This window comes from Aestuariibaculum sp. M13, assembly GCF_024723255.1.
GTDB lineage: Bacteria > Bacteroidota > Bacteroidia > Flavobacteriales > Flavobacteriaceae > Aestuariibaculum > Aestuariibaculum lutulentum.
Genome location: NZ_JANIAC010000005.1, coordinates 1 through 57,671 on the forward strand (window position 1 = coordinate 1; position 57,671 = coordinate 57,671).

At 33.9% G+C, this 57,671-nt stretch carries 56 protein-coding genes, 1 tRNA gene and 1 rRNA gene (1 of these 58 running past the window's edge); 32 read left to right on the forward strand and 26 right to left on the reverse strand.

What is annotated here, in order from left to right; all coding sequences use genetic code 11:
- Nucleotides 1–15: 15 nt before the first annotated feature.
- Both rrf and NO995_RS15390 read left to right on the forward strand, forming a co-directional pair.
- A 5S ribosomal RNA gene (gene rrf, locus NO995_RS15385) occupies nt 16–124 on the forward strand.
- Nucleotides 125–203: 79 nt separating this feature from the next.
- Nucleotides 204–276: transfer RNA gene (locus NO995_RS15390), tRNA-Lys, on the forward strand.
- Between the two features lie 61 nt (nt 277–337).
- Here the strand turns inward: NO995_RS15390 and NO995_RS15395 are convergent.
- Entirely contained in the window at nt 338–2,002 is a 1,665-nt protein-coding gene (locus NO995_RS15395; RefSeq protein WP_258228279.1) for a hypothetical protein, read from the reverse strand.
- Nucleotides 2,003–2,380: 378 nt separating this feature from the next.
- Complete coding sequence (locus tag NO995_RS15400) at nt 2,381–6,244, reverse strand: hybrid sensor histidine kinase/response regulator transcription factor (protein ID WP_258228280.1); 3,864 nt, start codon at nt 6,242–6,244, stop codon at nt 2,381–2,383.
- Between the two features lie 214 nt (nt 6,245–6,458).
- On the opposite strand from NO995_RS15400, the gene NO995_RS15405 reads away from it, so the two are divergent.
- Nucleotides 6,459–6,962, forward strand: a complete 504-nt coding sequence (locus tag NO995_RS15405; protein ID WP_258228281.1) for a DinB family protein — start codon at nt 6,459–6,461, stop codon at nt 6,960–6,962.
- Nucleotides 6,963–6,967: 5 nt separating this feature from the next.
- Here NO995_RS15405 and NO995_RS15410 read toward each other — a convergent pair whose 3' ends face one another.
- From NO995_RS15410 to NO995_RS15445, 8 genes are all read right to left on the reverse strand, one after another.
- Nucleotides 6,968–7,201 carry a DUF6095 family protein gene (locus NO995_RS15410; RefSeq protein WP_240573446.1) on the reverse strand — a complete coding sequence of 78 codons (234 nt, stop codon included), beginning with the start codon at nt 7,199–7,201 and terminating at the stop codon, nt 6,968–6,970.
- On the reverse strand, nt 7,188–8,009 hold the full coding sequence (gene murQ, locus NO995_RS15415; protein ID WP_258228282.1) for an N-acetylmuramic acid 6-phosphate etherase: 822 nt from the start codon (nt 8,007–8,009) through the stop codon (nt 7,188–7,190). The genes NO995_RS15410 and murQ overlap by 14 nt, the downstream gene beginning before the upstream one ends.
- A gap of 130 nt (nt 8,010–8,139) precedes the next feature.
- Nucleotides 8,140–10,350 carry an NADP-dependent isocitrate dehydrogenase gene (locus tag NO995_RS15420; protein WP_258228283.1) on the reverse strand — a complete coding sequence of 737 codons (2,211 nt, stop codon included), beginning with the start codon at nt 10,348–10,350 and terminating at the stop codon, nt 8,140–8,142.
- Between the two features lie 848 nt (nt 10,351–11,198).
- A complete protein-coding gene (rplS, locus tag NO995_RS15425; RefSeq protein WP_240573440.1) occupies nt 11,199–11,549 on the reverse strand; it encodes a 50S ribosomal protein L19 in 351 nt (116 codons plus the stop codon).
- Between the two features lie 227 nt (nt 11,550–11,776).
- Entirely contained in the window at nt 11,777–12,454 is a 678-nt protein-coding gene (gene trmD, locus NO995_RS15430; RefSeq protein ID WP_258228284.1) for a tRNA (guanosine(37)-N1)-methyltransferase TrmD, read from the reverse strand.
- A gap of 73 nt (nt 12,455–12,527) precedes the next feature.
- Entirely contained in the window at nt 12,528–13,250 is a 723-nt protein-coding gene (locus NO995_RS15435; RefSeq protein WP_258228285.1) for an intradiol ring-cleavage dioxygenase, read from the reverse strand.
- Nucleotides 13,251–13,261: 11 nt separating this feature from the next.
- On the reverse strand, nt 13,262–14,512 hold the full coding sequence (locus NO995_RS15440; RefSeq protein WP_258228286.1) for a hypothetical protein: 1,251 nt from the start codon (nt 14,510–14,512) through the stop codon (nt 13,262–13,264).
- Nucleotides 14,505–15,818, reverse strand: a complete 1,314-nt coding sequence (locus tag NO995_RS15445; protein ID WP_258228287.1) for a DUF4270 domain-containing protein — start codon at nt 15,816–15,818, stop codon at nt 14,505–14,507. Before NO995_RS15445 ends, NO995_RS15440 begins: the two co-directional genes overlap by 8 nt.
- A 264-nt stretch (nt 15,819–16,082) precedes the next feature.
- Between NO995_RS15445 and NO995_RS15450 the strand changes: the two genes are divergently transcribed.
- From NO995_RS15450 to NO995_RS15465, 4 genes are all read left to right on the forward strand, one after another.
- A complete protein-coding gene (locus NO995_RS15450) occupies nt 16,083–17,069 on the forward strand; it encodes a kelch repeat-containing protein (protein WP_258228288.1) in 987 nt (328 codons plus the stop codon).
- Nucleotides 17,070–17,190: 121 nt separating this feature from the next.
- Nucleotides 17,191–17,535: a DUF4907 domain-containing protein gene (locus NO995_RS15455; RefSeq protein ID WP_258228289.1), complete on the forward strand. Its 345-nt coding sequence runs from the start codon at nt 17,191–17,193 to the stop codon at nt 17,533–17,535.
- Between the two features lie 4 nt (nt 17,536–17,539).
- Entirely contained in the window at nt 17,540–18,610 is a 1,071-nt protein-coding gene (locus NO995_RS15460; RefSeq protein ID WP_240573426.1) for a sensor histidine kinase, read from the forward strand.
- Nucleotides 18,611–18,628: 18 nt separating this feature from the next.
- Complete coding sequence (locus NO995_RS15465; protein WP_258228290.1) at nt 18,629–19,357, forward strand: LytTR family DNA-binding domain-containing protein; 729 nt, start codon at nt 18,629–18,631, stop codon at nt 19,355–19,357.
- 60 nt (nt 19,358–19,417) lie between these two features.
- On the opposite strand, the gene NO995_RS15470 is transcribed toward NO995_RS15465, so the two are convergent.
- A complete protein-coding gene (locus tag NO995_RS15470; RefSeq protein WP_240573422.1) occupies nt 19,418–20,020 on the reverse strand; it encodes a tRNA (guanine-N1)-methyltransferase in 603 nt (200 codons plus the stop codon).
- Between the two features lie 240 nt (nt 20,021–20,260).
- Here NO995_RS15470 and NO995_RS15475 point away from each other — a divergent pair, with 240 nt between their 5' ends.
- The gene (locus tag NO995_RS15475) at nt 20,261–20,653 is read left to right on the forward strand and encodes a lipocalin family protein (protein ID WP_258228291.1); all 393 of its coding nucleotides are present in this window, start codon (nt 20,261–20,263) and stop codon (nt 20,651–20,653) included.
- Nucleotides 20,654–20,707: 54 nt separating this feature from the next.
- On the opposite strand, the gene NO995_RS15480 is transcribed toward NO995_RS15475, so the two are convergent.
- Together NO995_RS15480 and NO995_RS15485 are read right to left on the reverse strand one after the other, a co-directional pair.
- Nucleotides 20,708–22,156: a glyceraldehyde-3-phosphate dehydrogenase gene (locus NO995_RS15480; protein WP_258228292.1), complete on the reverse strand. Its 1,449-nt coding sequence runs from the start codon at nt 22,154–22,156 to the stop codon at nt 20,708–20,710.
- Nucleotides 22,157–22,297: 141 nt separating this feature from the next.
- The gene (locus NO995_RS15485) at nt 22,298–23,701 is read right to left on the reverse strand and encodes a trypsin-like peptidase domain-containing protein (protein ID WP_258228293.1); all 1,404 of its coding nucleotides are present in this window, start codon (nt 23,699–23,701) and stop codon (nt 22,298–22,300) included.
- A gap of 236 nt (nt 23,702–23,937) precedes the next feature.
- Between NO995_RS15485 and dapF the strand changes: the two genes are divergently transcribed.
- From dapF to NO995_RS15510, 5 genes are all read left to right on the forward strand, one after another.
- Nucleotides 23,938–24,711: a diaminopimelate epimerase gene (gene dapF, locus NO995_RS15490; RefSeq protein ID WP_258228294.1), complete on the forward strand. Its 774-nt coding sequence runs from the start codon at nt 23,938–23,940 to the stop codon at nt 24,709–24,711.
- On the forward strand, nt 24,708–25,232 hold the full coding sequence (locus NO995_RS15495) for a GNAT family N-acetyltransferase (protein ID WP_258228295.1): 525 nt from the start codon (nt 24,708–24,710) through the stop codon (nt 25,230–25,232). The genes dapF and NO995_RS15495 overlap by 4 nt, the downstream gene beginning before the upstream one ends.
- Complete coding sequence (mltG, locus tag NO995_RS15500) at nt 25,233–26,276, forward strand: endolytic transglycosylase MltG (RefSeq protein ID WP_258228296.1); 1,044 nt, start codon at nt 25,233–25,235, stop codon at nt 26,274–26,276. It abuts the gene before it with no gap.
- Between the two features lie 14 nt (nt 26,277–26,290).
- Nucleotides 26,291–27,202, forward strand: a complete 912-nt coding sequence (locus NO995_RS15505; protein ID WP_258228297.1) for a YfiM family protein — start codon at nt 26,291–26,293, stop codon at nt 27,200–27,202.
- Between the two features lie 111 nt (nt 27,203–27,313).
- A complete protein-coding gene (locus NO995_RS15510; RefSeq protein ID WP_258228298.1) occupies nt 27,314–27,973 on the forward strand; it encodes a peptidoglycan-binding protein LysM in 660 nt (219 codons plus the stop codon).
- Between the two features lie 8 nt (nt 27,974–27,981).
- Here NO995_RS15510 and NO995_RS15515 read toward each other — a convergent pair whose 3' ends face one another.
- The 3 genes from NO995_RS15515 to dnaA are packed head-to-tail and all read right to left on the reverse strand — an operon-like array spanning nt 27,982 to nt 30,589.
- Nucleotides 27,982–28,638: an SAM-dependent methyltransferase gene (locus tag NO995_RS15515; protein ID WP_258228543.1), complete on the reverse strand. Its 657-nt coding sequence runs from the start codon at nt 28,636–28,638 to the stop codon at nt 27,982–27,984.
- A 58-nt stretch (nt 28,639–28,696) separates the two neighbouring features.
- Nucleotides 28,697–29,149, reverse strand: a complete 453-nt coding sequence (locus NO995_RS15520; protein ID WP_258228299.1) for a low molecular weight protein-tyrosine-phosphatase — start codon at nt 29,147–29,149, stop codon at nt 28,697–28,699.
- Between the two features lie 12 nt (nt 29,150–29,161).
- Complete coding sequence (dnaA, locus tag NO995_RS15525) at nt 29,162–30,589, reverse strand: chromosomal replication initiator protein DnaA (RefSeq protein ID WP_240573403.1); 1,428 nt, start codon at nt 30,587–30,589, stop codon at nt 29,162–29,164.
- 184 nt (nt 30,590–30,773) lie between these two features.
- Between dnaA and NO995_RS15530 the strand changes: the two genes are divergently transcribed.
- Nucleotides 30,774–31,172, forward strand: coding sequence for a thioesterase family protein (locus NO995_RS15530; RefSeq protein ID WP_258228300.1), 399 nt, complete (start codon nt 30,774–30,776; stop codon nt 31,170–31,172).
- Nucleotide 31,173: 1 nt separating this feature from the next.
- On the opposite strand, the gene NO995_RS15535 is transcribed toward NO995_RS15530, so the two are convergent.
- From NO995_RS15535 to NO995_RS15550, 4 genes are read right to left on the reverse strand one after another with little or no spacing between them, the layout of a single operon-like run.
- On the reverse strand, nt 31,174–31,782 hold the full coding sequence (locus NO995_RS15535; protein WP_258228301.1) for a YigZ family protein: 609 nt from the start codon (nt 31,780–31,782) through the stop codon (nt 31,174–31,176).
- A gap of 5 nt (nt 31,783–31,787) precedes the next feature.
- The gene (locus tag NO995_RS15540; protein WP_258228302.1) at nt 31,788–32,399 is read right to left on the reverse strand and encodes an HAD family phosphatase; all 612 of its coding nucleotides are present in this window, start codon (nt 32,397–32,399) and stop codon (nt 31,788–31,790) included.
- The gene (ribD, locus tag NO995_RS15545) at nt 32,392–33,396 is read right to left on the reverse strand and encodes a bifunctional diaminohydroxyphosphoribosylaminopyrimidine deaminase/5-amino-6-(5-phosphoribosylamino)uracil reductase RibD (protein WP_258228303.1); all 1,005 of its coding nucleotides are present in this window, start codon (nt 33,394–33,396) and stop codon (nt 32,392–32,394) included. Before ribD ends, NO995_RS15540 begins: the two co-directional genes overlap by 8 nt.
- Nucleotides 33,397–33,404: 8 nt before the next feature.
- Complete coding sequence (locus tag NO995_RS15550) at nt 33,405–33,857, reverse strand: hypothetical protein (RefSeq protein WP_258228304.1); 453 nt, start codon at nt 33,855–33,857, stop codon at nt 33,405–33,407.
- 157 nt (nt 33,858–34,014) lie between these two features.
- On the opposite strand from NO995_RS15550, the gene prmC reads away from it, so the two are divergent.
- From prmC to NO995_RS15570, 4 genes are all read left to right on the forward strand, one after another.
- The gene (gene prmC, locus NO995_RS15555; protein ID WP_258228305.1) at nt 34,015–34,878 is read left to right on the forward strand and encodes a peptide chain release factor N(5)-glutamine methyltransferase; all 864 of its coding nucleotides are present in this window, start codon (nt 34,015–34,017) and stop codon (nt 34,876–34,878) included.
- 10 nt (nt 34,879–34,888) lie between these two features.
- Entirely contained in the window at nt 34,889–36,889 is a 2,001-nt protein-coding gene (gene ligA / locus NO995_RS15560) for an NAD-dependent DNA ligase LigA (RefSeq protein WP_258228306.1), read from the forward strand.
- Nucleotides 36,890–36,970: 81 nt separating this feature from the next.
- Nucleotides 36,971–37,687, forward strand: a complete 717-nt coding sequence (locus NO995_RS15565; RefSeq protein WP_258228307.1) for a hypothetical protein — start codon at nt 36,971–36,973, stop codon at nt 37,685–37,687.
- 116 nt (nt 37,688–37,803) lie between these two features.
- Nucleotides 37,804–38,541 carry a hypothetical protein gene (locus tag NO995_RS15570; RefSeq protein ID WP_258228308.1) on the forward strand — a complete coding sequence of 246 codons (738 nt, stop codon included), beginning with the start codon at nt 37,804–37,806 and terminating at the stop codon, nt 38,539–38,541.
- Here NO995_RS15570 and NO995_RS15575 read toward each other — a convergent pair.
- Together NO995_RS15575 and NO995_RS15580 are read right to left on the reverse strand one after the other, a co-directional pair.
- Entirely contained in the window at nt 38,538–39,455 is a 918-nt protein-coding gene (locus NO995_RS15575; protein ID WP_258228309.1) for a bifunctional UDP-sugar hydrolase/5'-nucleotidase, read from the reverse strand. The two genes, NO995_RS15570 and NO995_RS15575, sit on opposite strands and share 4 nt — an antisense overlap.
- 9 nt (nt 39,456–39,464) lie before the next feature.
- Nucleotides 39,465–40,226 carry a 5'-nucleotidase C-terminal domain-containing protein gene (locus tag NO995_RS15580; protein ID WP_258228310.1) on the reverse strand — a complete coding sequence of 254 codons (762 nt, stop codon included), beginning with the start codon at nt 40,224–40,226 and terminating at the stop codon, nt 39,465–39,467.
- Between the two features lie 58 nt (nt 40,227–40,284).
- Here NO995_RS15580 and NO995_RS15585 point away from each other — a divergent pair, with 58 nt between their 5' ends.
- The 14 genes from NO995_RS15585 to NO995_RS15650 all read left to right on the forward strand — a co-directional run bounded on the left by NO995_RS15585 (nt 40,285) and on the right by NO995_RS15650 (nt 53,701).
- Nucleotides 40,285–40,803: a DUF6913 domain-containing protein gene (locus NO995_RS15585; RefSeq protein ID WP_258228311.1), complete on the forward strand. Its 519-nt coding sequence runs from the start codon at nt 40,285–40,287 to the stop codon at nt 40,801–40,803.
- A gap of 2 nt (nt 40,804–40,805) precedes the next feature.
- Nucleotides 40,806–41,684: a 4-hydroxy-tetrahydrodipicolinate synthase gene (gene dapA / locus NO995_RS15590; protein WP_258228312.1), complete on the forward strand. Its 879-nt coding sequence runs from the start codon at nt 40,806–40,808 to the stop codon at nt 41,682–41,684.
- 1 nt (nt 41,685) lies between these two features.
- A complete protein-coding gene (locus NO995_RS15595) occupies nt 41,686–42,609 on the forward strand; it encodes an ion channel (protein WP_258228313.1) in 924 nt (307 codons plus the stop codon).
- Nucleotides 42,610–42,800: 191 nt separating this feature from the next.
- The gene (locus NO995_RS15600; protein ID WP_258228314.1) at nt 42,801–43,610 is read left to right on the forward strand and encodes an outer membrane protein assembly factor BamD; all 810 of its coding nucleotides are present in this window, start codon (nt 42,801–42,803) and stop codon (nt 43,608–43,610) included.
- A 24-nt stretch (nt 43,611–43,634) separates the two neighbouring features.
- On the forward strand, nt 43,635–43,961 hold the full coding sequence (locus NO995_RS15605) for a DNA-directed RNA polymerase subunit omega (RefSeq protein ID WP_240573382.1): 327 nt from the start codon (nt 43,635–43,637) through the stop codon (nt 43,959–43,961).
- Nucleotides 43,962–43,972: 11 nt separating this feature from the next.
- On the forward strand, nt 43,973–45,184 hold the full coding sequence (gene coaBC / locus NO995_RS15610; RefSeq protein ID WP_258228315.1) for a bifunctional phosphopantothenoylcysteine decarboxylase/phosphopantothenate--cysteine ligase CoaBC: 1,212 nt from the start codon (nt 43,973–43,975) through the stop codon (nt 45,182–45,184).
- A complete protein-coding gene (locus NO995_RS15615; protein WP_258228316.1) occupies nt 45,177–46,064 on the forward strand; it encodes a DUF4835 family protein in 888 nt (295 codons plus the stop codon). The genes coaBC and NO995_RS15615 overlap by 8 nt, the downstream gene beginning before the upstream one ends.
- A 42-nt stretch (nt 46,065–46,106) precedes the next feature.
- The gene (gene recN / locus NO995_RS15620) at nt 46,107–47,759 is read left to right on the forward strand and encodes a DNA repair protein RecN (protein WP_258228317.1); all 1,653 of its coding nucleotides are present in this window, start codon (nt 46,107–46,109) and stop codon (nt 47,757–47,759) included.
- A gap of 54 nt (nt 47,760–47,813) precedes the next feature.
- Nucleotides 47,814–48,632 (forward strand): enoyl-ACP reductase, encoded by an 819-nt coding sequence (locus NO995_RS15625; RefSeq protein ID WP_188216426.1) that lies wholly within the window; start codon nt 47,814–47,816, stop codon nt 48,630–48,632.
- A gap of 168 nt (nt 48,633–48,800) precedes the next feature.
- Nucleotides 48,801–49,811, forward strand: a complete 1,011-nt coding sequence (locus tag NO995_RS15630) for a glycosyltransferase family 2 protein (RefSeq protein ID WP_258228318.1) — start codon at nt 48,801–48,803, stop codon at nt 49,809–49,811.
- Nucleotides 49,805–50,773, forward strand: coding sequence for a YbbR-like domain-containing protein (locus NO995_RS15635; RefSeq protein WP_240573377.1), 969 nt, complete (start codon nt 49,805–49,807; stop codon nt 50,771–50,773). The genes NO995_RS15630 and NO995_RS15635 overlap by 7 nt, the downstream gene beginning before the upstream one ends.
- The gene (gene coaE, locus NO995_RS15640; RefSeq protein ID WP_258228319.1) at nt 50,770–51,354 is read left to right on the forward strand and encodes a dephospho-CoA kinase; all 585 of its coding nucleotides are present in this window, start codon (nt 50,770–50,772) and stop codon (nt 51,352–51,354) included. Before NO995_RS15635 ends, coaE begins: the two co-directional genes overlap by 4 nt.
- A gap of 68 nt (nt 51,355–51,422) precedes the next feature.
- A complete protein-coding gene (locus NO995_RS15645) occupies nt 51,423–52,994 on the forward strand; it encodes a sensor histidine kinase KdpD (protein ID WP_240573375.1) in 1,572 nt (523 codons plus the stop codon).
- Between the two features lie 2 nt (nt 52,995–52,996).
- Complete coding sequence (locus NO995_RS15650) at nt 52,997–53,701, forward strand: response regulator transcription factor (RefSeq protein ID WP_240573374.1); 705 nt, start codon at nt 52,997–52,999, stop codon at nt 53,699–53,701.
- Between the two features lie 56 nt (nt 53,702–53,757).
- On the opposite strand, the gene NO995_RS15655 is transcribed toward NO995_RS15650, so the two are convergent.
- The 4 genes in view from NO995_RS15655 to NO995_RS15670 are tightly spaced (at most 7 nt apart) and all read right to left on the reverse strand, a layout consistent with a single transcriptional unit that may run on beyond the window.
- Entirely contained in the window at nt 53,758–54,414 is a 657-nt protein-coding gene (locus NO995_RS15655) for an alpha/beta hydrolase (RefSeq protein ID WP_258228320.1), read from the reverse strand.
- A 2-nt stretch (nt 54,415–54,416) separates the two neighbouring features.
- On the reverse strand, nt 54,417–54,746 hold the full coding sequence (locus NO995_RS15660; protein WP_240573372.1) for a hypothetical protein: 330 nt from the start codon (nt 54,744–54,746) through the stop codon (nt 54,417–54,419).
- Nucleotides 54,747–54,753: 7 nt separating this feature from the next.
- A complete protein-coding gene (locus tag NO995_RS15665) occupies nt 54,754–56,007 on the reverse strand; it encodes a dihydroorotase family protein (protein ID WP_258228321.1) in 1,254 nt (417 codons plus the stop codon).
- Nucleotides 56,004–57,671, reverse strand: partial view of a BatA domain-containing protein gene (locus NO995_RS15670; RefSeq protein WP_258228322.1) — the 3' portion only. It continues 258 nt past the right edge of the window; the window shows 1,668 of its 1,926 coding nt (coding positions 259–1,926); its start codon lies beyond the right edge, outside the window; its stop codon occupies nt 56,004–56,006. Before NO995_RS15670 ends, NO995_RS15665 begins: the two co-directional genes overlap by 4 nt.

A 57,671-nucleotide genomic window follows, 5' to 3' on the forward strand; every position in this document is an offset into this window, starting at 1 on the left:
CAACAACCTAAAATTTAAGGTGATTATAGCGACGGGGCTCACCTCTTACCATTCCGAACAGAGAAGTTAAGCCCGTTAGCGCCGATGGTACTGCCATTTGTGGGAGAGTAGGTCGTTGCCTTTTTTGATCCTCAGTCTTATAGAATAGACTGAGGATTTTTTATTATATGCCTTGTGTAATGACAGATATGCAAGCTATGAAAGACTAGGTAGCTCAGCTGGTAGAGCATAACACTTTTAATGTTAGGGTCCTGGGTTCGAACCCCAGCCTGGTCACAAAACTTCAAATAACAAAAGCCTTTATCATTATCGATAAAGGCTTTTTTGTTTTAGAGAATTAATTTTTACCAGTAAACATATCTACTACTTGATAATCACTTTTTTTGATTTCTGTTTTTTCTCGTTTTAGTGATTTACCTATAATTGTTGTATTGTTTTTTGATTTCTTTTTGTCTACAAGTTGTATTTCTGTAATGAAACCATCACTAAATTGTTTTAATATTCTGGGATCTATTTCGTAGAGGTCTGAAGACTGTGTTGTATTAAAGCTTAGAAAATTACTTAATTTAACTGGTGCTTCTGTGGTGTGATATACGGTTATAATATATCTGTCGTCCTCCATTTTACTTCCCATACAGTTAAATCCCATTACAGTTTTATTTGGTAAAGCTGTCATTTTATAAGTTGGTTTATTGCTTTCTTTTTTAGTATCTGGTATAGGAAATAATTGAAGTATTGTATTTTCTTGTACTTCAGTTAGCATAATCATTGTCTTTAAGTTTGAGTCAAAAATCATAGTAGATGTACCCATGTCTTTAGATTTATTATCTGTTATTTGGCTAGCTTGATAATTGAGTCCTTGTTTAATTAAAAAGACCATGTTTATTTCTTCTTTTTTATTAGATTCTATGATCATATTTGTTTCGTACTTCCAATCAAACTCATATGAATCGGGTAAATCTTTTACAGTAACTTTATGATTGTTGAGCGTTTGTTGATTGGATTTAACCATACCTTTTGAGTTATTTGTGTTGTAATTATCTTCATATATTTCATTTTTTTCAAATGATTCTCCTCTTACGATATTACCCATTACGCCTTCCATAAGACCTTGGCCGGCCATTTTAACTTCTCTAGCTTCTGGAAGATTTACTTCAACGGCACTGTAGTTGTAGTTTAGTAAGCTTTCTCCAGGAGATCGTGAAGCCATATTTACAGGATTTGTAGACTGATTTACTGTTGATATTTTATTATATATTTCTACAAGTCTGTCCTGGTCATCAAAAAGCACATAACTGCCGTCATAGCCAGGTTCATTTAAGAAGGTGAACTTGGTATAATTTTTTCCATTGAAACTCTGTTTAGACTCTTTAAAATCGCTGTATCTAAAATTTTCAGGTTTATAAATAAAAGCAAATTCTACAATGCCGTTGAATGGGTTTGCCGTCATACCTAAACCTTGTTGTTTTTGAAGCTGTGCCAAAAAAGGTTCAGGAGGGAGTTTATAAGCATCAATTATCATAGTTGGTACCATCATACCTTGACTTTGTAAGGCTATAATAGAACTTTTGGTATATTCCCCATTATTGCTGGTATATATAAAACCTTCACTGTCTATGAATCCGGGTTGCGATTGTTTCGGATTGTCTAATCTTACAGCAATTGTATTTGCGTCGAAATATTGAGTTTGATTAAGATTGCCATTCTCGTGCATTTTTATAATAACATCTTCTTTAAAGAATTTCTTTTTGTCTTTGGTATGTATCGCAAAAGCTTCGTTATTTGATGTTGTCTTTTGTGAATCGCTGTCTGTTTTATTAGATCCAGTGATGCCATCAATGGTATTTTCTGTTTTTTCAGTAACTACTTCATCGGTTTTTTTTAGGACAGTCCGTTCTACGGCCTGTTGAGCTTTTTCTTTTAATTTTTTTAAGAGTTGTGCTTCTGATGAATAGCTCATAAAAAGCATTATACTTAAGAAAAAGGTGAATCTTGATTTCATGATTGAGCGAATTAAAAAAAGAGAATAATTCCAAATTTTATATTTTCATTATTCTCTTTTTACCCTGATTAATAGCTTCTTTATATATTTTTAAGTGTCCTTATCGATTTTTACAGATTTTAAAACCTTGTTGTCAAGCATAATATTAAGTATATATTGTCCCTTATTTAGGTGATCAATACTTAAGTAGATAGTTTGATTATCTTCTTTTTTTATGTCATCAGTTTTGAACATTTGGTTCTTAGGGTAGGGAGATAAATAACTGATTGTATTTTTTGTTGCTTGTTGTAAAATTATAGAAGAAGTAGAAATGGCTATAGCACGTATGTAACAGAAGATATGATAAATGTAACAAGGTATATAAAATGTTAACTTTAACTATTTCGAGCAGTATTCTGAAGGTGTTTGGTTGTGCTTTTCTTTGAAACATTTAATAAAATAAGATGGTGTATTGAAGCCCACCTGATAGGCAATCTCAGAAACTGTTAAGTCTGATGTGGTTAATAGTTTTTCTGCAAGCTTAAGCCGTTCTGATCTAATGAACTCAGTCGTTGTTAATCCGGTTAAGGCTTTTAATTTTCGGTGTAACTGCATGCGACTCATGAGCATTTTTTTGCTAAAATCTTCCGAATTAAATTGACTATCAGTTATATGTTCATTTAAAACCTCCTGAATTTTATTAAAAAATTGTTGATCAACACCGGTTACGGCAATTTCATTCAGCTCAAAATTTTGACTGTAGCGTTGTTGCAGTTTTTGTCTGGATTCAACAAGATTACCGACCTTGATTTTTAGTTTTTCGCTATGAAAAGGTTTTTCAATATAATCATCGGCACCGGTTTTTAGACCTTCAATTTCAAAAGTGGTTCCACTTTTAGCCGTTAATAATACGATTGGAATATGATTGGTACGCTCGTCTTGTTTTAATGTCTTGCATAGAATTACACCATCGGTTTTTGGCATCATGACGTCACTAATAATGATATCTGGAATAATTTTTAAGGCTTTTTTTATGCCTAGTTCGCCATTTTCGGCTTCTTCAATAGTGTAATCGTCTCGAAAAATAGAGTTAAGAAATATTCGAATGTCTTCATCATCTTCTACAATTAACATTAAAGGTTTCTCATTATTTTTTAAATTTTCCGATTGATTTTGTTCTTCTAAATCATCAAAGGTATTAGGAACAGGCTTGTTTGCAATTTCGTTAGCATTAAAGAAGGAACGTGCAATAGGAAGCGTTACTGTAAACTGAATGTCGTCTTCGTTTAATGTATGTGCTACAATATTACCATGTGATAAAACCGTAAGTTCTTTAACCAAAGATAACCCTATACCAACACCATCGGATGTTTTATTATCCTGGTAATAACGCTGAAATAGTTTACTTATATTTTCACTGGATATAGTATTGCCATTATTAACTACTGTTATGATAATTTCTCCTTGCTGTTGACTGACATGGAAAGAAACTATTCCATTTTCAGGAGCATATTTTATAGCATTAGCAAGTAAGTTGGTTACAATTTTTTCAACCACATCCTTATCGAACCAGGCTTCGCGAATTGGAGGAATATTATAAGTGAAGTCTATATTTTTTTCTTCCGCTTTAAATTGAAAGCCTTTTACTAACTGCCTTAAGAATAATCCCAAATTATCCTCACTAACAGATAGCGTTAGGTTTCCCGTTTCTAATTTAGATAAATCGAGTAATTGATTCACAAGGTTTAAAAGACGCTTGGAGTTTCTTTGTACCAGTTTTAATTCATTTTTATCTGTATCAGAAAGTTTGGGGTTATTGAGTTGTTTTTCAACAGGCCCGGTAATTAATGTGAGTGGTGTTCTGAATTCGTGAGAAATGTTGGTGTAAAGTTTGGTTTTAAAACTATCAAGTTGTTTTAAGCGTTCGGTTTCGTCGTGCTCAAATTGCAATTGCATTTTAATATGCCATCGCCATTTTAGATAACTATAGACTAAATAACTTATGATAAGGAACAGTAAAATATATAATATGACAGCCATAGTACTGAAATACCAGGGCTGTTGAATTGTAAAAGTGTAAGTGGCGGGTGTATTGTTCCAAACGCCATCATAATTACAGGAAATTACCTTAAAAGTATATTTGTTTGGGGGAAGATTGGTGTAGTGGGCAGTATTGTTATTGCCAGATGTTATCCAGTTTTCGTCATGATTAACCAGTTGGTATTTATATTGGTTTCGTTTTGGTTGTGAAAAGTGAAGACTTGAAAAGCTAAAGGTTATTGTGTTTTCCTTGTAGTTTAAATTTAAGCTGGATTCTAATTCTCTTGGTTTTGAGAAAACTTCAAACTTTGAGATTATGGTTTTAGGTTTTATGGTGTTAAAAGTAAGTTGTTCGGGATGAAACCAGTTGATACCTTCCAAACCACCAAAATATAACGTGTTATTCTGGTCTCTGTAATATGCACCTGTATTGAATTCTTTGGCTTGTAAACCATCATAAACACTAAAGTTTTCGAAATTTATGTGATTAAATTTACTAATACCATTGTTGGTACTGAGCCATAGATTTTTATTATTATCAGGGAGTATGCCGTAAACGACATCATTGGGTAAACCATTTTGAGTTGTGTAGGTTTCAGTCGTGTTTTTTTCAATATCATAAACCTTAAGTCCATTTCCGTTTGTTCCAATCCATAAGGTGTTATTGTCGTAATAAAGCGATTTAATTTTGTCGTTTATAGTTTCAATTTTATCAATCGTTTCTGTAGAAGTATTTAACTTAAAAAGGCCGTTATCATCTGTTCCAATCCAAATATCGTTATGGTTTCCAGTAACCAAAGCTCTAATATTATTAGTAATTAAATCGGAATTATCAGTATTATATTCCTTTATAATCCCTTTGTTTTTATCGAAAAGGATAACACCATGGCGCTCTGTGCACAACCATGCCTGGAAGTCTGTTGTTTGAATAATTCGCCAAACAGTATGGTTTTTTAACTCAGGAAAATATTTAAAGGTACCATTGGTATCAAGAATATTTAATCCATAGCCTTGATGACCAATCCATAAGTCATTATTAATAAAGCAGGTGCTTATAATTCGATTACTGGCTATATTAGAATTTTCTGTGGTATAGGTTTGATAAGTTTCCTTTTTTAAATCGACAACGGTGAGCCCTTTTCCGGATGTTCCTATCCAAATATTGTTTTGACGATCTGTGGTGATACAGCGTACCATGTCGACATTTACCGATTTAGGAACCTGATTATTGGTTAAAATATTAAACTTTATAAGATGCGCATCGTAATAACTGGCTCCAGTACCATCAGAGCCGAACCAAATGGTTTCTGTGGAGTCTTCGTATAGAGAAAGCATATCATTATAATGAATGGCAAATGGGTTGTTTTTGTTGGCTTTAAAATTTTTAACGGTGTTGGTTTTAAAATCTATTAAATAAACACCGTTACCATATGTAGCAATCCATAACCTGGACTTACTGTCTATTAATAAATCTTCAATATTCAAATTTCCGGGAATATGGTTGTTTTCATATTTAAGGAAGGATTGAGAATCTTTTGGTTTGTAAAATAAACCATTACCAAAAGAACCTAACCAAAAAGTTTCATCCTGTCCTTTTTCAAGGGTACTGTAATTTGTTATTTCTAAATTTTCGACAGGAATGGTTTTATAATCGTTGTTTTTACCAATATGCAAAACAATTCCAGAGCCGGTGGCTACTAGCTTATTATCATCTTCTAAAAAGTGGTAAATGGTTCTGTTTTTATCTTCGTCATGAAGTAATTGAATAGTGTCCTTGGTATGAGCATCAATTTTAAAAACCCCTTTATTGTAGGTTCCTATATATAGATTATACTGTTTATCCTGAAATATGTTACTAACATCAAACTTAAGTTTTATGTGTTTGAAATCGTCAGTTTTAGGCTGATACAATTCTAGTTTTCCCGAATGCGTAATAATCCAAAGTCTATTCTGTTTATCAATATAAACTTTACCAAGTTTGCTGAAAGTAGATCGGGTAATGTCTTCAAACTGTTTATCGTAATGCTTAAAATCTCGTCCGTTATACCTGTTTAATCCATCCTGGGTGGCGAGCCATAAATAGCCAATACTATCCTGGGCTATGCTAATTACACTGTTTTGTGATAATCCGTCATTAATAGTTAAGGTTTTAAAAGAGAATTGTTTTTGAGGTGTAAAGGTGTCTGATTGAACTATGGAAATTTCTTGTGCATATAACGACATGCAACAGTAAATTGCAAAATGCATCCATAAGGTATTTGTAATTATTTTTTTGAAGTAAGCCACCAAACTTATGTAAGAGTTTTATGAAACAAGACTTACACCAATATAATGAATTTTAATAACTTATTTAATTATAGTAGTTTAGATATTAGTGGTTATAGATTAAATATTGTAAGTATTTTTTTAATTGATTAATTTGATTAAATTACAAACTATGAATGGCTTAATAGAATCTACTTTAAAAACTCTTGAAAAAACAGAAATTATTCTGGATAGTTTAACTAATGAACAATTAAGAGACACATCAATACCCCCTTATTTTTCATCTATAGGAACCCATATCAGGCACATATTGGATTTTTATGACTGTATTTTTAATTTGAATACAGATAATAAAATTGATTTAACCGCCCGAAGTAGAAATAAAAAAGTAGAGCAGGACTGTTTAGAAGCTAAAGCGTACCTGAAATTATTGATAAACAATTTAAATACGTTTAACAACCATATAAGTAAAACTGTTTTGGTAACAGATGATTTAGGGCAGGGAAAGATAGAAATCCCCTATACCATAGGGGCATTATTATCGCAGGCCAACAGTCACACCATTCACCATTATGCAATTATAAACTATATTTTAAGCGGATTAGAAATATCTATTACCGATTTAGATTTCGGGTATAACCCAACAACACCTAAACCAGTATCTTTTTCTAAATAAGTATGTTATTTTTTAAACATACTGGACATAATAATTTTAATGCCTTTAAATACCAAAAAGACAGCCATAGCACAAATAAGACTAGCAATAATTAACAAAGGAAGATAAAGGGAGTTTTCCTTGTCTGATAGAGCAAATGTTAATAAAACAGGCCCCATAAAAAGGCTCAATAAAGCAAATACTAATAATTTAATACCTCTGAATAATACTTTTTTATCTGTTCTGTTAGTTTCTTCCATTGTTGTAGTTTTTTATAGCTGTGCGTACGTTTTTATATGTGTTTAATAAAGTTTTGGCTTCGTCTTCAGAAATATTGAGTTCGGCCATAATCATTTTGGTACCCCGGTCAACCAGCTTATTGTTGCTTAATTGCATATCAACCATCTTATTACCTTTAATATGTCCTAATTGAATCATGGTAGAGGTTGTAATCATGTTTAGAACAAGCTTTTGAGCTGTACCTGCTTTCATTCTAGAACTTCCGGTAACGAACTCAGGGCCTACAATTACTTCAATAGGGAATTGAGCAGTTTGCGATAACGGGCTATTGGCATTACAGGTAATACAACCTGTTATAATATTATTTTTGTTACAGGCTTTAAGTGCTGAAATCACATAAGGTGTGGTTCCTGATGCCGCAATGCCCACCACAACATCTTTATCTGAAATAGTATAAGCTTGCAAATCTTCCCAGCCTTGAGTTTGAGAATCTTCAGCGAATTCAACGGCTTTTCTAATAGCTGTATCTCCTCCTGCGATAAGACCAATAACCAAATCGTGAGAAACTCCAAAAGTAGGTGGACATTCCGAGGCATCTAAAATACCTAGTCGCCCGCTGGTTCCGGCTCCAATGTAAAATAATCGGCCACCCTGCTTCAGTTTCTCGACAATTACCGTTACGAGGTTTTCAATTTCAGGAAGGGCATTTTCAACAGCATTAGGTACTGTTTTATCTTCCTTATTAATGTTGCTTAACAGTTCCTCTATACTCATTTTTTCTAAATGATTGTAATTGGAATCCTGTTCGGTTGTTTTAGTAAAACTCATGCACCAAAAATACACTTTTTTTTATTTTAACATTTTAAATTCACTTGTAGTTTCTGTCATTTTCTTAAGTTTAAAGAAATAAAAAAAGCTCCCATTTCTAGGAGCTTTTTTTATAAATGTAATAATTCAATTAAGCTAAAATGCTATTAAGTGTAGCACTTGGTCGCATTACTTGATTCACTAATTCTTCGCTTGGTTCGTAATAACCACCAATACTTACAGGTTTCCCTTGAATATCGGTTAGCTCCTTAATAATTTCTACTTCGTTTTCGGCTAATTGTTTAGCAATTGGCTCGAATTCAGCTTTTAAATCAGCATCTTTTGTTTGTTTTGCTAATTCTTGAGCCCAATACATAGCTAAGTAGAAGTGACTACCTCTGTTGTCTAATTCACCAGCACTTCTTGATGGTCCTTTTTTGTTTTCTAATAAAGAACTTGTTGCGTCATCTAAAGTTTCACTTAAAACTTTAGCTTTTGCGTTATTGTTAACTTCGCTAAAGTGCTCTAAAGAAACTGCAAGTGCTAAGAACTCTCCTAAAGAATCCCAACGTAAGTGGTTTTCTTCTAATAACTGTTGTACGTGTTTAGGAGCCGATCCACCAGCTCCTGTTTCAAATAAGCCACCACCATTCATTAAAGGAACAATAGATAACATTTTTGCACTGGTACCAACTTCTAAAATCGGGAATAAATCGGTTAAGTAATCACGTAATACGTTCCCTGAAACAGAAATGGTATCTAAACCGTCTTTAAGTCTTTGGCAAGTGAATTTTGTAGCTTCAACTGGTGATAAGATTCTTAAATCTAATCCGGTTGTATCGTAATCTTTTAAGTAGGTATTTACTTTTTTGATTAACTCAGCGTCGTGAGCTCTGTTTTGGTCTAACCAGAATACTGCAGGAGTTTCTGAGGCTTTAGCTCTAGTAACCGCTAATTTTACCCAGTCCTGAATAGGAGCATCTTTAGTTTGACACATTCTCCAGATATCACCCTCTTCAACCGTGTGCTCTAATAAAGTATTTCCGTTCGCATCAATAACAGATACTTTTCCGTTAGATGCGATTTCGAATGTTTTATCGTGTGATCCGTATTCTTCAGCTTTTTGAGCCATTAAACCAACGTTAGGAACAGTTCCCATAGTGGTTGGATCGAAAGCACCGTTTTCTTTACAGAAATCGATAGTTGCAGCATAAACACCTGCATAGCTACTATCTGGAATTACTGCTTTAGTATCTTGTAATTTACCTTCAGCATTCCACATTTGCCCAGATGTACGAATCATGGCAGGCATAGACGCATCGATAATAACATCACTTGGTACGTGTAAGTTAGTAATGCCTTTATCACTGTTTACCATAGCTAAAGCTGGTCCGTTAGCAAAAACAGCGTCGATATCAGCTTGAATTTCGTTACGTTTTGCTTCTGGTAACTCTTGTAATTTTTCAACTAAGTTTCCAAAACCACTATTTACGTCAACACCAATTTGCTCTAAAGTTTCTCCATGCTTAGCGAATACATCTTTAAAGAAGATTTTTACAGCGTAACCAAAAATAATAGGGTCACTAACTTTCATCATGGTTGCTTTCATATGTAATGAAAACAATACATTGTTAGCTTTAGCATCGGCTACTTGGTTTTCAAAAAAGCTGATTAAAGCTTTTTTATTCATTACAGTAGCATCAATAATTTCACCTTTTTGAATAGCGAAGCTATCTTTTAATACTGTTTCAGTACCATTATCGTCTGTATGAACAATTTTAATAGTTGTTGCTTCCGGTAAGGTTAATGATTTTTCGTTGTGAGCGAAATCACCAGATTCCATAGTTGCTACATGCGTTTTAGAATCTTTTGTCCAGGCACCCATAGAGTGTGGATTGTTTTTTGCGTAGTTTTTAACGGCCTTAGGAGCACGTCTGTCTGAGTTACCTTCACGTAATACTGGGTTTACAGCACTACCTTTAATTTTGTCGTAACGTGACTTTATATCTTTTTCAGCATCGTTTGCTGGCTCATCAGGGTAGTTAGGAATAGCAAACCCCTGAGCTTGTAATTCTTTTATAGCGGCTTTTAACTGCGGAATAGAAGCACTGATATTAGGTAATTTAATAATGTTTGCTTCTGGCTTCTTTGCTAATTCACCTAGTAGTGCTAAATCATCTGAAACTCTTTGATCTTCGTTTAAAAAGTCAGGGAAAACAGCTAAGATTCTAGCCGCTAAAGAAATATCTTTAGTTTCGATATTAATTCCTGAAGATTTAACGAAAGCTTTAACAATAGGTAAGAATGAACGCGTAGCTAAAGCTGGAGCTTCATCAGTTTTTGTATAAATTATATTAGACATTACTTGAGTGATTTTTTTAAATTTTACTTAGTTTAATGAATTAGAAAAAACTTAGGTATTTTTTTCGAGTTGCGAATATACAAAAATAGATGATTATTTATGATTAATCGTTTAAACTAAAAGGGTTCCAAGAGGAAGTTTTTAGAGAACCTTAAAAAAGAAGGAAAGCACTACGAATTTTTTAAAGAAAAGGGCAGGTAACTAAAAAAACAAAAGCCATATCACTGCAGAACTTAATCTACTCTGACATGGCTTTCTTAAAATAGCAGGACTTAATCAATTAGATTTCGCTAAATCAGTTCAAATTTTCATTAAACCTTTACAATTCAAGTGTTGCTATTTTAAATGAAACATTTCATGTAATTTTCAAAATGTATTGACCTATTACTAAATGTTCCGAAAAATTGTTTTTCTTGATGCATTTACTTTTTACTATTCGCTACTAACGATAAGCTTTTATAAAGCATTGTCTTGTAACAAACGCATGATTGGTTTAGAATCGTGGTTTTGTTTAGACTTTCAATTATTCAGTGTCTATTTATTTCTAAATAGTCTTTTATAATCTCATGGTTTCTTGGTACATGCTTACACATGATACGGTAAAAACCTCAAAAAACAATTAAAAATGTGAACGTTATCTTATTTAGTTTATAACGTACAACAGGTGTTTCGCAAAGCAACCTGTTGATTTATTATTAACTTATGCTAATATACATCAAAAAATAAAGAATTGCAATTTTTTTAACCATTTAATTATCAACTTATTATAAACACAAGTTGTGAACAATTGTTAATAAAAAAAGCCTTGATATAAATCAAGGCTTTTCGATGCTTTTAAAGGCGACAGATTAGTGTCTACGCTCTTTAATTCTAGCTTTTTTACCAGTAAGTCCTCTAAAGTAGAAAATTCTAGCTCTACGAACTTTACCACGTTTATTAACTTCAATTTTTTGTAATGCTGGTAAGTTAATAGGGAAGATACGCTCTACACCTACAGTTCCAGACATTTTTCTAATTGTAAAAGTTTCAGATGCACCTGAACCTCTTCTTTGAATAACAACACCTCTAAAGAACTGAGTACGTGTTTTGTTACCCTCTTTAATTTCGTAATACACAGTAATTGTGTCTCCAGCTCCAAACTCTGGAAAGTCTTTTTTTGCTACAAATTCGTCTTGTACAAATTTTACTAAAGATTCCATATCTTTATTTTTTAAATAGTTAATTCAGAACAACATACACGATTTTCGCCAGAGGTTAACCCGAAACAGGGTGCAAAGATAATTAAAAAGTTATAAGTTAAAAGTATAAATTTAAAAGTTTTATGCTTTTTTAGGGTGTTACCCTGCGCTTAGGCTACGGGTTAGGCTATACGCTATATCTTTTGCGTTGCAAAAGGATGTCACTGCTATCCTTAACACAAAATAAATTATTCATCCAGTAAATCGGGACGTCGTTCTTTGGTTCTTTGGTAAGCCTGGTCTTCACGCCATTTTTCAATTTCAGGAAGATTACCACTAAATAAAAGTTCGGGAACTTTCCAACCTTTGTATTCTCGAGGCTTGGTATAAATAGGAGGCGCTAACAGATTATCCTGAAAAGAATCGGTTAGGGCAGAGGTTTCATTTCCTAAAACACCAGGTATTAAACGAATAACAGCATCGCATAAAACAGCAGCACCTAACTCTCCGCCAGACAACACATAATCACCAATAGAGATTTCACGTGTTATAAAATGATCTCGTACTCGTTGGTCTACACCTTTGTAATGTCCGCAAAGAATAATAATGTTTTCTTTCAATGACAACTGATTGGCAATACCTTGTTTTAAGGTTTCACCATCGGGCGTCATATAAATAATTTCGTCGTAATCGCGTTCTGCTTTTAATGCCGAAATACATTTGTCGATAGGTTCAATCATCATTACCATACCTGCACCACCACCAAACTGGTAATCGTCTATACTTTTATAATTATCGGTCGCAAAATCACGTAAATTATGAAAGTGAACTTCAACCAAATTAGCTTCGATAGCACGTTTTAGAATTGAGGCTTCAAACGGACTTCTTAATAATTCAGGTAAAACAGTTATAATATCTATGCGCATGATGTTTTTTTAAGAAGTGCAAAGATAATTGAATTAAAGTATTTTCTGCATGTCTTTCACGACGAGATTATAATTATACCACAATTGTTTTAGTTAAGGTATAACCATTGGTTGTATCTCCTGTTACGGAATCTGCCATGTTATCCTCTAAACTATCGGAAAACACATTATCGTTTTCATTAAGCATATTGGCTGTTCCTTTATACGCACTCGTACTGTAAACCGTGTCGCAAATCGATTTAGGGAAGGCAATTTGGGTCACACGAATAGAACTTCCGTTAGTTTTTAAAACTTCAATGTGAATATGCGGCGCTCTACCATTGTACCAGCCCGGAAAAATACTAATAAAAGATACTTGTCCGTTGCTGTCGGTGGTTTGACGACCTCTTAAAAAGTGCACATTGGTATAGTTTGTCGATTGCATACCGGTTCCACCATATTCTGAGTAGTTGCCGTCGGCATCACAATGCCAAAGATCAACATAAACACCTGCTAAAGGAGCACAATCTTCACTTTGATCCTGAACGGTTATATTAATAAGCATGGCAACTCCATCGCGATCGCCTACAATATTTTCTCTTACCAAATCGGCAGGGGTTTTAATAGGGAAAGGTCCTGCAGTTTCACTTGGGGATAAGATGCAATCTCCAGAACCTGAAGAGTTGCTTCCGTCTGTAGCGTTATCATCGGTAGCATCAATACTATCCTCTTTTGTGCAAGAGTTCATTGCCGTAGGTAAGGCGACAATTGTGCCCAAGCCTAACAATCCGTTTTTAAGAAATTTTTTTCTGTCCATAATATTCAAGTTTAATAAAATTTACTTTTTTGAAACCATATACCTTCCAAACTTAAATTGATTGAAAGTAAATGGTAATGCTCTTTAATGAGTCCGTTGGTTATTTGTCCTTTACTGCCATAGGTGTATCCAATATTTAACATAGAGCTTGTTCCATTATTAAACGGTATTCCTAAGCCAAAATTGAAGGTTGAATTTTTTATACGATAATCATTAACTTCCAGATTTCCGTTAGAGAATTTATAACCTGCACGGTATTCCATGTTTTTAAAGAACTTTCCAGGTTTTTTGTCTGCGGCATACTCTAAACCAAAACCAAATACATCCTGATCGACATAATTCCCTAATTGATCACTTTGGTTGGTTTCGCTCCATAAACTCTTCTTATAGTCCACGTTAAGATTCAGATACTTTTTGAAAGTTGTTTTTAATCCCAAAGCATATTCTAAAGGCAATTTAAAAGCATCAATATCTTTTTCGTAGGTTTCACTTAAATCGGTGTTTCCATCGGCATCATATAAGTTAACCGTACTTTCTTTGCTTCCGTTTAGACTAACTGGTAAATTTACTGTAGCTCCAAATGCCAATGTTTTTAAAAAATCATATTGTAAGCCTGCTCCTAAACGAAACCCGGAATAGTTACTAACATCTTCAATAATTAGACTGTTAGCGGGTAAATAATCGGTTTCGGTTTGTTCTATTTTTCCAAATAAAGCCGATCCGGTAATACCTAATCTGAAATTATTTGTAATGGAATATCCATAATTCAATTTCAAGTCATTAATACCACCATTACCTGTTATATCGGTTAAAAAATAACCATTTTCGCTACCTTCAATATTCGATTTGATATTTGAAATGGTATAGCCTACACTGGTTAGCGGAATTAATGTAACTCCAAAACCTGAGTGTTTTGTAACCGGAAAAGCAAAAGCAATGTTTGAAAAATTAGCTATGATGTTTGAATTGCTGCTGCCACCTTCGGCAAGCGTATTGGTTTCAGCCTTAAGTCCGAAATCGAAGAAAAAGGAATTTAAAGGAACAGCTCCAAAAGAGGCCGGATTAGAACTGTTTATAAAGGTATTTGAAGGCATGGCAATGGCAAGCCCGTCTAAACCATTAACTTTACCAGTACTCACCTCATTACTTACTCCTAAACCGTATAACGAGTAGGGGGAACTTGATAGCGAGTTGGTTTGTGCTATTACCTTACTCGATAAGATTACAGTTGCTGTTATTATTAAAACTATATATTTATTCATCGTAGCTTGCATAGGTTATTTCGAGTTTCGATTTTAAATTATCGGTGCTGTTATTACCATAGAAAACATATCGGTTTACAGACTGAGTGAAATCTTTTGGATACACAGCTAAAAACAAGTTGTCACTGTTGTTATTGGTTAATTTTAGGTTTAAAAAGTACTTAACAGGAATGTTATAGGTCGTGATGTTGAATTCGGTATCTTCATCGATAATGGTTCCTAAAACGGTAGCTCCCTGGCTATCGGTTAAGGTGCTTATTAAATTTGCTTTTTTATCAATAATGTAAACCGAAAGAGAATCTGTGGTATACAGGTTTTTCGTGTTTGAATTCTGTTTTATTGACAATTTAATATTGGCATTGGCAATCGCCCCTGTGCCGGGAATATCGTAAAGGGTTTCAAGATTTGGAATGTCAATACGGGTGGCAATACCTGTTCCTCCCTGCGTAAAAGTATTTTCGTTGGTTTTTGAACTTTCTAAATAGGTTGTTTGACTCGTTAGATTTTCAAAAGCGGTTCCCGTTTTATTACTGGATACATTGTGAAAACTATTTGTAGAATTGAAGGTTAAATCGAAAGCGCTTTCATCGGCATCAAGCTCATCGTCAACGGTGTAGTACACACGAACTACGCTTGATTTTAAAAATCCTAACATTGCAGAATTGTTAATGTCGGCATTTATAAGTATCCCTTTATAAGCTTGTTGAAAGTCGTCGGAATTATTGATCGTATTATTTAAAATCTGATTGAATAACTCCTTTCCGAAATTGTCACTTATTCTAATATGTAATGAATCTTCTTTTTTAGGTTTTGCAATAAACGTTTTCGTTCCTAAAATTGTAGAATCAATTTTAAAGGTTGAAGTGTTATAATAGCTTTCTGCATCTTCCTGATATTCGATGTCTTCAGTTACTTTATAAATGTTAAAGGTTTGTTCAGGAATGGTATCGTTATAGAAATAGTCGTCGTATTTTAAAATAACAGCAATAGAATCGTAAACAGCATCGCTGTCCAGGCTGTATTCGGTATTATCTAATTGTATGTAGCTTTTGCTTTTTACTGTGCCAAAAACAGGATCGTTGTAAGCGCCAACCAAAAGCCTTTCGGTTCCAGAAACAATGATAGAGTCAAATTTAAATGTACTGGTATTTAAAGTAAGCGTGTCGATAAAATAAACATTAGTATCAAGGTTTATCCAGTCTTCACCTACAGGGAAATTTTCTTCATCCTTACTGCAGGCAGCAACACAAAAACACAATAAAATAATTGTGAGTATAGGAAGTGTAAAAGTTTGTTTGATTGTCATATTAAATTAGAATTTAAGCGAACATATATAATAGATGAAGGCGGGTAAAAAATGTTATACCAAATAAGCTGATGTCTAGGCAAACACTAAAATTTTATCTATTAATCTTGATTCCCCTTGTTCGTAGCAAAAAAAACCGTGTTGGTATAGACTATTTATGGGAATAGCGATTAAGTTTTTAGTTGTGAGATGTTAAAAATAGTTTTGAGGAGATTTTGAAAGCAGAATAACAATTCAATCTATAAACAACTCAAAAAATTGATTATGAAAAACAATACAACAGTTCTATTAGCCATGTTAATCTTGTCGTTTTCTTTTACAGGATGTTCTGGAGATGATGATAGTGAAGACCGTGGAAACTGGCAGGAGCGTTCGGTGTTCGATGGCACTCCACGAAGTAATGCCATAAGCTTTACCATTGACGATTTAGGCTATATGGGAACTGGATATGATGGTGACGATTATTTAAACGATTTCTGGCAGTATAATATAGAAGGAAACTATTGGGTGCAAAAAGCCGATTTTCCAGGAGCAGGAAGAAGCTCGGCATCTGGATTTGCTATAGATGATAAAGGCTATGTAGGTGTTGGTTATGATGGTAATGACGAATTGGGCGATTTTTGGGAATACAACCCGACCACGAATGCCTGGACACAGAAAGCTGATTTTGGTGGAGGTGTAAGACGTGCAGCCGTAGAGTTTGGAGTAAATGGAAAAGGTTATATAGGAACCGGAAACGATGGAGATAATGATAAAAAGGATTTCTGGAAATATGACCCAACAACCGATACCTGGTCTGAACTTGTTGGTTTTGGAGGAGAAAAACGTATCGATGCAACATCGTTTATTATAGATAATAAGGTGTATTTAGGAACCGGAATAAGCAACGGACAGTATAAAGTAGATTTCTGGCAATTTGATCCGGAAACTGAAGTCTGGACAAGAATGAATGACCTTGATGAAGAAGATGATTATGTTATTGTTCGTTCCAATGCAGTAGGGTTTAGTTTAGATGGCCTGGGGTATATTGCAACAGGGTACTACGGAGGAGCGCTTGGTACCATATGGGAATACGACCCCATTGCCGATGTTTGGGAAAATATAACATCTATAGAAGCTACAGTGCGTCAGGATGCGGTAGCATTTTCAAATGGAAGTAGAGGTTTTGTGTTGATGGGACGTACCGGAAGCTTGTATTTAGACGACGTTTACGAAGTCTATCCGCAAATGGATTACGACGATGAAGATTAACAAGTAATATAAAAGGGATTAATTTGATTATTTGATTTAGTAGTTTTGATTGACACCCCAAAGCATCTCAAACTATTGTTTATAATAGGAAGTATGCTTTGGGTTTTTTATGCCTGATAAAATGAAATTTAAAATAAAATACATTATAGTTTTGGTTTTAGTAATAAGCACATTATTGTGTGGATTTATAATGTTTAAAACCATAACTAATAAACCAATTCCTGAATTTGAAACGCAAGTGTATCAGGTGAAAAATGGATATGGCTATAGTATTCAATATCATCAAAAAACCTTAATAAAACAGGACTTTATACCGGTTATTCAAAAGAATCAATCATTTTGCAATTATGAAGACGCTCAAAAAGTTGCTACATTGGTGGTAGAGAAATTAGTAAAAAAGCAAAACCCAAGAATATCACTTCAAGAGTTAAAAGATCTTAATATTCAAATAAATTGCATAAACTAGCATTATGGAACAAACAGCGTTTATAGAAAGCCGTAATTACAAACAAATATTGATTCATGCTTCAATTTGGGCAATTTTTCTGGTATTCAATTTAATGCAGCCGCATATAGAAATGGAGCAATTAATTAAGCGGGTTATGTTTATTGTATGTGGTAATATGATGCTGTTTTATTTGAATTATTTTTATCTGGTTCCAGAATTTCTACTTAAAAAGAAAACCTTTTGGTATGTATTAATTATACTGGTTTTAGTAGTTGTACTTACTTATTTGTTTAATTTGTTTAGCCCGGAATTCAGGCCTCAGGAGAATTTTAAACCGTTAGAAGAAGGATTTAAAAACCCGCCGCCGTTTCCGGATAAGAAACCTGATGGATTTTTTCATATTCGAATGCTTGGACCTTTTGTGTTTAATATTTTGCTGGTGGTAACTGGCACTGCGCTTCGTGTGTATGGTGAATGGAACAAAAATGAAAGAAAGAAACAGGAGATTGAAGTTCAAAAATCATCGACGGAATTACACTTCTTAAAACATCAGTTAAATCCACATTTTTTATTCAATTCTTTAAACAGTATATATTCATTAACCACGCAAAAATCGAATGATGCGCCAGAGGCTGTTATAACTTTGTCCGAACTTATGCGATATATGCTTTATGAAACAAACAACGATTTCGTGCCGTTAAGTAAGGAATTGGAGTATATTCAGAATTACTTAAAGCTTCAGCGTTTACGCATTGCTAAAAATGAAAATGTTACTTTAAATATTCGTGGTAATGAAGCCAATCAAAAAATTCGTCCGTTGTTACTTATTTCATTCATAGAAAACGCTTTTAAATACGGCACAGATTTTAAAGGCAATACAGAGGTGAAAATTGAAATTAATATTAATGAAGACGAGTTGCATTTTAAATGTGTAAATTTAATTGGTAGAACAAAAGTAGATCGGAATCATTCAGGAATAGGATTAAAAAATACCAGAGAACGGTTAGATTTGCTTTACCCTGGAAAACATAATTTAGAAGTTGAAGACACTGGTGAACATTTTACTGTAGATTTAACTTTGAAGTTAAGCTAATTAAAACGGAAAGCGTACATGAAATGTGTAATTATAGACGATGAACCTTTAGCGGTCGATGTTATTGAGTCTTATGTAAAGCAAATTGCAGGCTTAGAGATTGTTGCAAAATGTACCAATCCCTTAGAAGCAATTACTTTAATAAACAGACAACATGTCGATTTGGTGTTTTTAGATATTGAAATGCCAAACCTTACAGGAATTGATTTAGTGAAAACGCTGGATAGTATTCCTCAGTTTATATTTACCACCGCTTATCCGCAGTATGCCTTGGACGGTTTTAACTTAAATGCGACCGATTATCTGGTGAAGCCTATACCGTTTCATAGGTTTTTAAAAGCTGTTTTACGAGCTAAGGAGAAGTACGAATTGGAGCAGGTAAGTACCTTGAGAGTTGAAAAGCCTTCAACTGAATCTGTATCGACAGTTGAAAATGATTTTATTTTTGTAAAATCGGAGTATGAAAATATTAAGATTAACACTGAAAGTATAAAGTACATCCAAGGGCTTAAAGACTATATCAAAATATATACTTCAGAATCTGATAAAGCCATTTTAACCTTATCGAGTTTTAAGGATATTTTAGATAAATTACCGGCAAAACATTTTATTAGGGTACATCGCTCGTATGCGGTAAATATCAATTTTATTAAAGCACTACAAAAAACCAAACTGGTTATAGAGAAAGTACAAATACCTATTGGAGAAACCTATAAGGATGAGGTTTTAAAACGATTGGGTGTTTAAGAAAACAACAAAAAAAGCCGGAGTGTAAACTCCGGCTTTTTTTGTTGTTTTTATAAAGAATTAAATCTTTTTGTGTTTGTTGATTTCATCCTGAAGCTGACGTCTTACTTTTTGCTCACGCTCTAAGGCAACTTTTCTGTGTTCTTCAAATTCCTCTTCTATTTCAGAAAGAGCTTTTCTGGCTTCAGTGGTAATAATATTACTATTTTTAAATTTATAAATAAATACCACTAATAACACTAATAGCCCACCGATAATAGACCACATAAGTACATTGTAACTGCCTTTACTCATTTGTATACCAAATAAAGACATGCTATCTTTTTCTAAATTGGTTTCATTAAGAGTGTTTTGAGTTTCAGAAAGGCTGGCTTTTAAATTGTCTATTTCTTTTGCTTGAGTATTAACAACAGCTTTGGTGTCGTTAAGATTTTTTTGAATAGCATTAAGAGAATCCAGAGTATGTGCTTTTAAAGTGTAAAGCCAAGTTTTTTTAATTACTTTATAGTCTTGGTAATTATTGGAACGCTGAATAGCATATTCAAATTGGTTATCAATGGTACCGCTGTTTAAAGATAATTTGTCTTCGTCATTCTCAGTTTGCGCAAATAAAGTCGCAGTAAATAAAAAGCTAAAAACAGCTAAATACTTGATTTTGTTCATTTTAAAGTAATTTTTGAATATTGGGTTACTAAATTATAAAATATTGTTTACTGTTAAAGGTAAAATTGCCAAAAAGCCTCACGAGGTGAGGCTTTTTGTAATATACGTTAATAAATATAATTTAGATGTTTTGACTACTAATAATAGTTATAGTGTCTTATTTTAGTTTAATGAGTAGTTAAGTTAATTATTGTTTTGTAAGTAAATTTTGTTTCTTTGTTACAATTTAAAAACCTACTTATGAAAAATACATTCTTTTTATTTGTTGTATTCCTTATACTTTTTAATTCTTGTTCGAGTGATGATACAAAGGATAGAATAATTGGTAATTGGCAAGTCATCGAAATATATTCTAATGGAGAAAAAGCCGAACAACTGGGTTGTTCAGAGTATACTTATTTAATAATCAATTACGATTTTACTACAACAGGAGATTTTAAAAATTATGAAACAACACCTGAAATTTGCAACAGTACAGGTTTTGAATTAAATAAATGGAGAAAGGCAGGAAATCAATATGAACTGATTGATGGAGTTGAAGATGTCGTTGAATACACTGCATTTTTTCAAGGTGAAAATTTGGTTATTGAAAATTTATCGAAAACAATAAAATGGTTTTACATACCATACTAACAAAAAAGCCTCACTATAGTGAGGCTTTTTTGTTAGTCATAGGTTTAATTTCAACTAATAATAAGTATACCTTCTTACTTTCGCTATGTATTTTGCAAGTCTAATAACTTGATGACTGTATCCATATTCGTTATCGTACCATACATAAAGCACGGCATTTTTTCCATCAGAGCGAACAATAGTGGCTTTGCTGTCGAAAATAGATGGAGCGGAACACCCCACAATATCGCTTGAAACAAGCTCGTCGCTTAATTCGTATTTTATCTGTTCAACCAAATCGCCTTCTAAAGCAAATTTCTTTAGGGTGGCGTTCATCTGTTCAACAGAAGTTTTATTTTTTAATTCAAGATTTAAAATGGCTAACGAACCATTTGGAACAGGAACACGAATGGCGTTCGATGTTAATTTACCTTCTAATTCAGGCAAAGCTTTGGCAACAGCGCTTCCTGCACCAGTTTCAGTAATAACCATATTCAATGCCGCTGCGCGACCACGACGGTATTTGTTATGGTAGTTGTCGACTAAATTCTGGTCGTTAGTATAAGCATGAATGGTTTCAAGGTGACCATGTTTAATGCCATAAGTATCTTCAATTACCTTTAAAACAGGTGTAATGGCATTGGTAGTACAAGATGCTGCAGAGAAAATATCAACTTTACTTGGGTCGTAATCTAAATGATTAACACCGTGAACAATATTTGGAACACCTTTTCCTGGAGCGGTTAATAATACTTTAGATACACCTCTCGATTTTAAATGTCTGCTTAAAGCTTCTTCATCTCTAAAAGCACCGGTATTATCAATCACTAAAGCGTTGTTAATGCCGTATTTAGTGTAGTCAATTTCTTCAGGTGTATTAGCTGAAATAATATTTACAGTTGTTCCGTTAATGCTTAGCGCATTGTTAGCTGCATCAACCGATACGGTTCCTGAAAATTCACCATGTACAGAATCGTTACGTAAAAGGGCAGCTCTTTTTTCTAGAACCTGAGCATCAATTGATCCACGAGTTACAATGGCTCTTAATCTTAACTGACTACCTTTTCCTGTACGAGCCAGAATTTCACGAGCTACCAAACGACCAATTCTTCCAAACCCGTAAAGAATGACATCTTTAGGAAGCAGCGAACCATTTTTGTTGGCATCCTTTAGTTTATCGGCAATAAAACTGCTGGCGTTGTTGTACTTGGTGTCTTCTAAATGATATTCATAGGTTAGTTTACCTATGTCTAATTTAGCAGGGGCAATGTCAAGCGATTTAATGGCTTGTGCAATTTCAACAGAATCGAAAATAGAGATTGGTTTTTGAACAAATTTACCTGCGTATTCGTGCAGATTTAAAATTTGACTAACGTTTCTGTCGATTAGTTGGTTGCGAAAAAGAACAAGTTCTATAGACTTGTCGTACCATAAATCGCTTACAATTTTAATGAATTCTACGGTGGCTCTTCTACGATCTGCTTGAAAGGCTAATTCCTTTTCATAGTTTTTGTTAAAAGACATCTTTGAGATAGTTTAGTTTTTATAAATGTTTCGGCAAAAGTATCATATTTCAAACGTTTTCGTAAGCTATTTTAACAAAAAAATAACCTCTTAAAAAAAGACTTTTTAAGAGGCTAAATGACAATTATTATTTAAATGTTTTTATCTGAAGTTGTAACGTTCTTTTTCTCCTTTAGAATTGATTAATTCAATGCGAAGCGGTTCATAAGACGATCTGTTTTTAATAGCTTCCTGTGCATCATCAACAGTATTTATTTTTACATCGTTAATGGATGTGATAATAGAACCTTCATCTACACCGTTTTTCTTCCAGTACGATTCATATTCTTTATTTAATTCAATAATTTTAATACCATTGGTAGCGTTTACAGATTTTAAATCTTCTCTTTTAGCATTTTTAACCATACCAACTAAAGGCAGATTTAAAGTTTCGTTTCTTGTTAATTTTACATTAACGGTTTTAAGTTCACCATCTCTGGAAATTTTAAGCTCCACAATATCATCAACACGTTTTGCACCTATGTGTCCTGTTAAATCGGAGAATTTAGAAACTTTAATACGGTCTATTTCCTTAATAATATCACCTTCTTTAATGCCGGCTTTATCGGCACCAGAATCTTCAACCACACCAGCAACATATATACCTTCGGTGTCATTAACACCTAAATCGGTTGCAGCAGCACTGTTTAAAGCACCTCCGGTAATGCCTAAAATACCATTTTGTACATTGCCGTATTCCATAATGTCTTCAATAACACGTCTGGCAATATTACTTGGAACTGCAAACGAATATCCAATATAAGAACCTGTTTGAGACGAAATAGCAGTATTAATACCAATAAGCTCTCCATTGGTATTCACTAAGGCGCCACCTGAGTTTCCTGGATTTACAGCGGCATCGGTTTGGATAAACGACTGTGTAGAATTACCCGATAAATCTCTGGCTTTTGCACTAATAATACCAGCTGTAACTGTTGAAGTTAAGTTAAAAGGGTTACCCACAGCCAATACCCATTCGCCAATTTTAGCCTGGTCTGAATCCGCAAAAGTAACATAAGGTAAGTCTTCATCGGCATCAATTTTAAGCAAGGCAATGTCGGTTTTAGGATCAGAACCTACAATTTCGGCATCGTAAGTTTTGTTGTTATTTAAAGTTACCGTTAGTTTATCTGAATTATTGATCACATGATTATTAGTGATGATGTATCCATCGGCATTAATAATTACTCCGGAGCCAGTTCCCATTTGTGCACGTTGCGGACTTCTTCCTAAAAATAAATCCTGAAACGTCATTTGTCCGGTGCTAATGGTCACGTTTTTAACGTGAACAACCGCATTAACCGTGTTTTCGGCCGCCGTTGTTAAATCGGGTGCCTCAGCAGCAGTGTTAAATACATTACTAATATTACTTGTTGGTAAAAATGATGGATTAGAGTCTGCTGTAATTTCTATTTTGTTTTCAGGCTCTAAAAAAAGTTTGTAGGCACCTAGAGTTAAAGCGCCTCCTAATGCTGAAACTAATACTAATGAGAAAATCTTCTTCATAATTATCATCTATTTTAGTTAATATTCAATAAATGCCAAAATGTTCGCCAGGTTTGTTTTTGAGAGGTTTAACCTTTGTTGGGTGAAGATTTTAGCAATTAAAATCTGATTTAAGAACGATTAAAATTAATTATTTATTGAGTTCCTTTTTTTGTTTTAACGATTTTTAACGTCAATTTTAACTCGGGTTTAACACGTGAAAAAACGGTTAATTATTCCTATATTTGCCCTCTATTATGCAACAGACTTTTTATAAATATCAAGGAACAGGAAACGATTTTGTGATGATTGATAATCGTCAGCAAACGTTCGACAAAAACGATACCAAACGCGTCGCGTTTTTATGTGACAGACGTTTTGGCATAGGTGCAGACGGATTAATTTTATTGGAAAACCATCCCGATTTAGATTTTAAGATGGTCTATTATAATGCCGATGGAAACGAAAGCACCATGTGTGGGAACGGCGGACGTTGTTTAGTGGCTTTTGCTAAAGATTTAGGTGTTATAAAAGAACATGCTGTTTTTGAGGCCATTGATGGGTTACATCACGCTGAAATTAAAGACGGAATTGTAAAACTTCAAATGTTAGATGTTGATACTGTGGAACAGTACGAAAACCATGTGTTTTTAAATACAGGGTCGCCACACCATGTTCAGTTTGAAGAAAATATAGAAAATTTCGATATTAAAACTAAAGGAGCCCAAATTCGTTATGGTGAGCCTTATAATCAGGCAGGATCTAACGTTAACTTTGTAAAGAAGATTAATAACGATACCTTTCGAGTTAGAACTTACGAGCGTGGGGTAGAGGACGAAACCTTGTCTTGCGGAACCGGTGTAACAGCTGTGGCCATTGCGATGCATACATTAGGAGAAACTGACAGTACTTTAATTAATTTAAATGTAGAAGGCGGAAAGTTACAGGTAAGTTTCGATGTGGAGAATGGTATTTACAAAAACGTTTGGCTTATCGGGCCAGCAACCTACGTTTTCAAAGGAACAATATGATTACCTTAAAAGGAGAACATATTTATTTACGTGCTCTGGAACCTGAAGATTTAGAGTTTATTCATGCTATTGAAAACGACGAATCTATCTGGGAACTAAGTTGCACACAAACACCGTATTCTAAATATTTAATCAAACAGTATTTAGAGCAGGCTCACAAAGATATTTTTGAGGTTAAACAACTGCGTCTGGTTATCTGTAATTACGAAAATGAAGCTTTAGGGTTGATAGATTTGTTCGACTTTGATTTTAAAAATAAACGTGCCGGAGTTGGTATTTTGGTTAAGGAACCGAAAGATCGCTCAAAAGGTATTGGTAGTGAAGCTTTAAAATTATTGATTAATTATTGTTTCACACATTTAGATTTGCATCAGTTATATTGTAATATTTCAGAAGATAACCAAGCGAGCATCAACCTTTTTACCAAACAAGGGTTTAAAGAAGTTGGGCTTAAAAAAGACTGGATTCACTTTAACGGATCTTTTAAAAACGAATATTTATTTCAGCTTATAAATAATTAAATGTACTTAAAAAAAATACTTGTTGCCATAGCATTATTAGGTTTGGTTGGCGCAGCATACTTTGCTTATTTTGTTTACAACACCATGTTAAAGCCAAATACAGCATTTAATAACGATACTGCTTATATATATGTAAGAACCAACGCCACTTACCCAGAGGTTAGAGAACAGTTAGAGACCTTGTTAGAAAATATAGACTCTTTTGACGTGTTGGCAAAACAAAAAAAGTACACAACTAATTTAAAAGCCGGTCGTTTCGCTATCAAAAGAGGAATGAGTAATAATGATATCATCAACTCGATACGAAGCAAAAACTTGCCTATTACTTTGTCTTTTAACAATCAGGAAAGTTTAGAAAAGTTAGCAGGACGAATCAGTTCTCAAATTGAAGCTGATAGTACATCGCTGGTTGAAGCCATGAATGATGCTGCATTTTTATCTGAAAATAAATTCAGTAAGGCTTCAGCTTTGGGTATGTATATTCCGAATAGTTATGAGTTTTTCTGGAATTCATCTGCAAAATTATTCAGAGAGCGGATGCTTACTGAGTATAATCGTTTCTGGAACGATTCGCGTAAAGCTAAAGCAAAAGCTATTGGTTTATCGCAAGCGGAAGTGATGACACTGGCGTCTATTGTTTACGAAGAGTCTAAACAAGCCAGTGAACAACCAAGAATTGCTGGGGTGTATATGAACAGATTACGTATCGGGATGCCATTACAAGCCGACCCGACGTTAAAGTTTGCAGCCTATCAATTACCAGAATATAAAAACACCGTGATAAAGCGTGTACTTAACGTTCATAAAGAAATAGATTCACCTTATAACACGTATAAAAATGCAGGTTTACCACCAGGATTAATTGCCATGCCTGATATTTCTGCGATTGATGCGGTTTTAAACTTTGAGAAGCATAGCTATTTGTATTTCGCTGCTGATGCTCAGCATTTAGGGTTTCATAAGTTTGCAAAGACCTTATCTCAGCATAATGCCAATGCGAGAGAATATCAGCGTTATTTATCTTCCCAAGGTATCAATAAATAATACATAAAACTTAAATGATAGACAAAAGGCTAACATATATAATACTTTTTTTATGTGTTAGCCTTTTGTCTTTTGCACAATCTGCTACAAATCGTTTTCTTACCCCAAGCGATACTTTAAATACATCCAGAAGAAATGCTGTTGTAATAAGCGAGGCTTCTTTAGCAGGAATTACATTGGTTGGTTTAAACCAGTTATGGTATGCCGATTATGAGCGTTCTAAATTTCACACCATAAATGATAATAAGGAATGGCTCCAAATGGATAAAATGGGGCACGTCTTTACATCGTATCAAATAGGAAAGTTTGGGGCGGACCTTTTAAGCTGGAGTGGCGCGAGTGAAAAAGACCAGTTAATTTACGGTTCTACTTTAGGTTTTGGGTTTCTTACTGCCGTTGAGGTTCTCGATGGTTTTTCCGAAGAATGGGGCTTTTCCTGGGGAGATATTATCGCGAATGCCTCTGGAACCGGACTGTATGTTGGGCAGCAACTGCTTTGGAATGAGCAACGTATACTGTTAAAGTTTTCTTATCATGAAACAATGTATGCTTCACAACGTTCTGATAAACTGGGAAACGGTTTTTTTGAACGTGTTTTAAAAGATTATAACGGACAAACCTATTGGTTAAGTGTTAATTTAAGTTCTTTTTTTAAAGAAAGTAAGCTTCCGAAATGGCTGAATCTAGCGTTTGGATATGGCGCTGATGGGATGTTATCTGGCGTTTCAGAAGAAAATAATTTAAATTTACCAGACTACAATAGGTATCGTCAGTACTATTTAAGTCTTGATGTAGACTTGAGTAAGCTACAAACTAAGTCACAGTTGTTACGAACTGTTTTTGAGGTTTTTAACACAATAAAAATACCTTTTCCTACATTAGAAATTAATAAAAATGGATGTGCATTTCATCTATTCTACATCTAAAAAAAGTAGATAAACGATTAATTTTGAAATAATTAATAAAATTTATAATTTTGCACGCTGAATTTTCAAGCTCATTAGGTACATTTTACCGAGCTGAAGAAATTTAAGTTTATGAGAAAAAGTATTGCAACTTTTATTGCCCTAAGTGTTACAATATGTATTCTATTGTCCTTATCGTTTACAACAGATGAAACGGTAAATTTAGGTAAATACTCAACAGCTGGCTTAGAGTTAAATTATACTGTAAGTCCGGACGAAGACATTAAAGATAATGTTTTGGCGTCGAACGATGTGAACAAAACGTTTTCTCCTTATCTGGGGAAATCTTTTGTAGGATTTAAAGAAGCCGTTGGTTTTAAAGAGTCTGGCGGCGATTATTTTACTGTGAATACTTTAGGGTATTTAGGTAAATATCAATTTGGAAAAGGTACATTGAAATTATTGGGAATTAACAATCCTAAAAAGTTTTTAAACAATCCAGAATTACAAGAGCGTGCATTTATCGCTAATGCAGAGCGTAACAAATGGGTGCTTCGTAGAGACATCAAGAATTTTGTTGGAAAACGAATTAATGGTATTTTGGTTACAGAATCAGGAATTTTAGCAGCGGCACATTTAGCCGGTCCTGGAAGTGTAAAGAAGTATTTAAGAAGTTACGGTTTGGATAACTTTGAAGACAGCTATGGTACAAACGTAGCGTATTATATGAAAAAGTTTTCAGGTTATGATACCTCTTCGCTAAAACCTAACAAGAAAGCAAAAGCAATTTAAAGGTTATATTAGCTTTTATGAATTATGAATATCGTAGGTCTTTTATGAAGGTCTACGATATTTTTTTTCCAGCTAGCTGCAGATTGTGTTTTTATAAATTCGGTATCCAAAGTAATATCACAAGCCACACAAATCTGCGTGTTACTTTCAAGAATTTGGCATAAATCTTCCAGCATTTTATTGTTTCTGTATGGTGTTTCAATAAATAATTGCGACTGATTATAATCCAAAGATAAGCGCTCTAATCGTTTAATTTCGTTTTTACGTTCGCCTTTGTCGATAGGTAAGTAGCCATTAAAAGCGAAACTTTGTCCGTTCATTCCGGAAGCCATAACAGACATTAAAATGGAAGAAGGACCAACTAAAGGAACAACTTTAATATTGTGTCTATGTGCCAAACTAACAATATCGGCACCAGGATCGGCAACGCCAGGACATCCGGCTTCCGATAGCAGTCCTACATTGGTTCCGTTAAGGCAAGGTTCTATAAAATTAGGTAAATCGGCAGGGTCGGTAAATTTGTTCAGGTGAAACATTTTTAAGCCTGGCTGCGATTTTTCCGGTGTTATTTTTTTAATAAAGCGTCTGGCCGTTTTATCGTTTTCAACAATAAACGTGTTCGTTTGTTCAATAACACGTTTTACGGTTTGCGGCAAAACGTCCATAGGGTCATTATCGCCCAATGTGGTTGGAATTAAATATAGAACGCCTCTGGTATTCACTTTAATTAAGTTTTTTAGCTATTATAGAACAGGCTTCGTCTAACATATTATAGACGTTTTCGAAACCCTCATTTCCTCCGTAATACGGGTCGGGAACAGGGTAATTTTCGTTAGGATATGTTTCGTTTAAAATAAACAGAACCTTTGTTTTGTCGCTTTCGTTTCGAGCTAAGGAGATGACATCTTGGTAATTTGATTCATCCATGACATAGATATAATCAAAACGATCGAAATCTGAAACAACAAATTGACGTGCTTTTAAATTTGAAATATTTAATCCGTATTTTCTAGCAACGGCTATAGAGCGATGATCAGGTTGACTGCCGGAATGGTAATTAGCCGTTCCGGCGGAGTCTACTGTAAAGGTGTTTTGAGGAAGTTTGGATTTTAAAATCCCCTCGGCTAATGGCGAACGGCAAATATTGCCCAAACAAACCATTAATATTTTAGTCATTTAAAAAGGTTTTTAAACAGACAGTTTCTTTGTAATATCATCAACATACTTTTTAAATTGTTTGTCTGTTGATGTTAAATTATCTACGGTTTTACAAGCGTGTAATACCGTCGCGTGGTCACGTTTCCCAATTTGAGAACCAATACTAGCTAACGATGCTTTTGTAAATTTCTTCGCAAAAAACATAGCTAATTGTCTGGCTTGTACGATATGACGTTTTCTTGTTTTCGATTGTAAGGTGCTTACATCCATCTGGAAGTAATCAGAAACTACTTTTTGTATGTAGTCAATAGATACTTCACGTTTGGTATTCTTAACAAATTTCTCAACAACAATGCGTGCTAAATCAATAGTTACTTCTTTTTTGTTGAAAGAAGATTGAGCAATTAAAGAGATGATGGCACCTTCAAGCTCACGTACATTCGATTTAATATTTTTTGCTACGTAATCAATAATTTCGTCTGGCATATCTACACCATCACGATATAATTTATTTTTTACGATAGAAACACGTGTTTCAAAATCTGGTGTTTGTAATTCTGCCGAAAGTCCCCACTTAAAACGAGATAATAAACGTTGTTCAATATCCTGCATATCTACTGGTGCTTTATCACTGGTTAAAATAACCTGTTTACCGTTTTGGTGTAAGTGGTTAAAGATATGGAAGAATACATCCTGAGTTCCTGTTTTACCAGAAAGGAATTGAACGTCGTCAATAATTAACACGTCAATAATTTGATAGAAGTGAATAAAATCATTTCTATTATTTTTCTTAACCGAATCAATATACTGTTGGGTAAACTTCTCAGCCGAGATATATAGAACTGTTTTTTCCGGATACTTATCTTTAATATCCACACCAATAGCGTGTACAAGGTGGGTTTTTCCTAAACCAACACCACCAAAAATAAGTAGGGGGTTAAACGATGTTCCTCCGGGTTTAGCCGCTACCGCCAATCCGGCACTTCTAGCTAAACGGTTAGAATCTCCTTCTAAAAAGTTTTCAAAACTGTAATTAGGATTTAATTGCGATTCAATTTTAACATTTCTAATTCCTGGAATAACGAACGGATTACGTAATTCAGGGTTTTTGTTCTTTAAAGGAATGTCAACTTCCTGTGATTTTACAGCACTTCTGTTTGAACTCGGAATCTTCTCAGTAAACGGTTGCTTGTTGCCATAGGTGTTTTCCATTTTAATAATGTAAACCAGCTTGGCCTTTTCTCCCAACTCTTTGGTTAAAGATACTTTTAGAATCTTAACATAGTGTTCTTCAAGCCATTCGTAGAAAAATTTACTTGGTACTTGAATACTTAGGGCGTTGTCTGTGAGTTTAACTGCGATGATTGGTTCAAACCAAGTTTTGTAAGCTTGCGGTTGGATGTTATCCTTTATGAATTCTAGACAATTATTCCATACCGTTTGCGCAGTTTTACTCATTGTTTATTTCGTGGGTTTTAGTAGTTTTGTGATCGAGAAAAAAGTTTCTCTGTGTTGTTCTTTGGCTCGGCAAATATGTGAACAAAATTCTTAAAAAAAAAATCAAAAAGGTATTGAATTTTTATAAAAAAATACTCATGCTCGAGCCTTTGCCGAAACTACAAAAAAATATTTAATAATCCTTATGAAAATCGACGAAATACAAATTAGAGTGCGTTATGGAGAAACAGACCAAATGGGAGTGGTTTATCACGGAAATTACGCATTATATCTGGAAATGGGACGTATTGAATGGCTTAGAAAACTTGGGATTTCATATAAGTCTATGGAAGAAAATGGCGTCATGTTACCTGTTGTTTCGATGACTGTAAATTATAAAAAATCAGCGTGTTACGACGATGTAATTAATGTAAAAACTGAAGTGGTTAAAGTGCCAACTGCAAAAATTGAATTTAATTACGAAATAACAAATGAGGCAGGAGAACTTTTAACAACGGCTAGTACCACTTTGGTGTTTATCGATATGAAAACTAACCGCCCCATACGGGCTCCGCAGTACATTTTAGATGCTATTAAGAAGTAGTCTAAATTTCTAAAATTTTTATTTCAAAAAGGTGATCGAAGGTGTTAAAAACAGAATCGGCTTCGGTCTTCCTTACCGAGATGGTAATTTGGCAATCTAATTCTAATTTTTGATGCATAATGTTCAGGTTTTTTTCCTTGATAATACGCATCACTGTATTCATGTTTTTATAGTCAAAAGTGATAAGGAAATCTTTATTAATTGTCTTTTCAATAATTTTGGCTTCCTCAAGTGTCATTTGTGCAGTGGTTCGGTATGCGCTAATTAATCCACCAACACCTAATTTTACACCGCCAAAGTAACGAACAACAACAATTAAAGTGTTAGTAACCTCGAAAGATTGAATTTGTCCGTATATGGGCATGCCTGCAGAATTGCTCGGTTCGCCATCATCATTTGCTCTGTAGCTAATATTTTCAGTGCCTATTTGATAGGCGTAACACCAGTGTCTTGCTGAATGGTGTTCTTTTTTTAAGGTTTCAATGTGTTCTTTAATTTCTTCTTCATTAGAAACGGGGAAAGCATAACCGAAAAACTTGCTGTTTTTGTCTTTGTATAATATGCCTTCAACAGGTGCTTTTATGGTTTTGTATAAATCTGAATTGTCCAAATCAATTAAAATATATTGGCTTCCGTTTTGAATAGTGTGCAGACATCTTCTGTTTTCGGATTGATGTTCCAGGTTTTAATGCCTAAGGTTTCTGCAGTTTTACAGTTGTCGGTATTATCATCAATAAAGAAGCATTCGCTGGCCTTTAGTTTGTTTTCGTTTAAGACAAATTCAAAAATGTCTTTATTAGGTTTTCTTAATTGAATTTCATGTGATAAATAAAACTGATCGAAACAGTTTTTAAACTCTTCGAAAAACGGAAACTGCTCTTTAATCCAGTCGATATGTAGATCGTTGGTATTGCTTAATAAGATGAGTTTGTACTTACCTTCTTTTTTTAATTGCTGAAGAAATTCTAAACGGTGTTTTGGGAAATCTTTCAGCATAAAATTCCAGATATCAATCAATTCTTGGTTTGACAGATGCGGAAAGTTGTCGCTGTAAAATTCAAGTAGTTCTTCGGTAGAAATTAAGCCTTGTTCGTAAAAACTATTGAAAGCTAACATTTCATCTGAAAAGTTATCGATTTTAAATTTTTCGAAGGCGTATTGTAAATTGCCTTCAATATCTAAGTTAATGAAAACGTTCCCGAAATCGAATATAAGGGTATTAATCATTTGTGTAAGTTTTTAATGTGTCGTTAATAATATGTTCTTCAGAAATTAATTTCCCTGAAAACTTAGGTGTTTTAGTTCCTGCTTTAAATGTTGTGCTGCCTGTGAAAATGCGAGCTTCATCCCAAAGGTTTTCATCTATAAACGTTTGAAGGGTTTTAGCGCCGCCTTCAATAATAATGGAAGTGATGTTTTCTTTATAAAGCAATTCGGTTATTTGTTGTGCTATATTTTCTGAAAAATCAATGTTTTCCTTAGTTATGGTAATGGTTTTGGCTTCGTTACGAAATACAGATAAATTTTTAGGGAGTTTGGCTTCAGCGTCTAAAACAACTCGGATAGGATGTTGACCTGTCCAATCTCTGGTAGTTAAACTTGGGTTGTCTTGTAAAACTGTATTTGTGCCGACTAGAATAGCCTGTTCTTCGGCGCGCCATTTATGAACTAATTGTCTGCTAAATGTATTGGTTATCCAAACAGGTTTTTGTTCGTCTTTGGTTTGAGGAGCAATAAAACCATCTGCAGTTTCTGCCCATTTTAGAATAATATAAGGACGCTTTTTGTTATGGAATGTAAAAAAACGCTTGTGGTGCTCTTTGCATTCCTGTTCTAAAATGCCAACAGTAACATGTCGACCAGCATTTCTTAGTTTTTCAATGCCTTTTCCTGCAACCAGAATATTATCATCTAAACACCCGATTACTATTTTGGGGATTTCGTGTTTTATGATTAAATCACTGCATGGTGGTGTTTTGCCATAGTGTGAGCAAGGCTCTAAGGTTACATATATGGTAGCTTCTTTTAGCAGGTTTTTATCCTTAACCGAATTAATCGCATTAACTTCGGCGTGGTTGCCGCCATAAGCACTTGTAAAACCTTCACCAATAATTTTATTGTTATACACAATTACGCTGCCAACCATAGGGTTTGGTCGTGTATAGCCTAATCCGTTTTTGGCAATTTCAATGCAGCGTCTTATGTAGTATTCGTGCGTTTTCAAAAAGTAACTTATTTAATTTTTATATTGTCGGTTTTGTCTAAAGCATAAGTATATGAAAACCCAAAGACTCTGTAGGTGATGTCGCCTTTATATTGCACTTTTACTTTTCTACTAAAAATACTTCCCAGCAGTCCGCTTAAGCTTTTATCACTAAAAAGGCTGTCTGTTGGAATTTCGGCACGTAATGGAATTGAGAATTCTTTTTCGGCCGGGACATCAAATCGTTCAGCAGAAACTTTTCCCATTTGATTATCATTTACAAAAATTTTAATTTCATCGGTTTCTAAAGCTCCGCTAATTATATTTGGGTTTAGAAACAGTGCATCGGCACTTATGATAATATGATTTGCATTCGATTCGGTAACGTGAATATTTTCAACTCTTAAAAACTCTGGTTTTTCTTTAACTGAGCAACTTAAAAAGGAGATTAATATTGTTGATAAGATTATAAGGCGTTTCATGGTCTTTTTTTTAAGATTTAAGTATCTTCACTTGCGCAAAATTAACATTTTAAAGTTAGTAAAGTACTATGGTTATTGGTTAAAATAACCAGTTGGTATTTATTGGTTTAACTTTGTGAATATTGATTTTTAAACTCACGCCGTGTGCTTTCAGATTATGAAATTAAAGGAAATACAACAGCAGTATCACCAGGAATTAGACCTTATTTACGGAAAAGAAGAAGTCGATAGTTTCTTTTTTTTGTTGATAGAGTCCTTTTATGGCATGACCCGAATTAAGCTAGCTATAGATTCTGAAGCATCGGTTGAAAATGGTGCGAAAATGTTAGAAGCTTTAGAGCAATTAAAGGATGAGCAACCTATTCAATATATAATTGGAGAGACTGAGTTTTTTGGTTTGCCTTTTAAGGTTAATCCGTATACTTTAATTCCTCGTCCTGAAACCGAGGAGTTGGTAGAGTGGATTATTAAGCATCAGCCAAAATTAAATCATGAAACTTTAAATATTTTGGATATTGGAACAGGAAGTGGTTGTATCGCTATTTCGTTGGCTAAAAATATCCCCACTGCTAAAGTGTATGCTTTAGATGTAAGTCTGGGAGCTTTAAGTACGGCAAAACAGAATGCGGAGTTGAATAATGTTTCGATAGAATTTATTGAAGCCAATATTTTAAATTCTGAAACCTGGAGTGATGCTTTTAAAAATGAGAAGTTCAGCATAATTGTGTCTAATCCGCCATATGTTCGAGAGCAGGAAAAACAACTCATGAAACCAAATGTGCTTAATAATGAACCACATCTGGCTTTGTTTGTAAAGGATGAAAATCCATTGCTGTTTTATAAGGCTATTGCTCAATATGCGAGTACCAACTTAGAGCCACAGGGCGCATTGTTTTTTGAGATTAATGAATTTTTAGGTCGAGAAATGATTCATTTGTTGACCACAAATAATTTTGTAAATATTCAATTGAAACAGGATATCTTCAAAAAAGATAGAATGATTAAAGGAGAAAAGAATTAGAGAATTACCTATGACTATAGAACAACAGATAAAAAAACTTAGAGAAGAATTAAATCAGCATAACTACAATTATTATGTGTTAGATAATCCTGTAATTTCAGATTACGATTTCGATTTAAAACTAAAAGAGCTTCAGGATTTAGAAGCTAAACATCCTGAGTTTTTTGATGCTAATTCGCCTACGCATCGTGTTGGCGGAGCTGTAACTAAAAATTTTGAAACGGTTGCGCACGAGTATCGCATGTATTCGTTAGATAATTCTTATTCAAAAGAAGATTTACAGGATTGGGAAACCCGTATTAAAAAGTTGGTTGATGGCGATATTCAATATACCTGTGAGTTAAAGTACGACGGTGCTTCCATCAGTTTAACCTACGAAGAAGGGAAGTTAATAAAAGCAGTAACTCGTGGCGATGGGTTTCAAGGAGATAATGTAACGGCTAATGTACGTACGATAAAGTCGGTTCCTTTGGAGTTGAAAGGTGATTATCCATCAAAATTCGATATTCGAGGTGAAATTGTTCTGCCATTCGAAGGGTTTAATAAAATGAATGAGGAACGCATCGAAATTGGTGAAGAACCCTATAGAAATCCGAGAAACACAGCTTCAGGCAGTTTAAAGCTTCAGGATAGTGCCGAAGTTGCTAAGCGTCCGTTAGAGTGTTTGTTGTATAATTTAACCGGAAGCAATTTGGGAGTTGGTTCTCAGTTCGAGAGTTTAGAAAAAGCAAGGCAATGGGGGTTTAAAGTGCCTAATGCAGCGAAATTGACCAATTCTCTTGAAGAAGTTTTAGAGTTTATTGATTACTGGAATGAGGAGCGCCATAATCTACCTTATGAAACTGATGGTGTTGTTATTAAAGTAAATAGTTTACAGCAACAGGAAGAACTAGGGTATACTGCAAAAGCACCAAGATGGGCGATAGCTTATAAATTTAAAGCAGAGCAGGTCTCTACTAGATTAAATAGTATTACCTATCAGGTTGGGCGTACCGGTGCGATAACGCCAGTGGCTAATTTGGAACCAGTTGAATTAGCAGGAACAACGGTTAAGCGTGCCTCTTTGCATAATGGCGATCAAATAGAGAAATTAGATATTAGAGTAGGCGATGAAGTGTATGTTGAGAAGGGCGGGGAGATTATTCCTAAAATTTTAGGAGTTGATTTATCGATGCGCCCGGAAGATTCTGAACCAACACAATATATAACACATTGTCCGGAATGTGATACTGAATTGGTGAGACAGGAAGGTGAAGCTCAGCATTACTGTCCGAATTATAATGGCTGTGAACCTCAAATAATTGGTCGTATTCAGCATTACATCTCCAGAAAAGCCATGGATATTGAAGGTTTAGGAGGTGAAACGGTGACTTTGCTTGTTAAAGCGGGTCTAATTAGTAATTATTCTGATTTATATGAATTAACCAAGGAACAGGTTATTCCGTTGGAGCGTATGGCGGAAAAGAGTGCGGAAAATTTAATTAACGGTATTGAAGCCTCTAAAAATATTCCTTTTGAACGCGTGCTTTACGCCTTAGGGATTCGCTATGTGGGAGAAACGGTAGCTAAAAAGTTAGCAAAGCACTATAAAAGTATTGATGCTATTGCTCAGGCCACACAAGATGAATTGGTTAATGTTGATGAGATTGGTGTAAAGATTGCTGAAAGTGTTCTTGCATTTTTTGCTTCCGAAGAAAATATACATATTATTAACAGGTTGAAATCTTTTGGAGTACAATTGGAAATTTCGGCTGAACAACTTCAGGGGCAAACCGATATTTTAAAAGGGCAAAGTATTGTGGTTTCAGGAGTGTTTGAAATTGTTTCAAGAGATGAACTTAAAAAGCTTATTGAAGATAATGGGGGGAAAGTGAGTAGTTCAATTTCGTCGAAAACAAGCTTTTTGGTTGCTGGAGAAAAAATGGGGCCAAGTAAGCTAAAAAAGGCAGAAAGCTTGAATATAGATATAAAAACAGAGTCTCAATTCTTACAAATGATTGGTGTTAAATAATTTTTTATCGACAAAAAGCACTTTTTTATCGTTTAATTGTAATATTTGTTTATATTTGCCCTAAAGAATTAGATTGCTATTATGCTTAAATCTAAAATAATAGAGGGTTTGGTTATATTAATTTACATATTATTTGTTCTGTTTCAATTTACAGGTCACGATGATTTGGCTTATTATTCCAGTTCATTAATTCTGCCATTTATCACAATCACATACTTTATTAAGGTAAAAAACAGGTCGTTGTTTTTTACCTTGTTTTTGGTTTTGTTTTCTATTTCCGATTTACTGGTGTTTTTTGAAGGCATTACGTTATATAAGAAAATAGATTATTATTTAGGGAATGCCTTGTACATTTTAGCTTATACCTGTTTGTTTTTTGAGATCTCTAAATCAATAAAAATAAAGTTTTTAATAAAGAATTATTTTATACACCTAATAGTTTTATCTGTGTTGAGCGTATATATAGTGTATTTTCTTCAGGGTGTAGTAAAACCTTATGTTTCGGTTACTGATGAGTATTATGTAGAGCTTGTTTATAATATAGTTTTATTGTTGCTTCTTTCTACAGCCCTTTTAGCATATTTTTATAAGGACAATGTAAAGTCGTTATACATGTTCGTAGGGGTTTTAAGTGTTGTTTTTGCCGAGGTAATGTGGGTGGCATATAATTATATGGGAGAGCGTAATTTACTTAATTTGTTATCTACAACATTGTATTTGGTTGGCTTTTACTTCTTTTACAGACAATCAAAACTCTTAGATGTTAATCAGGAAGAGTTAAATATGGTAACTCACTAAGTTTAAAGTTTGCTAAGTTTTAAAATTTTGACGGTATTTCATCGATTAAGTGTATGGTTTTTGGTTTGAAATGCGAAATTTTATTAAGTTTGGGATAACCTACTTATGAAATTACCATGAAAAACTGGATTGCAAATACAGGCGATAAAGTCTTTGTATTGGCTTTATGGTTGTTAGTTGCTGTGAGTTGTATAGCAGTTTTAACTTCAAAAGCTTCTCTGATTACCTATAGTTTACTTTTATATGTGCCTTTGTTTTCGATTGCTTATTTCTCTAAGTACAAATCGTTAAAATTTGGTTTTATAGCGTATTTACTATTCTCATTTTTAGGAGATACATCTAGTCTGTTTTTTACAGAAGGTATGCTAATCAAAGCCTCGAGCGTGTTTTACTTTTTAGGTTTTATGTATTTACTAATCATGATTTTGCCAAAATTTAAATTATCGGAAGTGCAGCCTTTGGTGGGGCCTTATTTAATAAGTGTATTTTTAATTTTTGCTTTCTTTTTATTTCAGATTTATAATATTTTGAATTTAACTTTGGAAAGCACAGCAGAAGTTCAGTTGTTCGGATTGAAGAGCTTAAGTCTGGTTGTTCTAGGTTTAGTGGCTTTTGGAGTGTATTTAAATACCCAGACTAAATTATCCGTTCTGTTCTTAATAGGTGTTGGATGCCTGTTTTTTTCCGTAATCCTGAATTACATCAATTTATATTATGTGTATCGTTTAGAATTTGTAGCTATAGAACGCATATTATACACAGTGGCTTTGTTCTTTTTGTTTAAACATGCTGTTTTAGACAAGGAGCAAATTCAGGAAGAAAAAAGTTTTAATTCAAGCAAAGTTTTAGCTTAAACTATAATCGATGTTCCGTTGGCAGATTTGTTCTTGTCTGTATCGAAATAAAAATCAATTCGTCCCAGGTTAATACCCCAATATCCCACTTGATTTACAAGCATATTTTTGTCTTCACTATTTTTAACAACTGTAGGTTTTGCTAAAAAAGTATGGGTATGTCCCCCAATAATTAAATCGATATCTTTGGTTGATTTCGCTAATATTAAATCACATAGCCTATCAGGATTTTCCTTGTAATAATATCCCAAATGAGACAGGCAGATAACTAAATCGCATTGTTTTTCTGTTTTTAAAATACGAGACATGTCTTGTGCGGTTTCAATGGGGTCTAAGTATTTTGTTTCTTTGTAATTTTTGGAGTCTACAATACCTTTCAGTTTAATTCCTAATCCAAAAATTCCAATTTTAATACCATCAACATTATAAATTTTATATGGTTTAGTATGGGTATCCATAATGGTGTTCGAAAAATCGTAGTTGGAACAGATAAAATCGAATTTAGCATGTGGTAATTGCGCATACAAACCATCAATACCGGCATCAAAGTCATGATTTCCAAGTGTGGCAGCGTCATATTTTAGCATGCTCATAAGTTTAAATTCTAATTCACCACCATAATAATTAAAATATGGTGTGCCCTGAAAAATATCACCGGCATCTAAAAGGAGTGTATTGGGGTTTTCTTTTCTAATGGATTCTACTAAACTGGCTCTTCTGGCAACGCCTCCCATATTAGGATAGGTTCCGTCGTTAGGACCAAACGGATCGATATGACTATGCACATCGTTGGTGTGAAGTATGGTAATTTGTTTTGTACTCGTTTTGTTTGCGAACGATTGAAGCCCAATACCGCCTAAAGTTATTAAAGCTGTAGTTGCTGAAGTTTTTTGAATAAAATCTCTACGTTTCATGATTAGGGCTTATGGTGTTATTTGAATAAATCGGTCGTCAATGGTAGGGCTAATGGTGTCTGTTTTCTTAAAGTAATCAATAATAGCATTTCTAACCTTATAATCAATTTTATAAAGACTATCGTTAAGTTGGAAAAATGTCATGCTATCTCCACCATTATAAAGGTAATCTTGAGTGGCTACGTAGTAGGTTTTGTCCTCTTCAATTTTATGATTTTTTATAGTTGCTTCAATTAATTTATAATCTTGATCGATTACTAATTTAAGTTTTGAAAATGGATTTGCTTTTTTTGCCTTACACAAGTATTCAAGCATTTTGTCTATTTCAGGTTTCTTCAAAGCAACAATAACTATATTGTTTTCAAACGGCATTAATTCAAAAGCCGTTCTGGTGGTAATGTCACCTTTTGAAACTATGGTTCGAATACTTCCGTAGCTAAGTAAAACCATATCTATATCGTGCCCGGTTCTGCTTTTAAAAACAGGGTTGGATTGCTCGTAAATAACATCTGCCATAAAGTTTCCAATAGCTGTATTGAATTTACCATCGTCTCTGGAGTAAGTGCCAACCGAATAAGCTAAAACACTATCTAAATCTTTGTTAAGATGCGATCTAAAAGGTTTTATAAAGCTATCAATTTCAGATACATTTTTTAGGCTATCTGTAATGCCTATTTGTTTTCCTTCAATTTTTGTTAGGTGATATTCGGGCTGTTTACAACTGATAAAAAGTGATATATATAACAAATAAATTAAAAATGTAAACCTCATATTTTTAGTAGATTTTTTGAATCTAGTTTTGTTACCTTTGCGCAAATTATAAAGATAAATGATTTTAAAAGGTTTTAAAGAAAAATCTAATAAAAAGTACTTAAACAAACTGTTAAATGAAAGACAGGGAAGGGTTGACGACAGTAAAATTGAAAGTTTAGGTGTTATCTTTAATTATGATGAGACGGATAACTTTGAGCAATTTAGAAAGTTAGCCGATAAGCTAAAAGTGCGTCCTAATAAGGTGAAAATAATTGCTTTTTCAGAACGGGAAATAGAATTGCAAAGCACCTGGGATGTCTGTTATACTTTTAAAGATTTCGGTTGGAAGGGCGCTGTGAATAATTCAGAATTACAGGCGTTTATAAAAACAGAGTTTGATGCCCTTATAAGCTTTTATAATAATGATATTTTAGAATTAAAATTGATGACAGCCTTATCGAAAGCAAAATTTAAAATAGGTGTTTTGCAAGATGATGAACGTTTAAACGATTTTATTATTAAAACCAAATTGAATGAATTTGATGTGTTTGAAAACGAGCTTTTTAAATACTTAACTATATTAAATAAAATTTAAAAATGAATAGTAAGTTTCTAGGAACTGGAGTTGCTTTGGTTACACCGTTTAAATCAGATTTAAGTGTGGACCATGGGGCTTTGACTAATATTGTAAATTTCAATATTGAAAATGGTGTTGAGTATCTTGTAATTTGTGGAACAACAGGAGAAGTTGTTACGTTAACTAAAGAAGAGAAGAAGGAAGTTGTTGAAACTGTAGTTAAAGCAAATAATGGTCGTGTGCCTATGGTTTTAGGTATTGGAGGAAACAACACAGCTCTTGTTGTAGAAGAAATAAAATCGACAGATTTAAGTCAAATGGCAGCTATTTTATCTGTATCTCCGTATTATAGCAAACCAACTCAGGAAGGAATTTATCAGCATTTTAAAGCAGTTGCTGAAGCTTGCCCGATTGATGTGATTCTTTATAACGTTCCAGGGCGTACTTCTAAAAATATGGAAGTTTCAACAACTTTACGTTTAGCTCAAGATTTTGAAAATGTTGTAGCAGTAAAAGAAGCAGGAAATAATATTGCTCAGTATTACGAATTAATAAAAAATAAACCAGAGGGTTTTGCTGTTATTTCAGGAGATGATGATTTAGCTTTAGGTGTTGTTTTAGCTGGTGGGGCAGGAGTTATTTCTGTAATTGGTCAAGGATTTCCTAGAGAATTTTCAGAAATGATTCGTTTAGGGTTAGCTGGAAATGCCAAAGAAGCTTTTAAACTTCATTATAAATTAATGGATGTTATTGGTTATATTTTTGAAGAAAATAACCCGGCAGGAATTAAAGGTGTTTTCGAAGCTTTAAGTCTTTGTCAAGACACTGTAAGATTGCCATTAGTGCCAGCGTCTGATGCTTTAAAAGCTAAAATAAAATCGTTTGTAGCAACCTTTTAATGTGGTAAATAAAATAAAAGATCCGGGAGTAGGGAATGCCTCTGCGCAGTATGCTAAACGCATGCTTAAACCTGATGGATCTTTTAATTTAAAATATCATAACAAACCACGAAAATTTTCCGAAGCCTATCACTTTTTGGTAAATATTTCGTGGTTTTATTTTTTTAGCCTATCCTTTTTGGTAGGCTTTTTAATTAATGCACTGTTCGCTTTAATTTATCTGTTAATAGGAATTGAAGAAATCACTGCCTTATCAGGTAGTCCGGTTCAGGATTTTTTCAATGCCTTTTTCTTTAGTACACAAACTTTTACTACAGTAGGGTATGGTGCCCTGGCACCAAACGGATGGTTGAGCGGTATGGTAGCATCTATTGAATCTTTTTTAGGTTTAATGTTATTCGCCTTTGTAACCGGTTTAATTTATGGTCGGTTTTCGAAGCCACGATCAGCAGTCAGGTTTAGTAAATATCTTGTTTTAAGAGATTTTAAACAGCATCGCGCCATCATGTTTAGGTTGGTTAATGATAGGAAATCGGTAATGATTCAACCTAAAATATCGGTAACTTTAATGTTATCTCAGCCTAATGATTCAGGAATTTATGAGAATAATTTTTATTTGTTAAACCTGGAACGAGATGCCATAGATTATTTGCCTACAACATGGACTATTGTTCATGAATTGGATGATGAAAGTCCGTTGTCGAATTATTCAAATGAAGCCATAAAAAAGCTTCATGGCGAATTAATTATCATGATAAGTTATTACGACGAATCCTTCAATCAGGAAGTTCATAAAATTCATTCCTATGATTTAAAGGAAGTTCAAGTCGATTTCAAATTTGTAAAGGCACAAAATTTTAATCCTGAAGGGACTCTAATTCTGGATTACGACCTTTTTGATGCTATTGAACCACACAAAAGTTAAATATTACTTAATCCTTGTTGTTCCTATAAAGCTTCAAGTATTTTAGCGTGAAATAATATTTTTAAAATCCATATTATTAACTTAATTTTGCATCTTGTTTTAAAACAATGAAATATGCATATTTACAATAAATTAAATATGTTTATGTTATGCATATAAGATTTGATAATAGAAACAGGTAATAACAACAAATGAAAAGATTTCTTTATTTATTATTAACAATCACAGTTTTAAACTCTTGTAGCGAATATCAGAAAACCTTAAAGTCTGAAGATATTGCGGCAAAGTATAAAATGGGAGAAGAACTTTATAACGAAGGTAAGTATGCCAAAGCTAACAGGTTGTTTGAGCCACTTATAGCAAGTTATAGAGGGAAACCTCAGGCTGAAAAACTAATGTATTTATATTCAAAATCGTTATACGAAGTTGGAGATTATTATACAGCAGGATATCAGTTAGAGCGTTTTGCAACCAGTTACCCTAAAAGTGAGAAGTTAGAAGAAACCTCTTATTTGGCAGCGAAAAGTTATTACATGAGATCGCCTATTTATTCTAAAGATCAAAAGGAAACAAAAGAAGCGATAGATAAATTACAAGGGTTTATCAACCAATTTCCAAAGTCGGAGTATTTATCTGCAGCTAACGAATTGGTAAAAGAATTAGACTTTAAATTAGAAAAGAAAGCATTTGAAATTGCTAAACAGTACAATACAATTTCAGATTACGAAGCATCTATTAAGTCGTTCGATAATTTTGTAATTGATTTTCCTGGATCTAATTTAAGAGAAGAAGCTCTGTTTTACAGATTGGATTCAGCTTATAAATTAGCAATTAATAGTTTCGACTTTAAACGAGGAACTTATGTACCTTTAAAGAAACCACGTTTAGAGCAAGCCAAAGAATACTGTGATTCCTTTAAGCAATCATATGCCGCTTCAGAGCATATTGAAGAGGTAAATGAAATTGGAATTGTAATAGACGAAGAAATAAAAAAGTTATAGCATAAAAAGTTAAATATAAAGACGATGGATTTAAAGAAAACCAATGCTCCTGTTAATACCATTACGTACGACAGAAACCAAATTGACGAGCCGACAGGCAACATTTATGAGTCAATTTCTATCATTGCAAGACGTGCTGATCAGATTAACACAGAGATTAAAAAAGAGCTTATCGATAAGTTAGAAGAGTTTGCTACTTATAACGATAGCTTAGAAGAAATCTTCGAAAATAAAGAGCAAATTGAGGTGTCTAAATTTTACGAAAAATTACCAAAACCTCATGCTTTAGCTGTTCAAGAATGGTTAACAGATAAAGTTTATTTTAGAAACACTGAAGAAGATAATCAGTAACCGTTTTTAAAATGTCAATATTAAGCGGCAAGAACATACTATTAGGAATTAGTGGTGGTATTGCCGCTTACAAAACAGCTTCATTAGTAAGGTTATTTATAAAATCGGGTGCCAACGTAAAAGTTGTAATGACACCGGCTTCAAAAGATTTTGTAACTCCTTTAACCTTATCTACGCTTTCAAAACATCCGGTGTATTCCTCGTTCACTCATGACGATGACGACAATGCCGTTTGGACTAATCATGTCGATTTAGGGCTTTGGGCCGATTTATTCATCGTAGCACCTGCAACCGCTAACACTTTATCTAAAATGGCCAATGGTGTTTGTGATAATCTCTTATTAGCAACGTATTTATCAGCGAAATGTCCGGTGTATTTTGCACCAGCCATGGATTTAGACATGTACAAACACGAAAGTACTTTGCGTTCTTTCAAAGTTTTGAAATCTTACGGTAACATCATGATTCCGGCTACGAGTGGCGAATTAGCCAGCGGACTGGTAGGTGAAGGACGTATGGCTGAACCGGAAGATATTGTATCTTTCATTGAAAGCGATATTTTAAATCAATTACCACTTCGCGGAAAGAAAGTTTTAATTACCGCAGGTCCCACTTACGAAGCCATAGATCCCGTCCGCTTTATAGGAAATCATTCCAGTGGAAAAATGGGTTTTGAAATCGCTAAAGCAGCTGCGAATTTAGGTGCTGAGGTTGTTTTGGTTTCAGGACCAACCAGTCAATCTGTGTCACATGGTTTAATTCAGGTTGTACCTGTAGTTAGTGCACAGGATATGTACAATGCGGTTCATGAATATTACGATGCGGTTGATATTGCTATTTGTTCTGCAGCTGTAGCTGATTACAAACCAAAAGATGTGGCAGCTCAGAAAATAAAAAAGAGCGATGCTACGTTAACATTAGAGTTAGAAAAAACTCAGGATATCTTAGCGTCTTTAGGAAAATCTAAATCCAATCAGTTTCTTGTAGGCTTTGCTTTAGAAACCAATAACGAATTGGAAAACGCAAAAGACAAGCTAAAAAGAAAGAATTTAAATTTAATTGTTTTAAATTCGTTAAACGATAAAGGTGCCGGTTTTAAAGGCGATACTAATAAAGTAACCTTTATTGATGATGAAAATAACATTAACGAATATCAGTTAAAATCTAAAGCTGAAGTAGCTAAAGATTTGATAAATAAAATTTTAGAACAAATTAATGCGTAACATTCTAGTCGTTTTATTATTCTCTTTAAGTGTTTTTGGTTTTGCCCAGGAATTAAATTGCAATGTTGTGGTTAATGCACAACAAACCGGAAACGAGAACTTTCCCATTTTTAAAACATTAGAAAAGCAATTAACCGAGTTTGTAAACAATACCAAGTGGACAGACAAAACCTTTGCTTTACAAGAGCGTATTGATTGTAGTTTTATTGTAAACGTAACTAATTATAGTGGTGAAGCGTTTCAGGCGTCATTACAAGTACAGTCGTCCAGACCAGTTTACGGTTCTTCATTTAGTACCCCAATTTATAATTTTAATGATAAGGATTTTAACTTTCGATATTTAGAGTATCAAAACTTAATTTTTAATCCTACACAATATCAGTCTAACTTAGTGTCCGTTATAGCATTTCATGTATATATGGTTTTAGGTTTAGATGCCGATTCGTTTGCTGAGAATGGAGGAGATCCTTATTTTAAGCAGGCACAAATTATTACAAACTATTCACAACAGGAAAATTATAAAGGTTGGAAGGTTGAAGATGGTTTACAAAGCCGTTTTGCGTTAATCGACAATATTTTATCGCCTACATTTAAAGAGTATCGTCAGGTTATGTATGATTACCACATGCAAGGTTTAGATGTGATGAGTGATAACGCCAAATCAGGAAAAGAAGAAGTAGCGACATCTTTAATCAAGTTTAAAGCGATGAACTCACGCCGACCAAATTCTTTTCTGTTACGTACGTTTTTTGATGCTAAAGCCGATGAAATAGAACAAATCTTTAGTGATGGTCCGAATGTGAACATTGCCAGCGTTAAAGAAACCCTTCAAAAAGTGGCGCCAACTTACAATAGCAAATGGCAAAATATTAAGTTTTAAGGAGTATAGCTTTAAGCTTTTAACTTTTAATTCCCAACTTGGATGCTAACATCACTTTCAATAAAAAATTACGCATTAATCGATCAATTAAATGTTAATTTTAACGATGGTTTTTCAATTATTACAGGTGAAACCGGTGCCGGAAAATCCATTCTTTTAGGAGGTTTATCTTTAATTCTAGGTAAGCGTGCCGATTTAAGCAGTTTGAAAGACACGTCAATAAAATGTGTTATTGAAGCCGTTTTTAATATTTCTAATTACAATTTAAAATCTCTTTTTGAAGCTGAAGATTTTGATTATGACGTGCAGACTATTATTCGTCGCGAAATTTTACCATCAGGAAAATCCAGAGCGTTCGTAAATGATTCCCCGGTAAATCTGAGTAGTTTACAGTTGTTAGGCGAACGATTAATCGATATTCATTCGCAACACCAAACCATGGCGTTAACGACCGATGAATTTCAGTTTCAGGTAATTGATGCTTTGGCAAATAATGAAGAAAATCTTCAACAGTATACTTCAGAATTAAAAGTCTACAAAACTTTAAAAAAGGAATTAAAATCGCTTTTAGAGTTTCAGGCCGATGCTATAAAGGAACACGATTACAATAGCTTTTTGTTGAATGAATTGGTTGAAGCTAATTTAGTAGATGGTGAGTTGGAAGCACTCGAAGAAGAGTATGAAAGTCTGAATAATGTAGAAAGCATAAAGGATAAATTGGGTGAGGCATATCAGTTACTTACCGATGAGCAAGTAGGGGCTATAACCACGCTAACGGCTTTAAAAAACACCTTTCAAAAATTAAGCTCGTATTCATCAAAGTACGAAGATTTATTCAATAGAGTAAACAGTAGCTTAATCGAATTAGACGATGTTTACAGAGAAGTAGATTTACTTCAGGATAATCTGGAGGCCGACCCAAACCGATTGGAGGTTGTTGACGCTAAATTACGTTTACTTCATAATTTAATGCAAAAGCATGTTGTAGAAACGGTATCAGAACTTATTGAAATTAAAAATCAGTTAGAAGAAAAGGTTTCTGTTACCGAAAATCTTGATGAATCCATTCAAAACAAAGAGAGTGAAATCGAGGCTCAGGCAAAGACTTTAGATACAATTGCTAAAACGATACACGATAAACGCTCTAAGGTTATACCAGAATTAAAAGCACAGTTAGAATCCATTTTGGTTGGTTTAGGTATGCCAAATGCGCAGTTTAGTATAGAAGTTAATCTTCAAAATGAGTATTTATCTAACGGAAAAGACAATTTATCATTTTTATTTTCAGCAAATAAAGGCGGAAATTATAACGAATTGAAAAAGGCTGCTTCAGGAGGAGAGTTATCCAGAATTATGCTGGCTATTAAATCGGTGTTAGCAAAATACATTCAGTTACCAACCATCATGTTCGATGAAATCGATACCGGAGTTTCAGGTGAGATTTCAAATAAAATGGGAGATATTATGCTGGAAATGAGTAGGTCTATGCAAGTATTTGCTATTACTCATTTACCACAGGTAGCCGCCAAAGGACATTCGCATTTTAAAGTTTATAAAGAAGATAAAGACGAGGTAACACATTCTAATTTAGTAAAGCTTAACCACGACGAGCGTATTGTCGAAATCGCCCAAATGTTAGGCGGTGTGGAAATGTCTTCATCTGCTATTGCACATGCCAAAGAATTATTGAATTAATTAGTATCTTTGTCCACCAAATAGAAAAAAGAAAACAATATAATAACCAAGAAAATGTCTTATAATTTATTAAAAGGAAAAAAAGGAATCATTTTTGGAGCGTTAGACTCAAATTCGATTGCATGGAAAACTGCAGAACGTGTTCATGAAGAAGGTGGACAATTCGTTTTAACTAATGCCCCTGTAGCTATGCGTATGGGACAAATTAACGAGTTAGCTGAAAAAACTGGTTCTCAAGTAATTCCTGCCGATGCAACTTCGGTTGAAGACTTACAAAAGTTGGTAGAGCAATCTATGGAGATTTTAGGCGGAAAAATCGATTTCGTTCTTCACTCTATTGGAATGTCAATTAACGTACGTAAAGGTAACCACTATACAAACCAAAACTACGACTGGACACAAAAAGGAACTGATGTTTCTGCAATGTCTTTTCACAAAGTAATGCAAACACTTTACAAAGCAGATGCAATGAACGAGTGGGGTAGTATTGTGGCGTTAAGTTATATGGCTGCACAGCGTGTATTTCCAGATTATAACGATATGGCCGATAACAAAGCGTACTTAGAAAGTATTGCTCGTAGCTTCGGATATTTCTTTGGTCGCGATAAAAAAGTACGAGTAAACACCATTTCTCAGTCGCCAACGCCAACTACAGCAGGTAGCGGAGTTAAAGGTTTCGACGGATTTATTGCTTACGCCGATAAAATGTCGCCACTTGGTAATGCAACGGCTTTAGATTGTGCTAACTACTGTGTTACTTTATTTAGTGACCTTACAAAACGTGTAACATTACAAAACCTTTACAACGATGGAGGTTTCAGTAACATGGGTGTAAGCGATGCTGTTATGAGTACCTTCGTAGGAGAAGAATAAAAATTACATTTTATATAGAAAGAGCCACCTTATATGAGGTGGCTTTTTTGTTTGGAATCGTTACATTTGTGTTAAAAAATAATTTGGGCGTTACCACACTCAAGTGTGGTCGGGCTTTCCGCGCTACACGGTAGCTTGCTTTAATCCCTAACGCAAAACACAACTTTGATGCAACTACAGTTTTCATTTATTATACCTGTTTATAACCGTCCGGATGAGACGCAGGAACTTTTACAAAGTTTTGAAGCTTTACATACCAAAACCCCATTCGAAATTGTAATTGTAGAAGACGGCTCATCTATTTCTTCAGAAACGGTAGTTAATAGTTTTAAAGATAAACTGGATATCTCTTATTATTTCAAAGACAATTCAGGTCCGGGAGACTCTCGTAATTACGGCATGCGAAAAGCCAAAGGCAATTATTTTATCATTCTCGATTCCGATTGTATTTTACCGCCTCAGTATTTAACAGAAGTAGAAAAGAGTTTAAGTCAAAATTATGTCGATTGCTTTGGTGGTCCCGATGCGGCACACGAGTCGTTTACCAATTTGCAAAAGGCGATAAACTTTTCCATGACCTCGTTTATTACCACAGGAGGTATTCGAGGAAACAAGAAAAGTGTCGATACGTTTCAGCCGCGAAGTTTCAATATGGGGATTTCTAAACAAGCTTTTGAAGCTTCAAAAGGCTTTGGATATATTCACCCTGGCGAAGACCCGGATTTATCCATCCGTCTGTGGGATTTAGGATATAAAACCAAGTTAATTCCAGAAGCCTATGTTTATCATAAACGTAGAATTTCCTGGCACAATTTTTATGTTCAGGTCAATAAATTCGGGATGGTACGACCGATTCTGAATGTCTGGCATCCACAAACAAAAAAGTTAACGTATTGGTTTCCTACTATGTTTACCTTAGGTTTGGTTTTCAGCTTAATCCTACTTTTATTTCATATAGATGTCTTTTTTAAGCTTTATGTGTTGTACTTTAGTACGGCATTTATCACTGCGTTAATATCGACAAAAAGTATAGTCGTTTCAGTATTGAGTTTAATTGCCATTTCTGTTCAGTTTTTTGGATATGGTTATGGCTTTTTAAAATCGACGTGGGCAGTAGATGTATTAAAGAAAAATCCGGAATCGCATTTTCCAAAATTATTTTTTAAACCGGCATGCTAAAAGAACTAAAATCAAAAATATTAGCTTCAATAAAGAGTAAAAGGCTAAATGTATTTGTTTTGTTCTTGCTATCGGCCTTTCTTATTTTATTGTTTAATAAGCTATCTAAAGAGTATACTAATACTTTAGCGTTTAATATTAAAGCGATAAATGTACCAGACGAAGACGTTATTTTAAACGATTCAATACGTTTAGACGTTACTTTAAAAACCCATGGTTTTAAGTGGCTTAAGTACTATTTTTCCAAACCGGAAATAAAGGTTGATTTTAAGAAAGATATCTATAAAAAGGATTCGGTTTTTGTATGGCATAAAACCGCTGCATATTTGCAGAATACGCAGTTTAGTAGTCAGGTAAGCGTGTTAAATATAACTCCCGATACTTTATATTTTCAGTTTGATGAAAATATGGTTAAAAAAGTTCCTGTCGTTTTACAATCCGATATAAAATATAGTCCGGGATACGATTTAGCTTCAGACTTTAATTTGAAGCCCGATTCTATAACAGTTATTGGGCCTGAAATTAAAGTGTCTAAAATTCATTATATCGAGACAGAATCTTTAGCTTTAAAAGATGTTCGAACAGATTTACTAAAGACCGTTAAGTTAAAATTGCCAGTGAATAATCAGAAACATCAGGATGTAAAGTTTTCGGCAGTCCAAACCGTTTTAAATGCTAAAGTGGATAAATTTACCGAAGGCATTTTGAAAATTCCGGTGCAACTTATTAATGCGCCTGAAAATGTAAGGTTGAAGTTTTTTCCAAAAGAAGTAAATGTGGCGTATTATGTTAGTTTAAGTGACTTTAATACAATAACTGCGAAAGATTTTAAAGTGGTTTGCGACTTTAGTAAAACGATAAACAATCAGTTTTTTATGGTGCCGGAAGTGGCACAATATCCTGAGAAGGTAAAGAATGTGAAAATCAATCAGAAACGTATAGAGTTTATAATTACAAAATGATGGTAGTCGGACTTACAGGAGGTATTGGTAGCGGAAAAACAACCGTAGCTAAAGAATTTGAAGCGTTGGGAGTTCCGGTGTATATAGCCGATATCGAAGCTAAAAAATTGATGGTTACTTCTGAAGTTATTAAGGAAAAACTTGTTCAGTTATTTGGCGAGGAGGTATATGTAAATGGTGAATTAAATAAACCGTTTATTGCCAATATCATTTTTAATGATAAAACCTACCTGCAAAAAATGAATGCGATTGTACATCCTGAAGTAGGTAACCATTTTGAATCATGGAAAGAGAAGCAAAACACCTCTTATGTTATAAAAGAAGTGGCTATTCTGTTTGAAAACGGCGGAAATAAACAATGTGATTTAGTGATTACGGTAACGGCTCCAATGCATTTACGTATCGAACGTTTATTGAAAAGAGATCATACAACAAAGGAAAAAATTGAAGCTATTATAAAGAATCAGTGGAGTGATGAAGAGAAAATCGCTTTATCAGATTTTGTTGTAAATAATGTAAATTTTGAAGAAACTAAAGAACAAGTGATGAAAATACATGAGCAAATTGTCAAAACTTTATAATTTTAACATTTTTGTTAATGTAAGGTTAAAACCAATTCTGCTAAATGTTAAAATGTTAAATTTGAATAATGAGTAAGAGAACATTCGTCCTGTTAATCCTTTTAATGACCTTGTCTTTAGTAGGTATTATTTTCGTTCAGGCCTACTATATTAATGGATCTATAAAAAGTGAAAAAGATCGTTTTCGTTTTAATGTAAATAAGGCGCTTTATTATGTCTCAAATACTATTGGAGATAATGAAATTGCCAATTACTATAATGAATATCAGACTTTAGACCCAGAAAAAAAGGCTGACTCGGCTACCGTATCTCAGTTATTAATTTATCAGCAAAACAATAATACCAAGGAAACACTTATTTATAAGAGTAGTGTTCTTGAAGAAAATTATAAATTAACATCAACGCTCTTTGACATTGGTTTAGATAGTCTGGATATTAAAAGTATCATAGGGAGTTCTTCAACTGAAGTTTATAAAAATGAAGATTTAACCGATAAGGATTTAGCGCAAAGTCCTATATCTAGTATAATTAGAAGCGGTGTTATTTCTGATGCGCAGCGTTTGGTTTTTGAAAAAAATTATAAAGCATACTTAAAAACAACACCTATTCATAAACGTGTTTCAGAAAATGAAATCAAAGATTTATTAACCAAGACTCTTATAAAAGATAGTATTAATCTTGATTTCGAATTTGCAATTTATGCAAATGATTTGGCGACAAAAGTGCAAAGTGATGGTTTCGAGTATGATAAAGATTCAAATTATTCGGTAGCAATTTTTCCTGATGAAAATAACAGGACACCTTATAAACTTCTGGTGAATTTTACGAATGATAAGAAATTTATCTTATCTTCAATTCTAAGGATGATTTTATTATCATTTCTTTTTACCATAATCATCATGATAACTTATGGAGGTGCTTTATATCAGCTTATAAAACAGCGTAAAATATCAGAAATCAAATCCGATTTTATCAATAATATGACGCATGAGTTTAAAACGCCAATTGCGACTATAAACTTGGCGTTGGATGCGATTAGGAATCCTAAAATTATTGAAGATAAGGAAAAGGTGTTACGCTATCTTGGCATGATTAAAGAAGAGAATAAACGTATGCATGCCCAGGTAGAAAATGTATTAAGAATATCTAAACTAGAGAAAAACGAGCTGAATATTAGTAAAGAAAGGTTAAATTTACATGATTTAATAGAAGATGCTATTACACATGTCGAGTTAATTGTCGAGGATAGAAAAGGGTATATTAAAACTTTTTTAAATGCAGAACAAACGTCGGTATTGGCAAACGACTCGCACTTTACTAATGTTATAGTTAATATTCTGGATAATGCGGTTAAGTATTCTCCGGAAGCACCAGAAATTGAGGTGTACACAGAAAATGTTGGAACCAACATTTTATTGAAAATTAAAGATCACGGTAGCGGAATGAGTAAAGCTGCTGTAAAACGCGTGTTCGAGAAATTTTATAGAGAACACACAGGAAATATACACAATGTTAAAGGTCACGGACTTGGTTTAGCTTATGTTAAACGTATAGTAGAAGACCACCAGGGGTATGTTTCTGTAGAAAGTGAAAAAGACAAGGGAAGCACATTTACCATTAAGCTTCCGCTAATATCATAAATATGGAAGAGCAAAAGAAAAAAATATTACTAGTAGAAGACGATCCTAACTTCGGAACTGTTCTGAAAGATTATTTAATGATGAATGACTACGATGTCACTCATGCTAAAAATGGTATGGAAGGCTTCGAAAAGTTCAAAAAAGACGATTTCGATTTATGTATTTTAGATGTAATGATGCCTTACAAAGATGGGTTTACATTAGCTAAAGAAATACGAGAAAAAAACGACGATGTTCCAATTGTATTCTTAACGGCTAAAACCATGAAGGAAGACGTTTTAAAAGGATATAAAGTAGGAGCAGATGATTATCTGAATAAACCTTTTGACAGCGAAGTGCTTTTAATGAAGATTAAGGCAATCATGCAGCGTAAGGCTACGGAAACTATTTCTGATAGTAAGCAGTTTGAATTTAAAATCGGAAAATTCGATTTAAACTCTAAATTACGTTTCTTACGTTATAACGGAGGAGAACCAGTTAAATTATCGCCAAAGGAGAACGAATTATTACGTTTGTTAGCATTACATGAAAACGATTTAATGCCTCGTGAATTGGCATTAACCAAAATCTGGAGAGATGATAATTACTTTACCTCTCGTAGTATGGATGTTTATATCGCTAAGCTGCGTAAGTACTTAAAACAAGACGAGAAAGTAGAAATCCTGAACATTCATGGTGAAGGATTCCGTTTAGTAATAAACGAATAGATTCTAATTATATGATATAAAAAAAATCCAGCGTTAAGCTGGATTTTTTATTTGCATTATATGTGGGTTTTAAGCCAGTCTCTAAATTCAAAAAAGTTTTGCGGTGCCACACCATGCCCCACAGGAAACTCCGAATATTTATGCTTGATATTTAATGCATTTAAAAACGGTGGTGTTTGTCTGGCCCATTCTACAGGAATAACCTGGTCAACACTCCCATGTGAACAGTAGAAATTCAGGTTTGAATAATCTGTTTCATTGATAGATTCCGGTAAAATGTCTTTATTAATGTAACCACTTAAAGCAATAATGTTTTTTACCTTTTCAGGGTAGGTTAGTGCCACAGCATAACTTAAAATGCTCCCCTGGCTAAAACCTAAAAGGGTTACATTTTTTTTATCAACCGGATAGGCTTCAATAGCTTCGTCAATAAATTTGGCGATTAAATCTCTCGATTGTGCCGCTTGTACATTATCGTTCCATTTTCCTTTTTCAGCATCAAAATTTATCGCATACCACGCATTTCCGTAAGGTTGTAATTCATACGGTGCTTTTACCGAAATGATAAATAATTCTTCAGGTAATTCTGAAGCAAATGAAAATAAATCGTTTTCATCACTGCCATAACCATGCATCATAATTAATAAAGGTGCATTTTCAGTTAAATTCGACGGTCTGGTAATATGGTATAAAGAAAGATCTGTATTTGTCATAATTAATTACCTATGTTAGCAAACCATTCCTGAAATTTTTCACCAACATAAGGCAATAATTTTACTTTACCCTGTATAATGTGAATGAATGAATATAACCATGATACAGCCGAAATAAGCCAGAAAATATAACCTATGGTACCATTCAAGTATTTATCGGTGATTTGTGCAATGAATAACATAATGATTAGTCCTATCATTTGTCTGTTATAAAATGCAGTAAAAGCATTTTTTTTATCGGCATTCATAATGATGGCGATAATTAACCCGACGAATGTAATATGACTAATAATAGCCATGGTTTTTCCGTTTTTTATTGTTGTACTATCCATAGTCCTATTATTTTAAAGCGATAATGTTATTAGCAATAATACCGTAAACTTGTCCTTTTAAAGTTTCGTTTTCAAAAATAGCGTTGTTCGATTTTGAAACGATATGGTTTTTAGAGAATACGTATTTTGTATTAGGATTGAATAACGCTGCATCTAAAGCATTTCCAACCGAAATTGAACAGGTTTCAATACCAAAGCGACCTTTTCCTTGGGTTAAAAGCTTAACGGTTTCTTCTGTATTAAAGATGGTTTGTAAAGCTCCAAAGGCAGATTCTAAACCAATGGTTCCGTAAGCCGCATGGTCGAATTCTACTTTTTTGTGTTCTACATCTAACGGATTGTGGTCGCTGGTAACCATATCGATGGTGCCGTCATGTAAACCTTCTTTTAGAGCATCAATATCGATTTGAGTGCGTAAAGGCGGTAATACTTTAAAATGCGTATTAAAGTCGGTTAAGGCTTCATCGGTAAAGTATAGGTTATGTATAGCAACACTACAGGTAATGTCTAAACCTTTTGCTTTTGCTTCGCGAATCAATTCCACCGATTTTTTAGTTGAAATGGTAGGGATGTGTAATTTACCTCCTGTATATTCCAATAAAAACAAATCGCGTACTATCTGTAATTCTTCCGCTAAGGCAGGAATACCTTTTAATCCTAATCGCGTACTTGTAATATGCTCGTGCATAACCCCATGCCCAACAACTTGGTCTTCCTGAGGAAAAGAGAAAACTAATCCGTTGAAATTCGATGCATACTGCAAGGCAATTTTCATAAGATTTGGATTAGAAATCGATTTTTTATAATCGTAAAATGCTACGGCACCTGCCGTATTCATATCGTATAATTCGGCTAAATCAACACCTTTGCTTCCCACGGTTAAAGCACCAACAGGCAATAAAGTTGTAGCATGATTTGCTGCTTTTGCTTTTGCAAAAGTAACGTCGGCATTACAGTCAATTACAGGATTGGTATTGGCGTTCATCGCTACTGCCGTAAATCCTGAAGCTGCTGCTGTTTTTAGTCCGTTTTCAATAGTGTCGCGTTCTTCAAAACCAGGTTCACCAAAACACACGCTACTATCAAACCAACCTTGCGAAATATGAAGGTTGTCTAACGTTATTTCTTGGTAATTTCCGGGATTTGTAAGGTTACTTTCAATCTTGGTAATGACACCATTTTCAACTAATATATCCTGAGTTGTATTGTGAAACTCGCTTTGAGGATCTATAATGGTGGCAGATTTTATAAGTATGTTCATTTAAAGTATTTTAAGATGCCCATTTCGATAATCAAAAATGCTAATGCAAAAATAACAAACCATTTCCATAAGGCATTAACTTTTGTGTCACTTTTTATGCTATCGAATATTTCGGTAATCGAATCGCTCACTGTTATGTTTGCAGATGGTGTTAAAGTCATGTAAGTCAGATTACTTTCTTTTCGGTCGTAATTGTAACTTACGTTTTTTATGGTTTCTTTTTTATTCATAACCCCATAAATATTCGCGATATCTGGTGTTTCGGAAGTGCTGATAACCACCTTCGAGTTAAAATATTGCTGTTTCGGGATGATGTTGATGTTATCTTTCACTAACGATAAAATGGCATCCTGTTGAAGTGTCGTTGCAACAGCGAATGTATTATTCCTTCCAATCGTATAATAAAGTTCGGGTAGTTGTAAGCTGAATTTACCGATGTTGTATAAGCTAGGAACGATGAGCGGTGAATTTTTAAAATTCGAAACATCTTTATTCAGAGCTGAAGTAAAGATGTAAGCTGATTTGTTTTGATATAGGAATGGTTTGCCATCTTCAAATTGTAAAGCAGCGGAAGTATTATTTAACGATACATCATAATAGCTATCTGTTTTCGGATATTGAAAATTATCGACTTGCTTCTCAAAAACACGATTATTGTACAGCGGATGTGAGTAGTTAATGGTGGTTATGCGCTTTTCTGTTTTAGTTTCTGAATTAAAATTAGAACCATAATTGGCTAATAAAGCGTTATAAGAATTAAGGTTGGCTTCTTTGGATGGAATAATAAGCAAAGAACCGCCTTGGCTGGTGAAGGACTTTAGAGCTGCTACTAAAGCATTAGGAATATCTTTTAATTCATTCAGTACAATTAATTGTTGCTGCTCAATATCGTTATAGTTTAACTGATTTTCTAAAACCGAAGTATATATGAATTCATCTTCGGTGTAGATACGTTTTAAAAAGTCGTCGTCACCATCGTTTATCGCTAATACTTTAATTTTAGACGTTTCGTTAATGTTAAAATATAACGTGTTGTCGAATTGCAGACTGGAATCATCAATGGTGATTTTTCCGTTAATGATTTCATTTACCGGGAGAGAAAAGGTGGTTTCAGCAGCATCTTCAATGGCGACTGAAGTTTTCGCTATTAATTTATCATCATTAAATAATGAAATAGGTAAGTTCTCTATAGCATCACCACTATTTTTCAATGAGACTTTAAGTGTAATAGCCGTGGCACTGGTTTCTGAAATATAAGCACTATCAATAGCTACATTATTGGTGTTTACCGAATTTAGTTTAACGAGGTGAATATTGGTTAGACTATCAGTTTCCGGAGTAAAAGTGTTTTTGGTTTCTTGAAAATCGGATATAAACACCAGATCTTTTAAAATGCCCTTTTGTTTACTAAATAAAGTTTTGCTTTTTAGCAAAGCGGCTTCTGGTGTCAAGGTGTTTGCAGTGTAATTTAATTGCAGTAAATCGTTTTTTATTGCTTTATTCGTCGTATTTCTAAAAGTATTATCGTTGGTTAAAACCGATACCGTTTCATCTTCAGGAACATTACTGATAATATCCTGAACTGCACGCTTTAAAAGTTCGCCATTATTACCCTTAGCCTGCATACTAAAGGAATTGTCTAAGTAAATAACAGTTTCCTTTTT

Excerpts from the sequence above, each read along its gene's own strand:
- NO995_RS15395 (WP_258228279.1), bottom strand. The coding sequence starts at position 2,002 with ATGAAATCAAGATTCACCTTTTTCTTAAGTATAATGCTTTTTATGAGC.
- NO995_RS15400 (WP_258228280.1), bottom strand. The coding sequence starts at position 6,244 with ATGTCGTTATATGCACAAGAAATTTCCATAGTTCAATCAGACACCTTT.
- NO995_RS15405 (WP_258228281.1), top strand. The coding sequence starts at position 6,459 with ATGAATGGCTTAATAGAATCTACTTTAAAAACTCTTGAAAAAACAGAA.
- NO995_RS15410 (WP_240573446.1), bottom strand. The coding sequence starts at position 7,201 with ATGGAAGAAACTAACAGAACAGATAAAAAAGTATTATTCAGAGGTATT.
- murQ (WP_258228282.1), bottom strand. The coding sequence starts at position 8,009 with ATGAGTTTTACTAAAACAACCGAACAGGATTCCAATTACAATCATTTA.
- NO995_RS15420 (WP_258228283.1), bottom strand. The coding sequence starts at position 10,350 with ATGTCTAATATAATTTATACAAAAACTGATGAAGCTCCAGCTTTAGCT.
- rplS (WP_240573440.1), bottom strand. The coding sequence starts at position 11,549 with ATGGAATCTTTAGTAAAATTTGTACAAGACGAATTTGTAGCAAAAAAA.
- trmD (WP_258228284.1), bottom strand. The coding sequence starts at position 12,454 with ATGCGCATAGATATTATAACTGTTTTACCTGAATTATTAAGAAGTCCG.
- NO995_RS15435 (WP_258228285.1), bottom strand. The coding sequence starts at position 13,250 with ATGGACAGAAAAAAATTTCTTAAAAACGGATTGTTAGGCTTGGGCACA.
- NO995_RS15440 (WP_258228286.1), bottom strand. The coding sequence starts at position 14,512 with ATGAATAAATATATAGTTTTAATAATAACAGCAACTGTAATCTTATCG.
- NO995_RS15445 (WP_258228287.1), bottom strand. The coding sequence starts at position 15,818 with ATGACAATCAAACAAACTTTTACACTTCCTATACTCACAATTATTTTA.
- NO995_RS15450 (WP_258228288.1), top strand. The coding sequence starts at position 16,083 with ATGAAAAACAATACAACAGTTCTATTAGCCATGTTAATCTTGTCGTTT.
- NO995_RS15455 (WP_258228289.1), top strand. The coding sequence starts at position 17,191 with ATGAAATTTAAAATAAAATACATTATAGTTTTGGTTTTAGTAATAAGC.
- NO995_RS15460 (WP_240573426.1), top strand. The coding sequence starts at position 17,540 with ATGGAACAAACAGCGTTTATAGAAAGCCGTAATTACAAACAAATATTG.
- NO995_RS15465 (WP_258228290.1), top strand. The coding sequence starts at position 18,629 with ATGAAATGTGTAATTATAGACGATGAACCTTTAGCGGTCGATGTTATT.
- NO995_RS15470 (WP_240573422.1), bottom strand. The coding sequence starts at position 20,020 with ATGAACAAAATCAAGTATTTAGCTGTTTTTAGCTTTTTATTTACTGCG.
- NO995_RS15475 (WP_258228291.1), top strand. The coding sequence starts at position 20,261 with ATGAAAAATACATTCTTTTTATTTGTTGTATTCCTTATACTTTTTAAT.
- NO995_RS15480 (WP_258228292.1), bottom strand. The coding sequence starts at position 22,156 with ATGTCTTTTAACAAAAACTATGAAAAGGAATTAGCCTTTCAAGCAGAT.
- NO995_RS15485 (WP_258228293.1), bottom strand. The coding sequence starts at position 23,701 with ATGAAGAAGATTTTCTCATTAGTATTAGTTTCAGCATTAGGAGGCGCT.
- dapF (WP_258228294.1), top strand. The coding sequence starts at position 23,938 with ATGCAACAGACTTTTTATAAATATCAAGGAACAGGAAACGATTTTGTG.
- NO995_RS15495 (WP_258228295.1), top strand. The coding sequence starts at position 24,708 with ATGATTACCTTAAAAGGAGAACATATTTATTTACGTGCTCTGGAACCT.
- mltG (WP_258228296.1), top strand. The coding sequence starts at position 25,233 with ATGTACTTAAAAAAAATACTTGTTGCCATAGCATTATTAGGTTTGGTT.
- NO995_RS15505 (WP_258228297.1), top strand. The coding sequence starts at position 26,291 with ATGATAGACAAAAGGCTAACATATATAATACTTTTTTTATGTGTTAGC.
- NO995_RS15510 (WP_258228298.1), top strand. The coding sequence starts at position 27,314 with ATGAGAAAAAGTATTGCAACTTTTATTGCCCTAAGTGTTACAATATGT.
- NO995_RS15515 (WP_258228543.1), bottom strand. The coding sequence starts at position 28,638 with ATGGACGTTTTGCCGCAAACCGTAAAACGTGTTATTGAACAAACGAAC.
- NO995_RS15520 (WP_258228299.1), bottom strand. The coding sequence starts at position 29,149 with ATGACTAAAATATTAATGGTTTGTTTGGGCAATATTTGCCGTTCGCCA.
- dnaA (WP_240573403.1), bottom strand. The coding sequence starts at position 30,589 with ATGAGTAAAACTGCGCAAACGGTATGGAATAATTGTCTAGAATTCATA.
- NO995_RS15530 (WP_258228300.1), top strand. The coding sequence starts at position 30,774 with ATGAAAATCGACGAAATACAAATTAGAGTGCGTTATGGAGAAACAGAC.
- NO995_RS15540 (WP_258228302.1), bottom strand. The coding sequence starts at position 32,399 with ATGATTAATACCCTTATATTCGATTTCGGGAACGTTTTCATTAACTTA.
- NO995_RS15550 (WP_258228304.1), bottom strand. The coding sequence starts at position 33,857 with ATGAAACGCCTTATAATCTTATCAACAATATTAATCTCCTTTTTAAGT.
- prmC (WP_258228305.1), top strand. The coding sequence starts at position 34,015 with ATGAAATTAAAGGAAATACAACAGCAGTATCACCAGGAATTAGACCTT.
- ligA (WP_258228306.1), top strand. The coding sequence starts at position 34,889 with ATGACTATAGAACAACAGATAAAAAAACTTAGAGAAGAATTAAATCAG.
- NO995_RS15565 (WP_258228307.1), top strand. The coding sequence starts at position 36,971 with ATGCTTAAATCTAAAATAATAGAGGGTTTGGTTATATTAATTTACATA.
- NO995_RS15570 (WP_258228308.1), top strand. The coding sequence starts at position 37,804 with ATGAAAAACTGGATTGCAAATACAGGCGATAAAGTCTTTGTATTGGCT.
- NO995_RS15575 (WP_258228309.1), bottom strand. The coding sequence starts at position 39,455 with ATGAAACGTAGAGATTTTATTCAAAAAACTTCAGCAACTACAGCTTTA.
- NO995_RS15580 (WP_258228310.1), bottom strand. The coding sequence starts at position 40,226 with ATGAGGTTTACATTTTTAATTTATTTGTTATATATATCACTTTTTATC.
- NO995_RS15585 (WP_258228311.1), top strand. The coding sequence starts at position 40,285 with ATGATTTTAAAAGGTTTTAAAGAAAAATCTAATAAAAAGTACTTAAAC.
- dapA (WP_258228312.1), top strand. The coding sequence starts at position 40,806 with ATGAATAGTAAGTTTCTAGGAACTGGAGTTGCTTTGGTTACACCGTTT.
- NO995_RS15600 (WP_258228314.1), top strand. The coding sequence starts at position 42,801 with ATGAAAAGATTTCTTTATTTATTATTAACAATCACAGTTTTAAACTCT.
- NO995_RS15605 (WP_240573382.1), top strand. The coding sequence starts at position 43,635 with ATGGATTTAAAGAAAACCAATGCTCCTGTTAATACCATTACGTACGAC.
- coaBC (WP_258228315.1), top strand. The coding sequence starts at position 43,973 with ATGTCAATATTAAGCGGCAAGAACATACTATTAGGAATTAGTGGTGGT.
- NO995_RS15615 (WP_258228316.1), top strand. The coding sequence starts at position 45,177 with ATGCGTAACATTCTAGTCGTTTTATTATTCTCTTTAAGTGTTTTTGGT.
- recN (WP_258228317.1), top strand. The coding sequence starts at position 46,107 with ATGCTAACATCACTTTCAATAAAAAATTACGCATTAATCGATCAATTA.
- NO995_RS15625 (WP_188216426.1), top strand. The coding sequence starts at position 47,814 with ATGTCTTATAATTTATTAAAAGGAAAAAAAGGAATCATTTTTGGAGCG.
- NO995_RS15630 (WP_258228318.1), top strand. The coding sequence starts at position 48,801 with ATGCAACTACAGTTTTCATTTATTATACCTGTTTATAACCGTCCGGAT.
- NO995_RS15635 (WP_240573377.1), top strand. The coding sequence starts at position 49,805 with ATGCTAAAAGAACTAAAATCAAAAATATTAGCTTCAATAAAGAGTAAA.
- coaE (WP_258228319.1), top strand. The coding sequence starts at position 50,770 with ATGATGGTAGTCGGACTTACAGGAGGTATTGGTAGCGGAAAAACAACC.
- NO995_RS15645 (WP_240573375.1), top strand. The coding sequence starts at position 51,423 with ATGAGTAAGAGAACATTCGTCCTGTTAATCCTTTTAATGACCTTGTCT.
- NO995_RS15650 (WP_240573374.1), top strand. The coding sequence starts at position 52,997 with ATGGAAGAGCAAAAGAAAAAAATATTACTAGTAGAAGACGATCCTAAC.
- NO995_RS15655 (WP_258228320.1), bottom strand. The coding sequence starts at position 54,414 with ATGACAAATACAGATCTTTCTTTATACCATATTACCAGACCGTCGAAT.
- NO995_RS15660 (WP_240573372.1), bottom strand. The coding sequence starts at position 54,746 with ATGGATAGTACAACAATAAAAAACGGAAAAACCATGGCTATTATTAGT.
- NO995_RS15665 (WP_258228321.1), bottom strand. The coding sequence starts at position 56,007 with ATGAACATACTTATAAAATCTGCCACCATTATAGATCCTCAAAGCGAG.